The 46510-nt window shown below is 72.4% G+C and carries 45 protein-coding genes; 28 read left to right on the top strand and 17 right to left on the bottom strand.

Going from position 1 to position 46510, the window contains the following annotated elements:
• Nucleotides 1–141 precede the first annotated feature (141 nt).
• The 3 genes from AB0D44_RS27510 to AB0D44_RS27520 are packed head-to-tail and all read right to left on the bottom strand — an operon-like array spanning nt 142 to nt 2756.
• Nucleotides 142–1002, bottom strand: a complete 861-nt coding sequence (locus tag AB0D44_RS27510; protein ID WP_362595731.1) for a DMT family transporter — start codon at nt 1000–1002, stop codon at nt 142–144.
• Nucleotides 1003–1029: 27 nt separating this feature from the next.
• Nucleotides 1030–1851, bottom strand: coding sequence for an alpha-L-glutamate ligase (locus tag AB0D44_RS27515; RefSeq protein WP_362595733.1), 822 nt, complete (start codon nt 1849–1851; stop codon nt 1030–1032).
• A complete protein-coding gene (locus AB0D44_RS27520) occupies nt 1848–2756 on the bottom strand; it encodes a hypothetical protein (protein ID WP_362595735.1) in 909 nt (302 codons plus the stop codon). The genes AB0D44_RS27515 and AB0D44_RS27520 overlap by 4 nt, the downstream gene beginning before the upstream one ends.
• A gap of 206 nt (nt 2757–2962) precedes the next feature.
• Between AB0D44_RS27520 and AB0D44_RS27525 the strand changes: the two genes are divergently transcribed.
• Nucleotides 2963–3694: a hypothetical protein gene (locus AB0D44_RS27525; protein ID WP_362595736.1), complete on the top strand. Its 732-nt coding sequence runs from the start codon at nt 2963–2965 to the stop codon at nt 3692–3694.
• 422 nt (nt 3695–4116) lie between these two features.
• On the opposite strand, the gene AB0D44_RS27530 is transcribed toward AB0D44_RS27525, so the two are convergent.
• The 3 genes from AB0D44_RS27530 to AB0D44_RS27540 all read right to left on the bottom strand — a co-directional run bounded on the left by AB0D44_RS27530 (nt 4117) and on the right by AB0D44_RS27540 (nt 6540).
• Nucleotides 4117–4839 carry a zf-HC2 domain-containing protein gene (locus tag AB0D44_RS27530; RefSeq protein WP_362595738.1) on the bottom strand — a complete coding sequence of 241 codons (723 nt, stop codon included), beginning with the start codon at nt 4837–4839 and terminating at the stop codon, nt 4117–4119.
• Nucleotides 4836–5447, bottom strand: coding sequence for a sigma-70 family RNA polymerase sigma factor (locus AB0D44_RS27535; RefSeq protein ID WP_362595740.1), 612 nt, complete (start codon nt 5445–5447; stop codon nt 4836–4838). The genes AB0D44_RS27530 and AB0D44_RS27535 overlap by 4 nt, the downstream gene beginning before the upstream one ends.
• A 94-nt stretch (nt 5448–5541) precedes the next feature.
• Complete coding sequence (locus AB0D44_RS27540; RefSeq protein WP_362595742.1) at nt 5542–6540, bottom strand: DUF1996 domain-containing protein; 999 nt, start codon at nt 6538–6540, stop codon at nt 5542–5544.
• A 136-nt stretch (nt 6541–6676) separates the two neighbouring features.
• On the opposite strand from AB0D44_RS27540, the gene AB0D44_RS27545 reads away from it, so the two are divergent.
• From AB0D44_RS27545 to AB0D44_RS27555, 3 genes are all read left to right on the top strand, one after another.
• A complete protein-coding gene (locus tag AB0D44_RS27545; protein WP_362595808.1) occupies nt 6677–7447 on the top strand; it encodes a DUF1838 family protein in 771 nt (256 codons plus the stop codon).
• A gap of 370 nt (nt 7448–7817) precedes the next feature.
• Nucleotides 7818–9569 carry a S8 family serine peptidase gene (locus AB0D44_RS27550; RefSeq protein WP_362595810.1) on the top strand — a complete coding sequence of 584 codons (1752 nt, stop codon included), beginning with the start codon at nt 7818–7820 and terminating at the stop codon, nt 9567–9569.
• A gap of 225 nt (nt 9570–9794) precedes the next feature.
• Nucleotides 9795–12575 (top strand): LuxR family transcriptional regulator, encoded by a 2781-nt coding sequence (locus AB0D44_RS27555; protein WP_362595744.1) that lies wholly within the window; start codon nt 9795–9797, stop codon nt 12573–12575.
• Between the two features lie 115 nt (nt 12576–12690).
• Here the strand turns inward: AB0D44_RS27555 and AB0D44_RS27560 are convergent, their stop codons facing one another.
• The 3 genes from AB0D44_RS27560 to AB0D44_RS27570 form a co-directional block, all read right to left on the bottom strand.
• Nucleotides 12691–13581: a glycoside hydrolase family 19 protein gene (locus AB0D44_RS27560; RefSeq protein ID WP_362595812.1), complete on the bottom strand. Its 891-nt coding sequence runs from the start codon at nt 13579–13581 to the stop codon at nt 12691–12693.
• Between the two features lie 180 nt (nt 13582–13761).
• A complete protein-coding gene (locus AB0D44_RS27565) occupies nt 13762–14172 on the bottom strand; it encodes a rodlin (protein WP_362595745.1) in 411 nt (136 codons plus the stop codon).
• A 173-nt stretch (nt 14173–14345) separates the two neighbouring features.
• Entirely contained in the window at nt 14346–14537 is a 192-nt protein-coding gene (locus AB0D44_RS27570) for a DUF5302 domain-containing protein (RefSeq protein WP_362595747.1), read from the bottom strand.
• A 247-nt stretch (nt 14538–14784) separates the two neighbouring features.
• Here AB0D44_RS27570 and AB0D44_RS27575 point away from each other — a divergent pair, with 247 nt between their 5' ends.
• Nucleotides 14785–16146 carry an FAD-dependent oxidoreductase gene (locus AB0D44_RS27575; RefSeq protein ID WP_362595749.1) on the top strand — a complete coding sequence of 454 codons (1362 nt, stop codon included), beginning with the start codon at nt 14785–14787 and terminating at the stop codon, nt 16144–16146.
• A gap of 248 nt (nt 16147–16394) precedes the next feature.
• Nucleotides 16395–17057 (top strand): NAD(P)-binding domain-containing protein, encoded by a 663-nt coding sequence (locus tag AB0D44_RS27580; protein WP_362595751.1) that lies wholly within the window; start codon nt 16395–16397, stop codon nt 17055–17057.
• 56 nt (nt 17058–17113) lie between these two features.
• Here AB0D44_RS27580 and AB0D44_RS27585 read toward each other — a convergent pair whose 3' ends face one another.
• The 3 genes from AB0D44_RS27585 to AB0D44_RS27595 form a co-directional block, all read right to left on the bottom strand.
• Nucleotides 17114–17320 (bottom strand): cold shock domain-containing protein, encoded by a 207-nt coding sequence (locus tag AB0D44_RS27585; RefSeq protein WP_362595753.1) that lies wholly within the window; start codon nt 17318–17320, stop codon nt 17114–17116.
• Nucleotides 17321–17413: 93 nt separating this feature from the next.
• On the bottom strand, nt 17414–17923 hold the full coding sequence (locus tag AB0D44_RS27590; protein ID WP_362595754.1) for a DUF664 domain-containing protein: 510 nt from the start codon (nt 17921–17923) through the stop codon (nt 17414–17416).
• A gap of 51 nt (nt 17924–17974) precedes the next feature.
• Nucleotides 17975–19495 (bottom strand): MFS transporter, encoded by a 1521-nt coding sequence (locus AB0D44_RS27595; RefSeq protein ID WP_362595756.1) that lies wholly within the window; start codon nt 19493–19495, stop codon nt 17975–17977.
• Nucleotides 19496–19640: 145 nt separating this feature from the next.
• On the opposite strand from AB0D44_RS27595, the gene AB0D44_RS27600 reads away from it, so the two are divergent.
• From AB0D44_RS27600 to AB0D44_RS27615, 4 genes are all read left to right on the top strand, one after another.
• Complete coding sequence (locus tag AB0D44_RS27600) at nt 19641–20093, top strand: MarR family transcriptional regulator (RefSeq protein ID WP_362595758.1); 453 nt, start codon at nt 19641–19643, stop codon at nt 20091–20093.
• 14 nt (nt 20094–20107) lie between these two features.
• Entirely contained in the window at nt 20108–20479 is a 372-nt protein-coding gene (locus AB0D44_RS27605) for a DUF4180 domain-containing protein (protein WP_362595760.1), read from the top strand.
• On the top strand, nt 20476–21105 hold the full coding sequence (locus AB0D44_RS27610) for a HutD family protein (RefSeq protein ID WP_362595762.1): 630 nt from the start codon (nt 20476–20478) through the stop codon (nt 21103–21105). The genes AB0D44_RS27605 and AB0D44_RS27610 overlap by 4 nt, the downstream gene beginning before the upstream one ends.
• A 148-nt stretch (nt 21106–21253) precedes the next feature.
• Nucleotides 21254–21919: a DUF4360 domain-containing protein gene (locus tag AB0D44_RS27615; RefSeq protein ID WP_362595764.1), complete on the top strand. Its 666-nt coding sequence runs from the start codon at nt 21254–21256 to the stop codon at nt 21917–21919.
• A gap of 277 nt (nt 21920–22196) precedes the next feature.
• Here AB0D44_RS27615 and AB0D44_RS27620 read toward each other — a convergent pair whose 3' ends face one another.
• Nucleotides 22197–22430 (bottom strand): hypothetical protein, encoded by a 234-nt coding sequence (locus AB0D44_RS27620; RefSeq protein WP_362595766.1) that lies wholly within the window; start codon nt 22428–22430, stop codon nt 22197–22199.
• 293 nt (nt 22431–22723) lie between these two features.
• Here AB0D44_RS27620 and AB0D44_RS27625 point away from each other — a divergent pair, with 293 nt between their 5' ends.
• Nucleotides 22724–22939, top strand: coding sequence for an acyl-CoA carboxylase epsilon subunit (locus tag AB0D44_RS27625; RefSeq protein WP_362595768.1), 216 nt, complete (start codon nt 22724–22726; stop codon nt 22937–22939).
• A gap of 50 nt (nt 22940–22989) precedes the next feature.
• On the opposite strand, the gene AB0D44_RS27630 is transcribed toward AB0D44_RS27625, so the two are convergent.
• Nucleotides 22990–24627 (bottom strand): FAD-dependent monooxygenase, encoded by a 1638-nt coding sequence (locus AB0D44_RS27630; protein WP_362595770.1) that lies wholly within the window; start codon nt 24625–24627, stop codon nt 22990–22992.
• A gap of 274 nt (nt 24628–24901) precedes the next feature.
• Here AB0D44_RS27630 and AB0D44_RS27635 point away from each other — a divergent pair, with 274 nt between their 5' ends.
• From AB0D44_RS27635 to AB0D44_RS27675, 9 genes are all read left to right on the top strand, one after another.
• Complete coding sequence (locus tag AB0D44_RS27635; protein ID WP_362595772.1) at nt 24902–25999, top strand: SchA/CurD-like domain-containing protein; 1098 nt, start codon at nt 24902–24904, stop codon at nt 25997–25999.
• 59 nt (nt 26000–26058) lie between these two features.
• Complete coding sequence (locus AB0D44_RS27640; RefSeq protein WP_362595774.1) at nt 26059–26502, top strand: cupin domain-containing protein; 444 nt, start codon at nt 26059–26061, stop codon at nt 26500–26502.
• The gene (locus AB0D44_RS27645; RefSeq protein ID WP_362595776.1) at nt 26499–27770 is read left to right on the top strand and encodes a beta-ketoacyl-[acyl-carrier-protein] synthase family protein; all 1272 of its coding nucleotides are present in this window, start codon (nt 26499–26501) and stop codon (nt 27768–27770) included. Before AB0D44_RS27640 ends, AB0D44_RS27645 begins: the two co-directional genes overlap by 4 nt.
• Nucleotides 27767–29005, top strand: a complete 1239-nt coding sequence (locus AB0D44_RS27650; RefSeq protein WP_362595778.1) for a beta-ketoacyl synthase N-terminal-like domain-containing protein — start codon at nt 27767–27769, stop codon at nt 29003–29005. Before AB0D44_RS27645 ends, AB0D44_RS27650 begins: the two co-directional genes overlap by 4 nt.
• Before the next feature lie 62 nt (nt 29006–29067).
• The gene (locus AB0D44_RS27655) at nt 29068–29322 is read left to right on the top strand and encodes a phosphopantetheine-binding protein (RefSeq protein WP_362595779.1); all 255 of its coding nucleotides are present in this window, start codon (nt 29068–29070) and stop codon (nt 29320–29322) included.
• 1 nt (nt 29323) lies between these two features.
• On the top strand, nt 29324–29803 hold the full coding sequence (locus AB0D44_RS27660; protein WP_362595780.1) for an SRPBCC family protein: 480 nt from the start codon (nt 29324–29326) through the stop codon (nt 29801–29803).
• A gap of 22 nt (nt 29804–29825) precedes the next feature.
• A complete protein-coding gene (locus tag AB0D44_RS27665; RefSeq protein WP_362595782.1) occupies nt 29826–30167 on the top strand; it encodes a TcmI family type II polyketide cyclase in 342 nt (113 codons plus the stop codon).
• Between the two features lie 141 nt (nt 30168–30308).
• On the top strand, nt 30309–31235 hold the full coding sequence (locus AB0D44_RS27670) for a MurR/RpiR family transcriptional regulator (RefSeq protein WP_362595784.1): 927 nt from the start codon (nt 30309–30311) through the stop codon (nt 31233–31235).
• Nucleotides 31236–31553: 318 nt separating this feature from the next.
• A complete protein-coding gene (locus AB0D44_RS27675) occupies nt 31554–31940 on the top strand; it encodes a hypothetical protein (protein WP_362595814.1) in 387 nt (128 codons plus the stop codon).
• A gap of 13 nt (nt 31941–31953) precedes the next feature.
• Here the strand turns inward: AB0D44_RS27675 and AB0D44_RS27680 are convergent, their stop codons facing one another.
• The gene (locus AB0D44_RS27680) at nt 31954–32328 is read right to left on the bottom strand and encodes a toxin Doc (RefSeq protein ID WP_362595786.1); all 375 of its coding nucleotides are present in this window, start codon (nt 32326–32328) and stop codon (nt 31954–31956) included.
• A gap of 194 nt (nt 32329–32522) precedes the next feature.
• Here AB0D44_RS27680 and AB0D44_RS27685 point away from each other — a divergent pair, with 194 nt between their 5' ends.
• The 6 genes from AB0D44_RS27685 (at nt 32523) to AB0D44_RS27710 (ending at nt 41858) form a co-directional block, all read left to right on the top strand.
• Nucleotides 32523–33014, top strand: a complete 492-nt coding sequence (locus AB0D44_RS27685; RefSeq protein ID WP_362595788.1) for a hypothetical protein — start codon at nt 32523–32525, stop codon at nt 33012–33014.
• Nucleotides 33015–33064: 50 nt separating this feature from the next.
• Nucleotides 33065–33313: a hypothetical protein gene (locus AB0D44_RS27690; RefSeq protein ID WP_362595790.1), complete on the top strand. Its 249-nt coding sequence runs from the start codon at nt 33065–33067 to the stop codon at nt 33311–33313.
• A gap of 207 nt (nt 33314–33520) precedes the next feature.
• The gene (locus AB0D44_RS27695; protein WP_362595792.1) at nt 33521–34678 is read left to right on the top strand and encodes a hypothetical protein; all 1158 of its coding nucleotides are present in this window, start codon (nt 33521–33523) and stop codon (nt 34676–34678) included.
• A 337-nt stretch (nt 34679–35015) separates the two neighbouring features.
• Complete coding sequence (locus AB0D44_RS27700; protein WP_362595794.1) at nt 35016–38828, top strand: bifunctional glycosyltransferase family 2 protein/CDP-glycerol:glycerophosphate glycerophosphotransferase; 3813 nt, start codon at nt 35016–35018, stop codon at nt 38826–38828.
• On the top strand, nt 38821–40302 hold the full coding sequence (locus tag AB0D44_RS27705) for a hypothetical protein (RefSeq protein ID WP_362595796.1): 1482 nt from the start codon (nt 38821–38823) through the stop codon (nt 40300–40302). The genes AB0D44_RS27700 and AB0D44_RS27705 overlap by 8 nt, the downstream gene beginning before the upstream one ends.
• A 50-nt stretch (nt 40303–40352) precedes the next feature.
• Nucleotides 40353–41858, top strand: a complete 1506-nt coding sequence (locus AB0D44_RS27710; RefSeq protein ID WP_362595798.1) for a hypothetical protein — start codon at nt 40353–40355, stop codon at nt 41856–41858.
• Here AB0D44_RS27710 and AB0D44_RS27715 read toward each other — a convergent pair.
• Nucleotides 41845–42804, bottom strand: coding sequence for an endonuclease/exonuclease/phosphatase family protein (locus tag AB0D44_RS27715; protein WP_362595800.1), 960 nt, complete (start codon nt 42802–42804; stop codon nt 41845–41847). The genes AB0D44_RS27710 and AB0D44_RS27715 overlap by 14 nt on opposite strands.
• A gap of 25 nt (nt 42805–42829) precedes the next feature.
• A complete protein-coding gene (locus tag AB0D44_RS27720; RefSeq protein ID WP_362595802.1) occupies nt 42830–43582 on the bottom strand; it encodes a class I SAM-dependent methyltransferase in 753 nt (250 codons plus the stop codon).
• 239 nt (nt 43583–43821) lie between these two features.
• On the opposite strand from AB0D44_RS27720, the gene AB0D44_RS27725 reads away from it, so the two are divergent.
• Nucleotides 43822–44784, top strand: a complete 963-nt coding sequence (locus AB0D44_RS27725) for an aldo/keto reductase (RefSeq protein ID WP_362595804.1) — start codon at nt 43822–43824, stop codon at nt 44782–44784.
• Nucleotides 44785–44911: 127 nt separating this feature from the next.
• The gene (locus tag AB0D44_RS27730) at nt 44912–46420 is read left to right on the top strand and encodes an alpha/beta hydrolase (RefSeq protein WP_362595806.1); all 1509 of its coding nucleotides are present in this window, start codon (nt 44912–44914) and stop codon (nt 46418–46420) included.
• Nucleotides 46421–46510: the final 90 nt, after the last annotated feature.

Below are 46510 nucleotides of genomic sequence, written 5' to 3' on the forward strand. Positions count from 1 at the left end.
AGTACGTCCAGTACGGGGGCATCCGGCCGGCACGCCGAGAGCACGCACCGGACACCGCTCCTTCACCACGGACCTCCGTCAGACACCCCCTAGTGCTCTGACTCCCGCCCGCAGTCGCCCTCCCCTCGACCGCCCCGTGGGCTACCCCGCCCCCTCCGGGACTGCGGCCCGGGCCAGGGCCAGTACCCCCGCGCAGATCAGGGCCAGGCCCAGCAGCTGGGGCAGCAGCCACCACTGGGCCCGCAGGTGTTCCTCGTACAGGAGCACGCCCAGCGCCACGCTCACGCTTGCGTCCCCGAGGGTCAGCGCGGGCTGCGAGGCGACCAGCGGACCGCCCTGCATGGCGTGTTCGAGCATGAGCAGCGCGCAGACGCCGCTCGCGGCGAAGGCGTACGTCTCCCAGGTGGTCAGGAAGGCGCCGAGGCCGCCCTCGTCGAGGACGTGCATGGCGGACTTCATCAGGGCGGCGGTCAGTGCATAGGACACGGCGGTGGCCGCGCCCAGGCACCCGGCCCGCATCCGCCCGGGCGGCCGGCGCAGGCCGGCCACCGCCAGCAGGGCCACCGCCGCCCCGCACACGGCCAGGCCCAGCACCCACCGGTCGAGCGGGACGTCCGTACGGTTCCCCTCGGGCGAGGCGGCCACCAGCACGATCCCGAGCCCGGCCACCACCCCCGCCACGGCCAGCCACAGGGCCCCCGGCAGCCGGGTCCGCGCCATCAGCGAGGCGATCAGCAGCGCGAGCGGCAGCTCCAGGACGAACAGCGGCTGTACGAGGGCCAGCGGGCCCGTGGCGAGGGCGAGGGCCTGTCCGACCCCGGCCGCGACCACGGCGAGGATCCCGGCGATCCACAGCGGCCGCCGCAGCAGGTCGAGGACGAGCCCGAACCGGAAGCCGTCGCTCTGCGGCACGGTGAGCGCGGCCCGCCGCTGGAGCACGGTCGCCAGGGCGTTGCTGAGCGCCGCGAACAGCGCGAAGAAGACCGGCAGGACGAGGCCCATGCCCCGATCCTCACCGATCCCGCGGCCTCAAGGCGCCGCGACACTCCCGGACGTCCCGGCGCCCGCCCGGCGCAGGGCCAGGGCCGCCAGTGCCCCGGGGGCCCCCTCCTGGCCCCGGATGCCGGGGAAGGCGTTGACGTCCACGATCAGGGGCCTGCCGCCACCGGCGTCGATGATGTCCACGCCGTAGACGTCCAGCGCGAAGGCCGCGCCGGTCGCCCGCACCAGATCGGCCCAGCCGGCGGGCACGCCGGCCCGGGCCGGCGGCCGGGCGGGCCCGGGCCCGCCGGGCGACAGTTCGGAGCGGCGCAGGGCCGCGAAGACCTGGTCCCCGATCGCCCACAGTTTGTGGTCCCAGCCGCTGTTGGGCGCGAAATCCTGCACCACCACCGGCTCGCCCGGCCACCGCGCCGCCAACTCCCGCAGTCCCGCGGCGTCGTCCACCCGCGCCACCAGGTCGCCGCGGCGGCTGAACCGGCTCTTGACCACCATGGGGAAGGGCGGCGACCCGCCGGAGTCCACCCACGCGCAGAGCGGGCCCACGGTACGGGTCGGGGCGAACGGCAGCCCGGCCCGCAGGGCCAGCTCTGCCATCACCGTACGGTCCTGGCACCGGGAGGTCGCCGCCGCCGTGTTGACCACGGGTGCGCCCCGCTCCTCCAGGTGCCGGGCCAGATCCAGGGCCTGCGGAGTGCGGGACTTCAGCAGGTACACATCGGCCGGCGGTCCGGGCACGCCTCGTGCCGTCCTCGGGTCGAGCGCCTCGACGAGGTGGTCCGGCGCCAGCAGGGCCGCGGTGGCGGCCAGCAGCGGATGCCCCGGTTCCGGAGTGATCAGACCGATCCTCACGCGCCGTCCACCGCCCCCGCCGACAGGTGCGCCGGTACCGAGAGCGGCAGGGGCGCGTACGGCCGCGGCGACGGCACCGACGGGGGCGGGGACCCTCCCGCGCGCGCCAGGTCCAGCACCGCCCGGGCCACCCGCGCGGCCGCGTCGGGCACCTGACGGAAACTCGGGAAGTCGTTCACGTCGACGACCACGGGCCCCTCGGGACCCAGCAGCACGTCCACCCCGTACAGGTCGAGCCCGTACACCGCCCCCACCTGCGCGGCGATCGCCGCGACCTCGGCCGACAGCGGCACGCGGCGCTCGCGCACCGCCGGGTCGGGGTGCAGCGGGGAGCACCGCTCGGTCGCGAACAGCTCCCCGCCGACCGCGTACACCTTGATGTCGGTGCCCGAGTTGGGCACGTACGGCTGGGCGATGAGCAGGCCCTCGCCGGCCAGGACGGGCAGCATCGCCGCCAGCCGCTCCGGCGAGGACACCAGGTGGACGGCCCGTCCGGCGCTCCCGTCGGCCGGCTTGACGACGAGCGGGTACTCGGCCGCCGGTATCTCCCGCAGCAGCTCGGGGCGGGCAGCCGCGTAGGTCGGCGGCAGCGGGAGCCCCCGGGCGCGGCCGATGGCGGCGGCCAGCGCCTTGTCCCGCACGCCGCGGATACAGCGGGCGTCGTTGACCGTGGTCAGCCCGGCGGCGGCCGCTGCCTCGAGCAGGGTCAGGCCGGGGCCGCCGGAGACGGTCTTGAGCACCCAGGCGTCGTGGGAACCCGCGCGCACCGCCTCGGTCATGGACAGCAGCGAGCCCCCCGGCCGCACCACGTCGACCCGGTGCCCCCACGCGGTCAACTGCCGGATCACCTCGTTCGGCATGCCGTCGTGGCGGTAGTGCTCCTCCACCAGGAAGCAGAGCCTCATGGACCATCCCCATATTCCCCGGACGTCCGCCGATCCCGTCCGGCGAGTTGTGACGTCACAGGATGTCATGGACCGCAATGTGATGATCGGTCCGCCTCGGCCGGTTCGGGCGGCCATCTGCCCCTGCGGGCTGCGGCGGGGCGGGGCGGGCGGGAGCGCGGGATATTCGCATGTGCGGGCGGACCCGGCTCCTGTAGGTTCATGCCGTGCCGAAGCTGAATCAGATCATCGCAGTCGAAAAGGGCGTCAAGTCCAAGTCCCTCCAGGAGCTTTCGCAGGCTCACCACGACGTCCAGAAGCCCGCCCTGCTGGCCGGTATATCCCGGACCTACCAGCCCAAGGACGAGGAGGGCGAGCAGCTGCCGCCCGAGTCCACGCGGGTCCAGGTCAAGGCGGAGGACGTGCTGCGGGCGACGGCCGGCACGCTCACGCGGCTGTTCGACGTGACGGCGACGAAGGACTGGGCGAACCGCACCGCGGCCGCCGACGTCGTCGTGGACGGCAGGGTCCTGCTGGCCCAGGTGCCCGTCCCCTACCTGCTCTTCCTCGAGAAGCAGCTCACCGACCTGCACACCTTCGTGCGGAAGCTGCCGGTGCTGGACGCGTCCGAGTCCTGGAACCTGGACCCGTCCACGGACTCCTGGAAGACGGACCCGGTACGCACGATCCGCACCAGGAAGGTGCCGCGCAACCACGTCAAGGCCGAGGCCACCGAGAAGCACCCCGCGCAGGTCGAGGTCTACTACGAGGACGTTCCGGTCGGGTACTGGACGACGGTGAAGTTCTCCGGGGCGCTGCCGGCCCGGCGCGTGAACGAGCTGCTCGACCGCGTGGAAAAGCTCCAGCAGGCCGTCAAGTTCGCCCGCGAGGAGGCCAACGGCGCTGAGGTCACCGACCAGCGGGTCGGGGACGCGGTGTTCGGCTACCTGTTCGGGTAGCCCTGAAATCTCCCCCTGTATGTCTGCAGGGGGTGCGCGAGAGCGCAAGCTGAAACTGATGTTGAAGCTGAACAGGGGTGTCAGTTGGGGGTTCGAATCCCTCCCCCGGCCTTGCGGGCCGGGGTGGCCCAAGCCCGGCAGAGGCGGCCCCGTAAATCTCAGATTCTCGCTCCAGTCTCAGTATTCGCCGCCGAACACCGGATCGACCGAGCGCGGACGATCACCGACGGATGGGGGTTCAAGTCCCTCCTGCGCCTCTCCTCGTGGCGCGGTAGTTCAATGGCAGAACACGTCGGTCTCACTATGATCCGCGGCTCTTAAACGCCGCCGGTGTGCGCAATTGGGTGGCAAGCAGGGGCCCGGGAGCTGGACATGCTCCCGGGCCCTGTCACGTCCGCGCCCCGACGGTCCGGAGCGACCGGCTACACCGGAACGGACACGAACGGCTTGCCCGCCTCGTTCTCGACCAGGACCGCCTGCACGTTCGCCGGATCCACGGCCGCCGAGCCGTCCAGCGACGCGCCCTTGCCCTCGCCGTTCTGCCGGCCGACCACCCAGCCGCCCGCGGTGGTGCGCGTACCGTCCTTGGCGACCACGACCAGCCGGCACCGCTCGCCCGGCGGCACGCCCGTGACCGCGGCGTGCACCCGGACCCACTGGGCGGCGGGCGTCATCTGCACGGTCATCCGGGCACCGGTGACCGGATCGGTGGCCGAGGCCACCTTCGTCCCGGGCGCGGGCGGCGAGGGAGCCGTCGACGCCGTCGGGGAGGGCTGGGGCAGCGCCACCGCCCCCGGATCGCCGGAACCCAGCTGCGCACCGGCCCAGAACACGGCGGCCAGCGACGCCGCCGCGGCCAGTCCCGCGAGTCCCGCCCGCCGGCGCCGCTCGCCGGCCCGCTCACCGCGCAGCTGCCGCAGGGTGCGCTGGAGCAGCAGGTCGCCGCCCTGCGGCGGCCCGTCGAGGAACGCCTCCTCGGGGACCTCGCCCAGCGCCGCCTCCATCTCGCGCAACGCGGCCACCTCCTCCCTGCACTGCACGCACCCGCCGATGTGTTCCTCGACCCGGCGGACCTCCGTCGGATCCAGGACGCCGAGCACGTACGGGCCGAGCTGTTCTTCCTCCTCGTGCCGCTGCCGGTTCATGCCACCACCTCACGCAGTCCGGCGGGCTGCTGGGGCGGCCTGCCCGGTCGTTTGCCTCGTCTGGAAGCGCCGTTCCCGGCGCCGTGGTCCCGGAAGACGTCGCGCAGGGCCTTGAGCGCGTAGTGCGCACGCGATTTGACCGTTCCGGCCGGGATGCCGAGGCTGTCGGCGGCCTCCGCGACGCTGAGCTGGCGGTAGTACAACTCCTTCAGCACGTCCCGGTGTTCCGGCGACAGCCGGTCGAGCGCCCCCAGCACCGTCATCGCGTCCACCACGGAATCGGCGTGGTCCTCCTCCACCGGGGGAGCGGCCGCAGCCCCGGAGACCTCCGGCGGTCGTGCAGCCCTGGCCCGGTAGCGGTCGGTGATGATGTTGCGGGCCACCGTGAGCAGCCAGCCCCGCACCGAGCCCTTTCCGTTCACCAGGACCTCGGAGTGCCGCCAGGCCCGGATCAGCGTCTCCTGGACGACGTCCTCGGCGGCGGCCCGGTCACCGGTCAGCCGGGTGGCGTACGCGAGCAGGGCGTGGCCGTGCTCCTCGTACACCGACCTGATCAGTGCTTCATCGGTCGAGCCCCGCCGAGTGCGGGGCCACAGTGGTCCGGCCATCTCACCCTCTCCGTCTTCCTCGCTTGCGTGGTGCGGTCGGAACACGCCGCCGGGACGGAGCCGGTTCATGTGATGTGCGTCACTCGCGAGGCGGTCACATGTGGCAGGCGCGGCCTTCGTTGAGGCAGGACACGACCGCGGCCATCTGCTCCTCGGTCATCGCGTTCACGAACATGCCGTGGTCCGTCTTCGGGCTGTGCCGCTGTTCGGGGAAGGAATCCAGGGCGAGGGGAGCGTCCGCGGGGACCTCGTAGGACAGGGAGAGGCGCAGCTCGGGCACGGGGAAGGTGCGCGGAGGGCAGACGCCGCCCGCGGCGGGGAACTTCAAGTGCGAGCGGGGTTGCTCACCGGCGGTGTCCAGGCCGTTCCAGCAGCTCGGAAAGACCAGGGTGCGCGTGACGGAGTCCCCCTCGGGGCAGCGCGGATAGCGGGTGGTGGTCCGGTCCGGGGCGCTGGAGCAGCCCCAGCGGGCCCGGACGTCGGCGTCGCTGTCCGCCGTGTACGCGACGGCGTCGCCGGTCATCCCGCGCAGGAAGCGCGGCATCGCCACCACCTTGCTCACCGGACTTCCGCGGAACTCCACCCGTACCGAGGCCTCCGGCAGGATCCGCCCGGCGTTGCCGTGCCCGGCCGAGCCCTCGTGCGGGCGTGTTCCGGGCCGGTCCGGGCGCCGCAGGACGGGCCAGTAGTACGTCGACCGGTCGCCGCCGCGGCAACTGGTCGCGGCCGCGTCCAGGGAGGCGTCGGTCGACATCGCGTCCGTGGACAGGTTCCCCACGTACGCGTGCGTGTGGTGGGCGCCCGCCGGCAGGCCGGGCGAGACCACCAGGTTGTCCTCGTTGTAGTGGCCCTCCGCGTTGCGTCCGCAGTCCACCACCACCGAACCGGCCGAACCCTCGGCTCCCGGGGCCGGGTCGGGCTCGGACGCGGGGGGAACGTCGCGCAGGTCCGCGTAGTCGGAAGGGGCCGGGCCGGCGCCCGCCGCCTGCGGGTGCGGACCGGCCGCCCGCGAGGCCCCCAGGACGGCGGCGAGCAGGCCGCCGCCCAGGACCAGGCAGAGGGCGAGAGCGAGCAGGCGGCGTTCTTTCCCCATGGCGGTCACGGTCGCCGGTGGCGCCACCCGAGTCAACCCGGCGTCCGGAGGGTGAACGGCGCCGCCGGCCCGCTCCGCGGGGCGTCCTTGCCGCTGCGCACACCGGCCGCGCACAGTACGGCGTATGACACCCGAGATGACGCCCGCCGAGCTGCTGCACGCCTTCGCCCGCACCCGCGCCTCCCTCGACGGCGCCGAGGTGACCTTCTGGTGGACGGGCGACGTCCACACCTGGGCCCCCGGAGAGCCCCACCGGCGGCTCTTCGGCTTCGAAGGGCTGAACGTCGCCCGGCTGGTCCCGGACGAGGAGACCGGCGGCTTCCGGCTGCTGGCCAGGGAGGCCGCCTTCTACCTGGACCCCCTGACCCGGGAGATCCTGGACACCTGGGAGGGCCGGCCGGTGGTGCACGTCTGGAACGATCCCGCCCACCAGAAGCTGCGTCCGTTCCCCGTCCCGCTGACCGAGCTCGGCGACCAGGTCTGCTTCAGCCTGGAGATCCCGCTGGCCTACCCCTCGCCGCTGCCCGTCGCCCACTACCCGGCGCACTCGGCCGACGACACCTACCGGGCGCTGGAGCTCTTCCAGTTCTTCGCGCCCGCCTCCGTCCTGCACACGGACGCGCCCAGCGTGCCGGCCACGATGTCCTGGACCCGGATGTCGCCCTGGCTGCCCTGGATGGAACAGGGGCAGCGGCCCGGCGGCCTCACCTTCCACTGCCGCGGCCGCAAACTCGGCTCCTACGCGGAGGTTCCCGAGCGCACCCGCGCCCACATCGCCGCCCAGCACCCCGAATTCGCCCGTTCCCCGGACAAATGGTCCGAGCCGAACGAGACCAGCTGGACGTACTTCCGCAAGCTCTTCCCGCCCCGCGGGGGCGCCGGGGACGCCGCCGGCGCCAGCTCCTGAGTGTCCGGCGGGGGAGCGGCAGGGAGCGGACAAGGGTTTTCCCCGTATCGCGTTCATCCCCGCTTTGCCTACTGTCTGCCCATCGGCGATCTTCCCCTGACCCGACGGCCCACACGCCAACCCCACATGGCATGATGCCGTCCCATCAGGGGGAATCTTCGGTACCGCCGTTGCCCCGCCCCGCCGTCGAGGCCGGGGCAACGTGGCGCGCGGCGGCGGCCGGGGCGAGTTCGACCAGCTCGCTCCCGGTCCCGCGGCCGCCGGTCACCTCCCACACTGCACCGACCGGCCGCTCCGGCCTGCCCGGAATCGGCCCGCGAAAGGGAACTTCGTGCACGCATCGAGACGCAGGCTCATATCCGTGGTGGCGATGTCCGTCACCCTGCTCGCCGGCTCCGCCACCGCCTCCGTGGCCGTCGCGGCCGACGTTCCGGCGCCGTCCGCCGAGACCGCCGCCACCGCCCCGGTCGAGAACCTCATCGTCGGATACAAGACCTCTGCTTCCGAGGCCAGTTCCAACACCGCGGCCGCCGACGACGCCGCGGCCAAGGGCAAGAAGGCCGGCAAGAAGGCGAAGTTCGACCGCCGCCTCGGCACCGGAGCGGCCCTGGTCAGCCTCGGCTCGGCCACCGCCCCCGCCGACGCCGCCAAGGTGATGGCCCAGTTCCGTGCCGACCCGGACGTCGCCTACGTCGAGGTCGACGCCCGCGCCTACGCGATGGCCACACCGAACGACACCGAGTACGCCAAGCAGTGGGACCTCTTCGAGCCCACCGCCGGCATGAACGTTCCTGCTGCCTGGGACAAGACCACCGGCTCCGGCGTCACCGTCGCCGTGATCGACACCGGCTACGTCGCCCACTCGGACGTCGCCGCGAACGTGGTCGCCGGCTACGACTTCATCAGCAGCTCCTCCTCCGCCCGTGACGGCAACGGCCGTGACAGCAACCCCGCGGACGAGGGCGACTGGAACGCCACCGACGGCGAGTGCGGAGTGGGCTCCAAGGCCAGCAACTCCTCCTGGCACGGCACCCACGTGGCGGGCACCATCGCCGCGGCCACCAACAACGGCAAGGGCGTCGCGGGCATCGCGTACAACGCGAAGATCCAGCCCGTGCGCGTGCTCGGCAAGTGCGGCGGCTCGACCTCCGACATCGTCGACGCCATCACCTGGGCCTCCGGCGGCTCCGTCGCGGGCATCCCGGCGAACGCCACCCCCGCCAAGGTCATCAACATGAGCCTCGGCGGCTCGGGCGCCTGCACCGCGACCTACCAGAACGCCATCAACGCCGCCGTCGCCCGCGGTACGACCGTCGTCGTCGCCGCCGGCAACAGCAACTCCGACGCGGCCGGCTTCTCGCCCGCCAGCTGCAACAACGTGATCAACGTGGCCGCCAGCAACCGCACCGGCGACCGCTCCTTCTACTCCAACTACGGCGCGAGCATCGACGTCGCCGCCCCGGGCGGTGAGACCCGCCGCGGTACCGACACCCCCGGTACCGTCACCACCCCCGAGAACGGCATCCTCTCCACGCTGAACGCGGGCACCACCACCCCCGGCGCCGAGATCTACAAGCCCTACCAGGGCACCAGCATGGCCGCCCCGCACGTCGCGGGCCTCGCCGCGCTCGTGGTCGCCGCCAAGCCCTCGCTGACCCCGGCCCAGATCGAGGCGGCGATCAAGAACAACACCCGCCCGCTGGCCGGCGTCTGCTCCGGCGGCTGCGGCACCGGTCTCGCCGACGCGACCGCCACGGTCAACGCCGTGACGACCACCACGCCCCCGGCCCTCGAGAACGGCACGGACTACACCATCGGTGACAACACCACCGTGGAGAGCCCGATCACCGTCACCGGGAAGACCGGCAACGCCCCGGCCACCCTCAAGGTGGGCGTGAACATCGTGCACACCTACATCGGTGACCTGAAGGTCGACCTGATCGCCCCGGACGGCTCGGTGTACAACCTGCACAACCGCACCGGCTCGGGCACCGACAACATCAACCAGACCTACACCGTCAACGCCTCCTCCGAGGTCGCGAACGGCACCTGGAAGCTGCGGGTCAACGACAACGCCGGCGGCGACACCGGCAAGATCGACTTCTGGAACCTGACCTTCTGATCAGATTCCGCTTCGCCCGCCAACTCGGCCTGACAGGCCGATAGTACGGACCAAGCCCACGCCGCGGACCCGCTGATACACCGTGTATCGGCGGGTCCGACGGCTTTTCGCGTCACCTGGCTGATTTCTGCGTCACAATCCGTGTCCACTCGGCATCCGACCTCGTATTGTCGCGTCTCACAGGAATGGCACAGGAGCTGGGGACCGAGAGGCTGGTGGCTGTGCGTGGTGGCGGCGACGGGGAACGCTGACACGAGCGTCGGACAGGACGAACTGGTCGAAGCGGTCGACCGCGCGCTGAACGCGCACGGCCGGGCGCTGCTCACCGGCCCCGCCGGCGCGGGCAAGACGGAGGTCGTACGCGCCGTCGCGGCGGCCGCCGCGACGCGCCGCGAGACGGTGCTGCGCCTGGCACCCGAGGCCGCCGACCAATGGATACCCGAGGCCTCCGCCGCGGCCCTGCTGGCCACGGTCCCCGGCGCCGCCCTCGAACGGCTCTCCGGCCCCCAGCGCACCGCCATCGCCCTCCTGTGCCGCGAGGCGGACGCTCCCCGCGCCGGCCGCGACCACGTCGCGCTGCGCCTCGCGGTCCTCGAGGTGCTCCGTACGCTCGCCGACCGCCACCCCGTCCTGCTCGTCCTCGACAACGCCCAGTGGCTCGACGCCGAGAGCACCGACCTGCTCCGCTTCGCGCTGCGCCTGACCCCGCCCCGGGTCCGCGTCCTGGTCGCCGAATGCGTCCAGGGCGGCGCCCCGGTCGGCGAATCCCTCTGCGGTGCCGGCACGCCCGCGATCCGGGTGCCCCCGCTCGGCGCCGACGAGATCGCCGAACTCCTCGTCCGCCACGGCCTGCCCGCCCGCCTCGCCGGCCGCATCCACCAGGCCAGCGGCGGCAACCCGCGCCTGGCCCTCGCCCTCGGCCACTCCCTCGCCGAGGCCGCCGGGGCCCGCGACGGCGGCGCCCACCACGCCGACACCCTGCCCGTCTCCGGGCAGGCCCGCGAGGTGGCCCGCAGGCTGCTCGCCGAGGCCCCCGCCCAGGCCCGCCGCACCCTCCTGCTCGCCGCCCTGGCCGCCCGCCCCACCACCGCCCTGCTGCGCCGGGCCGGACGTCCCGACGCCGAAGCGGAGTTGGCCGAGGCGGAACGGGCCGCACTGGTCCGGGTGGCGGAGGACGGCAGCGTGGAGTTCACCGCCGGCGCCCTGCCCACCGCTCTCGCCGCCGACGCGGGCTGGCCCGAGCGCTCCGCCGGGCACGCCGCACTCGCCGAGGCGGTCGACGACCCCGTGCAGGCGGTCCGCCACCGGGCGCTGGCCGTGGACACCCCCGACCAGTGGCTCGCCGCGGAGATCACCGAGGCCGCCGCGGTCTGCCGCCGCCGCGGCCAGCGGGCCCTGGCCGCCGAACTCGGCCTGCTCGCCGCGGAACGGACCCCCTCCCACCTGGCCGGGGAGGAACTCGCCCGCCTCGTCACGGCCGCCGAGGACGCCGGCTGGGCCGGCCGCGCCGACCTCGCGCGCCGCGCCACCCGGGCCGTCCTGGCCCGCGACGCCTCGCCCGCCAGCCGGGTCCGGGCCCGGCTGGCGGTGATCGACGCCGCCGGGCAGGCACTGGGCGCCCTCGACGAGACCTTCGCGTGCGCCATGGCCGACGCCGCCGGGGACCCCTCGCTCGAGGCCGCGGTCCAGCTGCGGATCGCCTGGAAGCACAACCTCAGCGACGGCGACCCCGTCCGGTCGCGCGACGCCGCGGCCCGGGCCGGCGCCCTCGCCGCCCTCGGCGGGGACCAGGTCGCCGAGGCCATGGCCCTGACCGTACGGGCCCGCATGGGCCGCATCCTCGGGGATCCCGGCGCGGAGGCGATCCTGGCCGAGGCCCTCGCCCTGCCCGCCCCCGAGGTACCGCTCGGCATGCGCAACGCGCCGCAGTACCTCGCCGTACGGCACGCCCTCTTCGACGACCGCCTGGACGACGCCCGCAGGCAGCTGATGGTCCTGCTGCCCGCCGTCCAGCGCACCGGCTCCGCCGAGGACGTCTTCGAGGTCCTGCGCAGCCTCACGGAGGTCGAACTGCGCAGCGGCCGGTGCACGGCCGCCTCATCCCGCGCCCGCCAGGCCCTGGAGCTGACGATCGAGGCGGGCCTCTCGCCCGGGCCCGCCTGGTACGTCGCCGCGATGGCCGAGGCCAACGGCGGCAGCTTCGCCCGCGCCGCCGGATACGCCCGGCGCGGTATCCAGGCCTCCTACGAGGAGCACGACCAGGTCTTCCTCTCCCGCAGCCTGCACGCGCTCGGCCTGGTCGAACTGGCCACCGGCGAGGCGGCGAAGGCCGTCGCCACCCTGCGCCGGGTCGCCGAACTCGAAGCCGCCCAGAAGGTGGTGGACCCCTCGATCCTGCGCTGGCACGGGGAGCTGGCCGAGGCCCTGGTCGCGGCCGACGCGCCCGAGGAGGCCGCCCGGCTGCTCGACTCCGTGCGCACCGTCGCCCGCGGCCTCGGCCGCACCGGGGTCGTGGCGGCGCTCGACCGGGCCCGCGGCCTGTGCCTGTCGGCGCAGGGGGAGGCGGATGCGGCCGTCCAGCTCCTGGAGGCCACGGCGCAGCGGTTCGAGACCCTGCGGCTGCCGTTGGAGCGGGGCCGCACGCTGCTCGCGCTCGCCCGGGTGGAACGCCGCCGGCGCCGGCGCGCACCCGCCCGCGTCGCGCTCCTGGCCGCGGCCGAGGTGTTCGAGCGGGCCGGCGCCACTCCGTGGACCGAGCTCGCCCGGGAGCCGGCGGCGGGCGAGGGCGGCCGGCCCGAGGCGGCGGCCGCCGCCCTGACCGAGGCCGAGACCCGGCTGGCGCTGCTCGTCAGCCAGGGGGCCAGCAACCAGGAGGCCGCCGCGAAGCTGTTCCTCAGCGTCAAGACGGTGGAGGCCCGGCTGACCCGCATCTACCAGAAGCTCGATGTGCGCTCGCGGGCCCAGCTCGCCACCGCGCTGGCCACCGCACTGCGCGCCACGCGCTGAGCCCGCGGCGCGCAGTACGAGGTCGCCGGCGTACGAGGTCGCCGGCGTACGAGGCCGCCGGAGTACGAGGAAGCCGGAGTACGAGGAAGCCGGAGTACGGGGAAGCCCCGGCCGGTCAGCAGCCCAGGTTGCCGCCCGGTGTCACGCCCAGCAGCTGGGTGAAGCTCTGGTACTTCGAGATGCGGCTCTGGACCTGTGCGGGGTTGCCGCCGTTGCACTCCAGGGCGCCGTTGATGGAGCGGATGGTCTCGCCGAAGCCCGCGCCGTTCACCATGGCCGCGTGAGCGGTCATGGTGCCCGGGCCGTTCTGGGTGTTCCAGTACCAGAGCGCCGTCTTCATGGCGATCGCCGGGTTCCGCTCGACGAGGTACGGGTCGGCGAGGAGGTTGATGCCGAGCGCGTCGCCGGCCGCCTTGTAGTTGAAGTTCCAGCTCAGCTGGATGGGGCCGCGCCCGTAGTAGGCGGCCTGGCCGGCCGGGCACCCGTAGGGCCGGGTCGCGTCGCAGTAGTGGGGGTAGTTGGCCGTGTTCTGCTCGACGATGTGGACGAGTCCGCCGGTCTCGTGCGAGACGTTCGCGAGGAAGGCGGCGGCCTCGCGCCGCTTCACGGTGTCGTCGCCGGTGGTGGCGAAGCCGGGGTACGCGGAGAGGGCCGCGACCAGGCCGTCGTAGGTGTAGAAGGGGTTCCGGTTCGGGAACATCTGCTGGAACTGGGCCTCGGAGACCACGAATCCGGACGGGTTGCCGGGGTCCGGCTCCTGGCCCCCGCCGCCCCCGCAGGCACCCTGGTCGGACCACACGCCCCACTCCCCGGTGGTCCCGGGCGTCTCGCCCTGGGTCCACCACTTCGCCTGCCAGTTGTGCCCGTTGTGGGAGGCGCTCATGCCGCCCGTGTAGACGGCGGACGGGGCCCACGCACCCGCGCACGGGGCCGCTGCCGAGGCGGGGGAGGAGGGGAGGAGGAGGGCGAGCCCGAGGCCTGCCGTGGCGGTCGCGGCGGCGGCCAGCGAGAGGGCACGGCGGCGAAGCGCACGAATCACGTAACTGCTCCTTCAGTGGGGGGAGTTGCCGTGGGGGCGGCAACAGCGCCCACTGAAGCGAAATGGTCTGAACCTGTCAAGGTCTAGACCAAATGAAACGCGCCGACGCGGCATGCCGCGTCGGCGCGGAACCGGAGGACCGGAAGGTCAGCTGCCGGCGGAGAGGTTGCCCGAGAGGACCGGGATGTTGTCCAGGATGTGCGAGAGCGGCTCGTCGCCCTTGGCCTGGGTGGAGTTCTCGGCGCACTGCTGGTTCATCGGGTTGGCCAGGACGTTGATGTCCTCGACGCCGACGTTGACCAGGGCGAGGATCGACTGGACGTTGACCTTGGCCGGCAGGCCGATGCAGAGCTTGTTGGCGGTGCCCTGGACCAGGTTCGCCTGCGGGCTCATCTTGCCCCGGGTCTCCTGGTTGCCGTAGATCTGCGCGGCGCCGTTGCCGTTGACGGTGTTGGTGCCGCGGTCGTTGCCGATCGCCATCGCCGGGGTGGCTACGGCAGCGCCCGCACCCAGCACGGAGGCGGTGACCGCGGCGGTGGCCATGAACTTCTTGAGCATGTGGGGGATCCTTCTGTCGCACTGTCGCATGGATGGCTGCCCTCGGCGGGGGCGAGCTGATCAACTGCTCCAGGCGCTGCCGGTTATCCCCACTCACCCGAGTGGCCCAACGACGGGGCGGCGGCCCGGTCCCGCCGCCGTGGCGGCGAGACTGAGCTCCTCAGGCGTGAGGGTCAGCCGGTCTTGCGGCGGACCTTCTTGTTCTTGCCGCCGGGGCCGCTGCTGGCACCCTGGACCTTCGCGCGGGACTGGTGCGCCTGCTGGGAGTGGGCATTCGCGGCGTTGCGCTCCAGCGCCTCGCGGAACTTCCGCTTGGTCTCCTCGGCCGGAGATTCGTCCTGCGGGGTGTCTGCTTCGTCTGCCATGTGTCCTCCTGGGGTGATCAAGCCGTTCCAGTCTGTCAGCTGGCGTGCCCGCTGACCAGCGAGTTCCGCGGTGCGAGAGGGCGCCGGCGCGGGACTGCCCCGCCTCCAAGGACTGCTTGGAGAAGTCATAAGTTCCGCTGATGGGGTCATAAGGCGATACCGGGTGCTGGGTTAGGATTGCCTTAGTTTAGGGTTCCTTTTGATCACCAGTGATCCACTGTGCTGTCGCTCGAAGGGAACCTCTGCCATGCCTCGACCTCTGCGGGTAGCAATCGTCGGTGCCGGCCCCGCCGGGATCTACGCCGCCGACGCGCTGCTGAAGTCCGAGGCGGCAGCGGAGCCCGGTGTGTCCATAGACCTCTTCGAGAGGATGCCCGCGCCCTTCGGCCTCATCCGCTACGGCGTCGCCCCCGACCACCCGCGGATCAAGGGCATCGTCACCGCCCTGCACCAGGTGCTCGACAAGCCGCAGGTCCGGCTGTTCGGGAACGTCGACTACCCGAACGACATCAGCCTGGACGAGCTGCACTCCTTCTACGACGCCGTGATCTTCTCCACCGGCGCCACCGCCGACCGCGCCCTGGCCATCCCGGGTGTCGACCTCGACGGCTCCTACGGCGCCGCCGACTTCGTCTCCTGGTACGACGGCCACCCCGACGTCCCGCGCACCTGGCCGCTCCAGGCCGAGAAGGTCGCCGTGCTCGGCGTCGGCAACGTCGCCCTCGACGTGGCGCGGATCCTCGCCAAGACCGCCGACGAACTGCTGCCGACCGAGATCCCCCCGAACGTCTACGAGGGCCTGCAGGCCAACAAGGCCCTCGAGGTGCACGTCTTCGGGCGCCGCGGCCCCGCCCAGGCCAAGTTCAGCCCCATGGAACTGCGCGAGCTGGACCACTCGCCCACCATCGAGGTCATCGTCAACCCCGAGGACATCGACTACGACGAGGGCTCGATCACGACCCGCCGCTCCAACAAGCAGGCCGACATGGTGGCCAAGACCCTGGAGAACTGGGCGATCCGCGACATCGGGGACCGGCCGCACAAGCTGTTCCTGCACTTCTTCGAGTCGCCGACCGAGGTGCTCGGCGAGGACGGCAAGGTGGTCGGACTGCGCACCGAGCGCACGGAGCTCGACGGCACCGGCAACGTCAAGGGCACGGGCCGGTTCACCGACTGGGACGTCCAGTCCGTCTACCGCGCCGTCGGCTACCTCTCCGACGAGCTGCCCAAGCTCCCCTGGGACGTCGAGTCGGGCACGGTCCCGGACGAGGGCGGCCGCGTCATGGAGGCCGGCAGCCACCTGGCGTCGACCTATGTGACCGGCTGGATCCGGCGCGGTCCGGTCGGCCTGATCGGCCACACCAAGGGCGACGCCAACGAAACCGTTGCGAACCTGCTGGCCGACCATGCCGCGGGCCGGCTGCTCACCCCGGCCGCTCCCGCGCCGGAGGCCGTCGAGGCCTTCCTCGCCGAGCGCGCCGTCCGCTACACCACGTGGGAGGGCTGGCACCGGCTGGATGCGGCCGAGAAGGCACTGGGCGAGCCCCAGGGCCGCGAGCGGGTGAAGATCGTCGAGCGCGAGGAGATGCTCGAGGCCAGCGGAGCCTAGGAAGCGCAGCGCAGGGGGCGGCACCCGTACGGGTCCCGGCCCCCTGCGCGCGTGGACGGCTGCGGGGCCGGGCCATCGCCGGCGCGGGTCCGTCCGCGGCGGCCCCGGGTGCGCGCCCTGCGGGAGGTGGCCGGAACGCGCCTGTTCCTTCACCCGTCCGGAGGAAGTGCGCTCGCGGACGGAATGCCGTTCCCGGCGGGGGAGTTGGTACCAGCGCGAGACCTGGTCCCCTACGCACGGGAGAGCTCATGAAGATCGGCATCATCGGCGCGGGAAACATCGGCGGCAACCTCACCCGCCGCCTCACGGCCCTCGGGCACGAGGTGTCCGTGGCGAACTCGCGCGGCCCCCAGACCCTGACGGCCCTCGCCGAGGAGACCGGCGCCACCCCGGCCACCGTCGGCGAAGCGGCCCGCGGCGCCGAAGTCGTCGTGGTCACCGTCCCCTTCAAGAAGGTGCCGGACCTGCCCTCCGGCCTCTTCGACGGAGCCGCCCAGGGCTTCGCCGTCATCGACACCTGCAACTACTACCCCCGGCAGCGCGACGGCCGGATCGCCGGTGTCGAGGACGAGGGCCTGACCGAGAGCCGGTGGGTCGAGCGGCACCTCGGCCACCCCGTGATCAAAGCCTTCAACGGCACCTACGCCCAGGACATCCTCGACCGGCACCGCCCGGCGGGCGACCCGGAGCGGATCGCCCTGCCCGTCGCGGGCGACGACGAGGCGGCGAAGAAGACCGTCCGCGCCCTGATCGAGGAGCTCGGCTTCGACACCGTGGACGCGGGGGGCCTCGACGACTCCTGGCGCCAGCAGCCCGACACCCCCGTCTACGGGCTCCGCGAAGGCGTCGAAGGCGTCACCCGGGCACTGGCCGAGGCCTCTGCGGAGCGCAAGCCGGCCTTCCGGGGCTGACGAGGGGCCGGGGCCGGGGCCGAGCGCCCGGTCCAGCGCGTCGAGGCCGACGGTTGTCAGGGCCGGACGTGCCGGGCCGTCATGCGGCCCTGTCCCAGCTCGATGGTGAAGGTGACCTGCTGCTCCTCGGACAGGACCTGGGGATCGTGCTCTATGTCCTCCCGCTCGACGAAGACGGGCGCCGTCTCGCCGAGGGGGAGGATGAACCCGTACCCCCGGTCGCGGTTGTAGGACTGGACGAACCCTTTGACGCGCGGTTCCATCGTGCACCTCCCGTGCCACGAGGCTGCCGCAGCGGCCCGGGTACCGCCTTCCGGGCGATTCCGATCGGGTGAACGGGTGAGCGGCGGGCCCGCTCAGCCCCGTTCCAGCAGGCCCCGTACGAAGGCGGCCTGGCCGGCGTGCTGCAGATCGTCTGCCAGCACGCTGACCAGGCGCACGCCCAGGGTGACGGGTGGGTCCCAGCGCTCGTCGACCACCCGGTCGAGGTCCGCGGCGGCGAGTCCCCGCACGAAGCGCACGCTCTGCTCGTGGACCGCGTCGTAGTACCCCAGCAGCAGCTCGCCGGCCTGGACCTCGACCGATCCGGCCTGCCGGGCGGTGTGCCCGTATCCGGTCGAGCCGACGGGCAGGCCCAGGGCGAACCGGGCCGCCCAGCCCTGGGACTGCCAGACCTGCTCCCGTTCGGCGGCGTCCGCCACGTGGTCGTCCTGGATCCGGGTGAGGTGCCAGACGAGCCAGGTGATCGAGTTGGCCGCCGGGTCGACCCGCGCGTTGAGCCGCTCCGGGGGCAGCCCCTCGACGACCTCGTGCACGATCTCCCGGATGCGTCCGAATCCGTCGGCGATGACGTCCGTAGCCTTCATGCACCCACCATGCAAGGCGGCCCGGCCCGCCCGGCGCGAGCGACACGCGCCTCAGACGGCGGCGTCGGCCTTGTCCGTCCGCTGCCTCGTGCCGGCCTCGTCCGCCGCCGCCGGCTGGGCCGCGGCGGCGGCCACGGTCCCCCGCGCGGAGCGCAGGCCGAACCGGCTGATCACGGCGACGAGCGCGAAGGCGGCGGCGCCGATCCCGAAGGTGAGGGTGAAGCCGGACTCCGCGGGCAGTGCCGGGACGCCCGCAGGCAGGTGCTCGATGGTCTTGGACGCCAGGATCGTGGTCACGATGGCGCTGCCGATCGCGCTGCCCGTGGAGCGGGAGATCGAGTTGATGCCGTTGGCGATGCCGCTCTGGTGGTGGGGGACGCTGGCCATGATCACGGCCGGCATGGCGGCGTAGCCGAAGCTGACGGCTGCGCCGACGACCAGACCGGCGCCGATCACCGAGGCGCTGTGCTGGTGGTCCAGGGCGAGCCAGGCGAACCCGGCGGCGCCCAGCGCGGCGGCCAGGCCCAGGGCCACGCGCGGCCCGCGGTGGCGGACGAGCTGGCCGCCGATGGGCGAGGCGAGCAGCGAGACGATGGCTCCGGGCAGCAGGAACTGCACGGACGCGCGCAGGATCGACGCGTCGAAGCCGTAGCCGGCGAGGGCCTCGGGCATCTGGACGAGGTAGGAGACGCCCAGGAAGTTCGCGAACATGCCGAAGCCGACGAGGACGCCGGCCAGGTTGGCCATGAGCACCGGGCGGTGGACGAACATCCGCATGTCGACCAGCGGCTCGCTCACCTTGCGCTCGACCAGGACCCACACGGCGGTCATCACGGCCGCGCCGGCGAAGCTGCCGAGCGTGCGGGCGGAGGCCCAGCCCCACTCGTGGCCCTGCGAGATCGGCAGCAGGAGCAGCAGCAGGGCGGTACCGAGGGTCAGGGCGCCCAGGAAATCGGTGCGCCCGCCGGTCTTGTGGCGGGTCGCGGGGACCAGGAGGACCACGGCGAGCAGGGCGAGGGCCGCGAAACCGGTCGCCATCCAGAAGGCGTTGCGGTAGTCGGCGCCGGAGCCCGAGGTGAGCAGTCCGGTGGCGACGAGCGCGAGGCCGCTGCCGAACGCGAGCGTGCCGCTGACCAGCGCCATCGCGCCGGGCAGCTTCTGCGGCCGGACCTCCTCGCGCAGGACGGAGAGGGCCAGCGGGAAGATCGCGGTGGCGGCGCCCTGGAGCACCCGGCCCAGGATCAGCAGCGGCAGCGAGGTCGCCAGCGCGGCGACGACGGAGCCGGCGACCATGACGCCGAGTACGGCCACCAGGGTCGGCTTCTTGCCGTGCTGGTCGCCGAAGCGGCCCAGCAGCGGGGTGAAGACGGCCGCCGACAGCAGGGTGGCGGTGGTCACCCAGCTCACATTGGCGGTGGAGGTGCCGAGGTCGTTGCGGATGAGGCCGAGGATCGGGACCGGCAGGGTCTGCATCATCGACACGACCATGGCGGCGAGACTCAGGGCGAAGACGATGACCGTCTCGTTCCGTCGCCCGGTGGCCGTCGCGGCGGCGGGGGAGGGGGTGCTCATGGCTGGCTGGACCTTCTTCGGGCTTCAGAGCTTCAGGACGCAGATGTTTGACGTCATCAAGTAACTCCGTCGAAGGTAGACGCGAATGGTTAAGGTGGTCAAGTAAACAATTGATAATGTCAACCATTCTGGGTAGGCTCGAGCCATGTCTGGTAAGAGCGGCACCGCCCCGCACGCAGCCCCCGCCAAGCTCCAGCTGCTGGAGCTGCTCGCCGCCATCGGCACGGCCCAGTGGCGCGACTTCGCGACGGCCGCCTCCCCTTACGGCCTCACCTCCACCCAGGCCAGGGTCCTCGCGCAGCTCGACGGCCCGGTGCCGATGCGCGGGCTCGCCAAGCTGCTGGTCTGCGACGCGTCGAACGTGACCGGCATCGTCGACCGCCTCGAAGCCCGCGGGCTGGTGCGCCGCGAGCCGGACCCTGCGGACCGCCGCGTCAAGAACGTCGTGGCCACGGACGCGGGCCGCGACGTCATCCGCCGCGTACGTGAGGAGATGCAGGCGACCCACGGCGCGCTCGACACCCTCGACGAGACCGAGAGCGCCACCCTCTACGCCCTGTTGGAGCGGCTGCGCCCCACCATGGAGAAGGACGCCTGAAGTAGCCTCACCCCATGAGCACCCTGCAGACGATCAACGACGTGTCCGTGCTGATGTGGGAGGCCGAGGGTGAGGTCATCGCCGGTGAACGCGAGGCCCTCGACTGCATAGGCGACGCCGGCTACCAGGGTGCCCGGTGGGCCGTCATCCCCGCCGAGCGGTTCGACGAGGACTTCTTCCGGCTGAGCACCCGCGTCGCCGGGGCGATCATCCAGAAGTTCGTCCAGTACCGGGTCGGACTCGTCGTCCTGGGCGACATCTCCCGCCACACCGAGAACAGTTCGGCGCTGCGCGACTTCGTCCGGGAATGCAACCGCGGGACCCAGACGTGGTTCCTCGCCGACGCGGCGCAGCTGCGCGAGCGGCTGGCCGGGCCCGCGGCGTGAGCCGGGCCCAGGGGCCCCGCCTCCTGCGCGCGGCCGACCGCAACGCCACCGCCTGGAAGAACGGCGGGGGAATCACCCGCGAGATCGCGGCGTGGCCCGAGGGCGCCGGTACCGCGGACTTCGCCTGGCGGGTGAGCCTCGCCGAGGTCGCCGCCGACGGGCCGTTCTCGGCCTTCCCCGGTGTCGACCGCACCCTCACCCTCGCCGAGGGCGCGGGCATGGACCTCGCCGTGGCGGGCGCCCGCCGTCTCGTGGACGAGCGGTTCGCGCCCCAGGACTTCGCCGGGGACGAGCCGACGGACTGCCGTCTCCTCGACGGCCCCGTGGTCAACTTCAACGTGATGTACCGCCGTGGCGCCGCGACGGCGGAGACCGCCGTCGTACGGGGCGGCCTCACCCTCGGCGCTCCGGCGGGCGAGACCCTGCTGGTCGTCGCCCTGGAGGGACCGGCGGTGCTCGAGGCGCCCGGGAGCCCGGTCGTCGCCCTCGACCCGTACGACGCGGTCCTGGCGGCGGGTCCCTTCACCGGCCTGGTACGGACCTCCGGTCGCGCCGCCGTGGTGCGCTTGCGCCGGGCCCCGGCCCGGCCGGGTCCCGGTTCGGCGGAGAGGAGGAGGTCGGGATGATTCGGGACGATGTGACGCGATGCGGAGCCGTCCGGCCGATCGAAGCCGTCTGAAGGATCGTTTCTGCGGTGAACCGCTGCGGCCATGGAGGTGAAACCGCGTACCCGTCGGCGGTCCGCGACCGCCGTGGACGGCTATCCATGTCGACGTGATCAAGTCGCTCCGTACCGGATTCACCGCAGCCGCCGTGACCGCAGCTCTCGTCACGCTCAGCCCCGCTGCCGGGGCCTCCGCCCCGGCACCCTCGGCCAAGGCCCCCTCCGACCAGGTGACCGTGGACGTCGCCTCCGTCAACGGATCGGGCTGCCGTCCAGGCAGCGCCGCCGTCGCCGTGGCGCCCGACAACTCGGCCTTCACCGTCACCTACAGCGAGTACCTGGCCCAGGCGGGCGGCGGCGCCCCCGCCGTCGAGGGCCGCAAGAACTGTCAACTCTCCCTCGTCGTCCACGTCCCCCAGGGCTACACCTACGCCGTGGCGCAGGTCGACTACCGGGGCTTCGGCAGCCTGCAGGAAGGCGCGATCGGAACGCAGAAGGCGAGCTACTACTTCCAGGGCATGAGCCAGACCGCCCAGCGCACCCACAAGTTCAACGGCGCGTTCGAGGACAACTGGCAGGCCACCGACACCACGGGGGTCGAGGCGCTGGTCTTCGCACCCTGTGGCGAACAGCGCAACTTCAACATCAACACCGAGCTGCGTGCCGAGGTCGGAACCTCCGACCCGGCGCAGACCAGCTTCATGGCGCTCGACTCCACCGACGGCGCCATCAACAGCGTGTACCACTTCTCCTGGAAGCAGTGCCCGGGACGCTGACGGGCGGCAGGCCGGTGCCGGGGCCGCCCGTGGGGCGGGCCCCGGCACCGGGCTGTGCGGACGCCCCCCGACGGGTACCGCACGGCCACACCTGCGTGTACCCGGCACGGGTCCGTGGGCTGCGCCCGCCCGGCTCCCTTCGGCCCCGAGGTCCGTCCCGCCCCCGGGTGACGCGCGGGCGGCCCGCCCCGCCGGGGGGCGACACCGCAGCGGGACGGGGCCCGCGGGCCGGGCCGGGGGCACGCATGCACCCGTACGGCCCAACCCGACGCGCCGGTCAGCCGGGCGGCCCGAGGACCTCGCGCGCCCCGGGCAGGTCGTGGACGGCAGCGGCCGTCCCGGTCAGCGGCAGCAGCCCCGACAGCGGGCACAGCACCGGCATTTCGTGGTCGACCTCCCACTCGCCGACGGCCGCCCCGCGGTTCTTGCGGCCGCCGCCGGCATCGGTGGTGCAGACGGCGTACAGCCGTCCGGCGCAGCCCCGGCAGAGCAGGGCGTCGTGGCCGGTCACGGCCGACCCGCCGGCCGCGCCGCGGCCGCGAGCCCGTCCCGCAGGCCACGGCGGCCCAACATGCCGGGTGCGCAGCTCGCTTGTAGCGTCGGTCGCGTCAGGAGTCCTGGTGACCCGACAGGAGTCCGCCGGCCGGTGCGCACCCGCGCGAGACGCGCAGGACGCAGACGATACGGATCACGCCCGCGAGGCGCGCCGAGCCGCCCGAGCGCAGCCCGCGCCGGTGCCGGGACGGCCCGTCTTGCGTGCCGTCGCGGGGCGTGCGCACAGCACCCGTACGAGAGGCCGTGCCGATGCCGAACGACGTTCCGATATCGAGCCTGCTGCGTGTCGAGAGGGGCCTGGCCGGCCCCGAGGAACTGGCGGCGATCGCCGTCGTGGTCGCCTGCTACGCGGGCCGCACCGCCCCGGCGCCCGCCGCGGCGCGGGGCGCCGGCCGGGAAGCCGGCCGACGGCGCGCCGCAGGCCCGGACGCCGGCTGCTGGGCAGGCTGCTGGGCCTGCCGCTGAACCCCGTCCGCCGGCCCGGCGTACGGCCGGCGGACGGGGAGGCGAAGTGATCACCTCCGCTGCAGCACCGTCGTGAGGACCTCCTGCAGCGTCGCCGCGGGTTCCGCGACGGCGCGCTCCGAGCGCCAGGCCACGAACCCGTCCGGACGTACGAGCACCGCCCCGTCCGGGTCCATCCCGTGGACCTCGGCCCAGTCGGCGCCCGTCTCCTGGAGCAGGTCGGCGTCCGGTCCGGAGCCGATGGTGTAGGCGTCCAGCCGGACGGCCGGCAGCTGCCGGGCCACCCGTTCGGCCGCCTCCCGCCACGGCGTCCCCGCGCCGCTGAGCAGGACGAACGAGCGCTCGTACAGGTCCAGGGAGGAGATCCGCTCACCGGCCCTGAGCAGCCACATGTGCGGCGCCCGGGTGCCGGTGTCACCCATCAGGCGCATCGCCTCCGGGATGATCGGCCGTCCCGGATCGCCGCCCACGACCGCGCCCTGCGGGTAGCAGTAGCCCATCGCCGTGGGCAGGATCCCGCTGCCCGGCCCGCCGCCCATGGTGGGCGGCGGCGCGTACCCCGGGTGGCTGTGCTCGGCCGAACGGGCCGACGCCCGCTCGCTGGTGGCCCGGGCCACCGGAAGCCGCTCGGCCTCGTAGGTGTCGAGCAGCTCGATGCCGGCCGCTCCGTCCAGCACCGCGGCGATCTTCCAGGCCAGGTTGTGCGCGTCCTGGATGCCCGTGTTGGAGCCGAAGGCCCCCGTCGGGGACATCTCGTGGGCCGCGTCACCGGCCAGGAACACCCGGCGGCCGGAAGAGTACCGCTCCGCCACCCGTTCGGCGGCGTGCCAGGGAGCCTTGCCGCCGATCTCCACGTCCAGGTCGGGCACGCCGATGGCGTTGCGGATCTGCTCCACGCACCGCTCGTCGGTGAAGTCCTCCAGGGTCTCGCCCCGGTCCGGGTGCCAGGGGGCGTGGAAGACCCACTGCGTCGCGTTGTCCACCGGCAGCAGCGCCCCGTCCGCCCCCGGGCGCATCAGGTAGCAGACGATGAAGCGCAGATCCCCCAGTACCTCGATGAGCCGCTCCGAGCGGAAGGTGACGCTCACGTTGTGGAACAGCTCGCCGTTCCCCGTCTGGGGGATGCCCAGCTGCTCCCTCACGGGGCTGCGCGGCCCGTCGGCGGCGATCAGGAAGTCGGCCCGGACCGTGGCGTGCTCGCCCGTCTCGCGGTTCTTCACCAGGGCGGTCACCCCTTCCGCGTCCTGGTCGAAGCTCATGAGCTCGGTGGAGAACCGGATGTCGGCCCCCTGCGCACGGCTCTGCGCGGCCAGCACCGGCTCGATGTTGTTCTGGCTGCACAGGCACCAGCCGGTCGGGCTGAACTTGCGCAGCGCCCCCGACGGGTCGACGGACTTGATCAGCCAGTTGTGGTCGCCGCCGGTCAGTGAGCGGGCTTGCAAAATGCCCTGGACCCCCTCCAGCGCGGATGCCGCCCGGCGGATCGCGTGCTCCGCCCCTGCGGTGCGGAAGAGCTCCATGGTCCGGGCGTTGATGCCCCGGCCGCGCGGGTGCGGGGAGGTACCGGAGTGCTTCTCGACCAGCAGGTGCCTCACTCCGTGGCGGCTCAGGAAAAGCGAGGTGGACAGGCCCACGAGGGAGCCGCCCACGACGAGAACCGGTACGCGAACATCGGCGTTGTCTTCCATCAGCTGCGGGCTCCTGTTTTCTGTGTGGGGGAGTGGACTCTTTATGCCCCCGATCGTCGATTAGGCCCGGTTGATTCGCCGGTTGTCACCCGCTTGATCCGGACATGTAGCGGTACGTCCCCACCCGGATGACGATGAGCGACAGCGGCTCCCCCTGAGATGCGCCGGCCCGCCGTCCCGACCGAGACGGCCGCCGGCCCGGGCGGACGCCACCGGTGACGGACGAGGGGTCCGTACGCGATGGATCTCCACCCCCTCATGAAGGAGTGAGTAGATGACAACCACCCTGTCCGAACGGGTGTCGCAGTCAGCCTTCGACGGCTCCATGCTCCGGGTCGTCCTCCTGATGGACCTCCACGAGGGGGCCCAACAGCGGTTCTTCGAGGCGTACGAACAACTCCGCCACGACATCGCGTCGATCCCGGGCCACATCAGCGACCAGCTGTGCCAGTCCTTCGAGAACCCCTCGCAGTGGCTCATCACCAGCGAGTGGGAGAGCGCGCCGCAGTACCTCGCATGGGTCAACAGCGAGCAGCACGCCGAACAGGTCAAGCCGCTCGGCGCCTGCGCCCGCGTCATGCGCCCGCTCAAGTTCACCGTTCTGCGCGAGACCGGCCGGAGCTACGACGCGGCGGCCAGGCCCGCCACCGTCCGGCTCCAGCCCACGCCCCGCCTCGGCGCCGGCATCGTCCGCCACGCCCTGACCTTCACCGTCAAGCCGGGCAGCGAGAAGGAGGTCGCCTCCATCCTCTCCAGCTACGCCTCCCCGGCCGCCCGCGTCGACGACCACACCCGGCTCTGCCGGACCTCCCTCTTCATGCACGGCAACCGGGTCGTGCGGACCGTGGAGGTCCAGGGCGACCTGATGGCGGCCCTGCGGCACGTTTCCGAGCAGCCCGAGGTACGGGCCGTCGAGGAGGCCATCAACCCCTACCTGGAGAAGGACCGGAACCTGAACGACCCGGAGTCGGCACGCATGTTCTTCATGCAGGCGGCGCTGCCGGCCGTCCACCACATCGCCGCCGGGGAACCGGACGCCGGGGACGTCACCCGCCATGCGCTGTACTACCCGGCCAAGCCCGGCTGCGGCCCGGCCCTGGCCCGCTTCCTCGCCCGCCAGGACGAGGCGGCCGCGCACCGCCCGGACAGCCCCGTTCGGAGCAGCAGCATCTTCCAGCGCGACGACATCGTCGTCCGCCTGGTCGACGTGCGAGGCCCGCTCGACGCCGAGCCCGACAGCATCCTGGGGGTGCGCGGCCCCCGGAAGGCGGCCGTACTGGACCGGCTGACGGCCACGCCCGGCGAGCGGACCCGCATCGCCCGCCACACGATGAACCTGATCACCGACCGCCGGGCGCCCGCGCAGTCCTGACCCCCCGGTCCCCCACCCCCATCCCGTCCAGGCTCCCCACACGCCAGGAGGAACCCGCTATGACCAGACAGCGCCCACGCATCGTCGACCTCAGCGAGACGCCGCCCAACCGCCGGCGCGGTGGCGACCTCAGGGCCGTGCTCACCCCGACCTCGGTGGGTTCCACCAGCGGCTTCATGGGCCTGGCTGTCATGGCCCCGGGGGAGTCCATCGCCGAGCACTACCACCCGTACTCCGAGGAGTTCGTGTACGTGGTCGCCGGCCGGCTCGAGGTCGACCTCGACGGCGAGGCCCACCCGCTGCGCACCGATCAGGGCCTGCTGGTCCCGCTCAACGTGCGCCACCGGTTCCGCAACGTCGGGGACACCGAGGCCCGCATGGTCTTCCACCTGGGACCGCTCGCCCCGCGCCCCGAACTGGGCCACGTCGACACCGAAGAGGCCCCGCACCCGGAGGGCACCGCCTGGGAGCAGCCCCCGGACCGCACCGGAGCGGTCTCGTGACCCGCCGCCGGGTGGCGGTCACCGGGGTCGGCGTGGTCGCCCCCGGCGGGATCGGCGTCTCGGCCTTCTGGGACCTGCTCGCCAACGGCCGTACGGCCACCCGCGGCATCACCCTCTTCGACCCGGCCGGGTTCCGCTCCCGGATAGCAGCGGAAGTCGACTTCGACCCCGCCGCGCACGGCCTCGGCGAGGAGGAGACGGCCCGGGCGGACCGGTACATCCAGTTCGCCCTCGTCGCCGCCCGCGAGGCCCTGCTCGACGCGGGACTCGAGCTCACCTCGGACGAGGCCTGGCGCACCGGGGTCTCCCTGGGCACCGCCGTCGGCGGCACCACCCGGCTGGAGCACGACTACGTCGCCGTGAGCCAGTCGGGAGCCTGGTGGGACGTGGACCACAGGTTCGCCGGGCCCCATCTGCACCGGGCGTTCACGCCCGCCACCCTCGCCTCCGCCGTCGCGGAGCAGACGGGTGCGCGCGGTCCGGTGCAGACGGTGTCCACCGGCTGCACCTCCGGACTCGATGCCATCGGGTACGCCGTGCACTCCATCGCGGAGGGCCGGATGGACGTGTGCATCGCCGGCGCCTCGGACTCGCCGATATCGCCGATCACCGTGGCCTGCTTCGACGCCATCAAGGCGACCTCGCCGAACAACGACGACCCGGCCCACGCCTCCCGGCCCTTCGACGCCGACCGGGACGGGTTCGTCCTCGGCGAGGGCGGCGCGGTCCTCGTGCTCGAAGAGCTGGAACACGCCCGCGCCCGCGGTGCGACCGTCTACTGCGAGATCGGCGGCTACGCCACCTTCGGCAACGCCCACCACATGACCGGGCTGACCGCCGAGGGCCTGGAGATGGCACGGGCCATCCAGACCGCCCTGGACCAGGCCGAGATCGGCGCGCAGGACATCGACTACGTCAACGCGCACGGATCGGGCACCAAGCAGAACGACCGCCACGAGACGGCGGCCGTCAAGCGGGTCCTGGGCGAGCACGCCTACAAGACGCCGATGACCTCCATCAAGTCCATGGTCGGTCACTCCCTCGGCGCCATCGGGGCGATCGAACTGGCGGCCTGCGTGCTGGCCATGACCCACCAGGTGGTACCGCCCACGGCGAACTACGAGACGCCGGACCCGGAGTGCGACCTGGACTACGTACCCCGCACCGCCCGCGGCCGCACGCTGCGCAATGTGCTCTCGGTCGGCAGCGGCTTCGGCGGATTCCAGTCCGCCGTGGTCATGACCCGGCCAAAGGAGGAGGTCTCGTGACCCGCCGAACGGTCATCACGGGCATCGGGGTCGTCGCGCCGAACGGCATCGGCGCCGACGACTTCTGGAAGGCCACCCACGCCGGTCTCAGCGTGCTGGACCGCGTCACCCGCGCGGGCTGCGAGCACCTCCCGCTGCGCGTCGCGGGAGAGGTGAGGGGCTTCGACCCCGGGGCGATGGTCGAGGAGCGCTTCCTCGTCCAGACCGACCGCTTCACCCACCACGCCCTCGCCGCCGCCGACCTGGCCCTGGCGGACGGCCGGCTCGGCCGGGCCGACTACGAGGACGACCCCTTCTCGGTCGGGGTGGTCACGGCCGCCGGGTCCGGCGGCGGCGAGTTCGGCCAGCGGGAACTGCAACGGCTGTGGGACCAGGGCCCCCGCTACGTGGGCCCGTACCAGTCGATCGCCTGGTTCTACGCCGCGAGCACCGGCCAGATCTCCATCCGCCGCGGCCTCAAGGGACCGTGCGGGGTCGTCGCCAGCGACGAGGCGGGCGGGCTCGACGCCTTCGCGCACGCCGCACGCGCCATTCGCCAGGGCAGCCGGGCGATGCTCGTGGGGGCCACGGAGGCGCCCCTGGCGCCGTACTCCATCGTCTGCCAGCTGGAGTACGAGGGCCTGAGCACGCACGACGACCCCGAGCGCGCCTACCGGCCCTTCACGGCCAAGGCCTGCGGGTACGTCCCCGCGGAGGGCGGCGCGATGTTCCTCCTCGAGGACGAGTCAGCGGCCCTCGGCCGGGGTGCCACGGTACGTGCCGTACTGGCCGGCCACGCCGCCACCTTCAGCGGCACCCGGCGGCCGGACGAGGCCGGCGAAGGGCTGGCCCACGCGATCAGGGGCGCGCTGCGCGAAGCCGGCTGCGCCCCGGAGGAGGTCGACGTGGTCTTCGCCGACGCCCTCGGGACGCCGCAGGCCGACGCGGCCGAGGCGGCGGCGATCGCGAGCGCCCTCGGGGCCCACGGGCGCGAGGTGCCGGTCACGGCGCCGAAGACGGGCACGGGCAGGGCGTACTGCGCGGCGCCCGCCCTCGACACCGCCGCCGCGGTGCTGGCACTGGAGCACGGCGTCGTCCCGCCGACCCCGAACGTCTGCGACGTGTGCCACGACCTCGACGTGGTCACGGGCAGTGCCCGTTCCACGGACCTGCGCACCGCGCTCGTGCTGAGCCGCGGCCGGATGGGCTCGAACTCCGCGCTCGTCCTGCGCAAGGGCCCGGCAGCGGCTGCGTAGTCCAACCCAGGGTCGGCGTCCGGCATGGAGCCGCAGGCCCCCGTAGGAAGAGAGAAGCCACCATGTCCGACCGACTGACCCTGGAGGAGCTGGCGGCCCTGATGAAGACCGCCGGCATCACCGTCGACCCCGCCGAGCTGGCGAGCCGTCCCGACTCGGCGTTCGACGAGTACGGCCTGGACTCGCTCGGCCTGCTCGGCATCGTCGGCGAGCTGGAGAACCGGCGCGGACGGGCGCTGCCCACCGATGCCGACCGCTGCAAGACCCCCGGCGAGTTCCTCGACCTCGTCAACAACAGCCTGATGACTGGAGCCTGACATGCCCGGACACACCGAGAACGAGATCACCGTCAACGCGCCCGTGGACGTCGTGTGGGAGATGACCAACGACCTTCCCAACTGGCCGCACCTCTTCAGCGAGTACGCCTCCCTGGAGGTCCTCGAGCAGAAGGGGGCCACCACCCGCTTCCGCCTGACCATGCACCCCGACGAGAACGGCAAGGTGTGGAGCTGGGTCTCGGAGCGGACCGTGGACCGCGAGAGCCTCACCGTCCGCGCCCGGCGCGTGGAGACCGGCCCGTTCGCCCACATGGACATCCTGTGGCAGTACTTCGAGGTACCGGGGGGCACGCGGATGAAGTGGACCCAGGACTTCGCGATGAAGCCGGACGCGCCGGTCGACGACGCGTGGATGACCGACAACATCAACCGCAACTCCCCGATCCAGATGGCGCTCATCCGCGACAAGATCGAGCAGCGCGAACGCGAGAACCGCACGCCCGCCGTCAGCCGTCTTTGAACCGAAGGGCGAGTACCCCCGGATGAACCAGACGCACCGCGCCCTCATCGTCGCCCGCATGGCACCGGGCTCGGCCCCCGACATCGCCGAACTGTTCGCCGGCTCGGACGCGGGAGAGCTGCCGCACCTGGTCGGCGTCACGCGCCGCAGCCTGTTCCAGTTCGGCGATGTGTACCTGCACCTGATCGAGGCGGACCGGCCACCGGGCCCCGCCATCGCCCAGGTCACCGACCACCCCGAGTTCCGGCAGCTCAGCGACCGGCTCACCGCCTACATCAGCCCGCACAACCCCGAGACGTGGCGCAGTCCGAAGGACGCGATGGCCCACGAGTTCTACCGCTGGGAGAACCCCGCCGCGAAGTGACCCGCGCGGCCCGGACGGGACCCGCACACCGGTGTGTGCGGGTCCCGCCGCGTCCGGTCCCGTGCCGTGGACCGATCTTCGTCGGCCACGGGGCGTGAGCTATGTTTGAGCGTGAGTGACAGAGTCAAGGAGGCCCTTCCGGTGTCATCGGGGCAGCAGGCACGCGCTCAGGCAGCTGCGATCAAACCGAGCGGGCAGTCGTCGGAGGCGCCGGAGGAATTCCGCCCCCCGGCCGACCGGCTCCTCGCGCTCTTCGACGGCCGTCGCCTCTCCCCCGGCCAGCGCCGGATCGCCCAGTACCTGATCGACCACCTCACCGAGGCCGCCTTCCTGTCGATCACCGAACTCGCCGAGCGGGTGGGCGTCAGCCAGCCCTCCGTGACCCGCTTCGCCGCCTCCCTGGGATTCAGCGGCTACCCGGCCCTGCGCGACGTGCTCCAGCCCATCGCCCTGAGCGCCGTCGCCGGTGCCCCGGACACCCGCGAGCAGATCCGCCGCAACGAGCTGCAGGCCGCCGTCGACGCCGAGATCGAGAACCTGGAGAACGTCCGCCGGCTTCTCGCCGACACCAACCAGGTGCTGGACATCGGCCGCGAGCTCGCCGCCTCCGTGCCGCTGACCGTCCTCGGACTGCGCATCTCGGTGTCCCTGGCCGAGTACTTCGCCTACGCCGCCCGGCGCATCCACCCCGATGTGCGCCTGGTGACCCGCGGCGGCAGCGTGGCCTACGACGCGCTGCTCCAGTCCAAGGCGGCCGGCGGGACCTGGGTCCTGGCCTTCGCCATGCCGCGGCACGCCAAGGAGACCCTCGCCGCCGTCCGGGCGGCCCGCAGCACCGGGCTGCGCGTCGTCCTGATCACCGACCCGACCCTCGGGCCGCTCGTGGACGAGGCGGACGTGACCCTGAAGGCGGGCACCGGCTCGCGCCTGGTGTTCGACTCGTACGCAGCCCCCGGAATGCTCTCCGCGGCCCTGCTCCAGTCCATGGCCGACGCGGACCCCGAGCGCACCCAGGCGCGCCTGGAGGACTACGAGCACGTGGCCGACCAGCACGGTTTCTTCCTTTAAAGACCGGTCCGAGCCGATTCGCACGCCTCTGACCAGGGGATATTCACCCTGCGCGATGCATGAAATTTTTCATACCCTTGCCTACTCGACGGTATATATGTTTACTGGCGGCGGCGCTCCGGATCCACCAGATGCCAAGGAGGAAGACCCCCTCCTGAACGGGCGCGCGGTCGCGACGACCTCCTCACGTCACGACCGCGCGCCGAGTCCCGGCCTTCGGATCCCGCAGGGCGCCCATGGCGGCCTCGGTCAACCCCTGGGCCGAGGCCGCCCCAGAACGTCTCGATCCAAGTTCGACACCCCTCGGAAGTGACGAGAATGCCCCTGACGGCCACCATCACGCGTAGCCCGGACTGGCCCCTCCAGGTCAAGGCCCCCGGAACCCACGACTGGGAGCGCACGGCGACGCGCTGGCTGCGGGACCTGCTCCCGGCCCGCTACGGCAGCTATCTCACCCTCACCCGCCACCACGCCCTGCTGGCCCGGCACGTCCAGCTCCAGCTCCAGCACGAGATGCGCGCGGTGCGCGTGGCGCTGCAGACCAGCCGGGCCGAGCTGCCCATGCTGGGGGTCGCCGAGTCGGTCATCGAGAACACCATCCGGATGTACGCCGTGGAGCTCGAACAGCTGGGGCGACTGGCCCGCGGTGCGCGCCTCGTCTCCGACGCCCTCCTGGTGGGCACCCCCGCGCAGCGCAGGCGCTGACCGGCCCCGGCGGCTACGCCGGCTGCCAGGAGCGCAGGCGTGCGGCCACGCCGAATACGGTCACGCGCAGCAGGCGGATGTCGGTGACGAGGTCGCGCCATTGCTCGTACGAGGCGTCCACCGCCTTGCCGGACGCCTCGATGTAGGCGACCGCGACCCCGTAGCCGAAGAACTCGTTGGAGTCGGGGAGCGGACGGAGCAGGACGATCGCCTCGAGGAGCGCGGCCGCGCGCCAGTACGCGTCGGGGTCGGCCCCGTCCAGGCTGGGGGTGTTCACCCGGTGCCGGGCGACGGCGGCGACCAGCGCGGAGTGGTCGGCCACCGCCACGTCCTTGAACAACGACTCCTGCCGCTCCAGCAACCAGCGGTGATCGATGTGCAGTTCCACGCGTCCGAGTATCCCCGTCCCGGCGGCGGCCGGGGGGCTGTTCGCGGAGCACGCCCCCGGCGGGCCGGCTGTGGGGGCCGTCGGCAGGTGGTGACGTTCCGGTGACTTCCCGATCTCTCTCCGGCACAGGTGTTCCGCAGCGGAGGCTTTGGCTCCTACGGTCTGTGCAGCACAGTTCCGGATCAGGAGGCAGCGTGGAGCGCGAGATCGGCATCGACCAGCTGGTGGCGGCGATGAAGGCGGTCGACGAGGCGGGCCGCCTCTTCGAGGAGTCGCTCGCCGTGTACGAGGCGCGCGGCCTCAAGCGGACCAGCGACGACTTCAAGGTGGCGGGCGGCTCCGTGCAGACGCTCCAGGGCGCGGAGGAGATGGTCCTCGGGGCCCGCCGCTTCCTCACCGAACTCGCCGTCCTCGCCGGCCTCGCGGCGGCGGGCCTCGAGGACCGGCCGGCCGGCCGGGCGGAGACGGTCCGCACGGGCTTCAGGGGTGTCTGCGGCGGCGGCTCCCGCATGGCCCGACCCCTGCTCGAGCCGACGGTGACGGGGCTGCGGCTGCTGCTCGGCGTCGACCTCTTCGAGCCCGCCTTCAAGGCGGAGATAGAGGAGGTGCTGCGGGCCGAGGCCGCGACCTACCCCGAGCCCTCGCCCCTGCGCGTCCCGCGCGCCGTCGCGGGCCGCACCCCCTGAGCGGAACCCCTCGGGGTGCCGGGCCCGGCCGAGGGGGAGAGGCTGGAGTCATGCACCATGCCCCGGTCGTCGTCCACCGGATCTTCCCCTCGGGGGGCCGCCAGGTCACGCTGCGGACCGCGGGCGGCGAGGAGTCCCTCGGAGTGGCCCGCTCCGACGAGGACGTCATCGAGTTCCTCCGGCGGGCCGGGATGCCCGATCCCGACGACGTGGTCCTCGGCGGGTCGGAGCTGCTCGAGTGGAACGCCGACGATCCCCACGTCTACACCGCGGACCCGCCCACCGACGACCTGCCGTGACCCCGCCCACGCCGCGGGCGCCGCCGCCCTGCGTCCTCTCGGCAGGGCCATTCCTGACCATCCGCGCTATCCGGACTATCTGCCTCCGCCCCGGGCCGCACCCGGCGGCCGGTGGTGGAGGGGGTTGCCACCCTGCCGTAAATTGGCCCACGGCCCGCAGGGCCAGGCCGGACATAAAGGACGATCGCGGGCGGGAGTGGGCAGGACATGGCGCGACGCGGACGTGCGGAAGCCGACCGAGGGGCCGCCTGCGGCGAGCCCGCGGTCCCGGGCTCCGAGATCGCCGCGGCGGCCGACGGGGGCCACGCCACCCCGGGCTGGCTGCTCCTGGGGCGCGACGGACGCCTGACCGCCTACGCGAGCTGCGCCGAGGGCCTGGTGCGCTGGACCGAGTCGGCGCCCGGCTCGGACGTCTGGCACGGGCCCGACCTGTTCCCCGTGGAGGGCTGGACCGGCCGGTTCACGCTGACTCAGGACTCCCACGGCTTCGTCTGGTTCGCCGCCATCCGCCACCGCGACGGGGCGCCGGAAGGCCGCGAATTCGTCATAGCCGCCCAATATCAGACAAGTCGACCGCTGAGCGACTGGCGTGCGGTGGGCAATCCCTTCCCGCCGGGCGACGGGTCGGCGCCCGCCCCGGGGAACCCCGTCGTCCTGGCCGACGGATCGGGCTCCCTGCACTACTTCGTCACCCGGTTCGGAGTGGGCGTCCGCGCCCGGAGCCAGCGCTCCGACGGATCGTGGACGGCATGGGCCGACCACCAGCTCAAGTGGGTGCGCGGCGCGGTCGTGCCCACGGCCCCGATGCAGGGACGGGTCGGATTCCTCGCGCCCTTCCGCGGCGGGGCCGTGCAACTGGGCCAGGAGAAGCCGGGAGACGGGGCCTTCACCTGGCTGGGCCGGATGGAGGCGGAAGCCGTCGAGGGGACGTACAGCTCCGTCGAGACCAGCCCCGGGGTCGCCACCCACTTCTGGCGCGCCCCCGCGGACGGCAGCGTCATCGCCTGCCGGCCGCAGGGGATCGGCGTGGTGACCACGGGCGGGTTCATGTCCCTGGGCGGCGCGGGCGGTGTCGGCCCGGTCGGCGTCGTCCGCACGCCCATCAACGGCTACGACTGCACCGTCCTGCTCCAGCGCGGGGCCGAGGGGTACCCGGAGATCGCCGCCTACCCCACGCAGGGTGAGCAGTACGGCGCCTGGTGGGCCCCCGTCGGGGACCGGTGCGCCGGACTCCCGGCCGTGGCCCTCGACGCCCACGGCTCGGTCACGATCGCGATGATCGACCAGGATGGCGGGCTGAGGGTCGCCCGTCAGGATCTGGCAGCCGAGGGGCTGGCGTTCGGCGCTTGGCGTTGTGTGGGGTGACCTTCATCACCGAGTCATCTTGACCGGTGGGGTGAATTGCCCATTCCGGTCTTTCTCCCGCCCAACTGGGCAGCTCACGCGCCCGCTACGCCGTGGTAGCAGTTGCTCATTAACACATGCGAAACATTGCGCGGCCGGGGCGTGGCCGAATACTTGCTCGGCGTCAAACAATTGGCCTAGGCTGCACACGCCCTGTGAGGGTCGCATAAGTGTGCGGCGCGGGGCCGGACGGGCGAGGCGAGGGGTGGCGGTGGTCAGGGTCGGGGGCGGATCCGGCTTCAAGTCACGGCAGGGAGCCACGCGCCGTAAGAAGAGTGGCAATCGAGGAGTTTTCTGAGTGGCCGGTACGCCCCGCCTGAGTGTTGTCGTTCCCTTTCAGGACGTCGAGATATACCTCGAGGAGTGCCTGGAGTCGATAGCCCGGCAGACGTTCCCCGACCTCGAGGTCGTCATGGTCGACGACGGTTCGACCGATTCCTCGACCGCGATCGCCGCTGACTTCGCCCGCCGGGACCCCAGGTTCCGGCTCCTGCGCCAGGAGCCGATGGGACCGGGACATGCCCGTAATGTCGGCATCCGCGCAGCTCATCCCGAAGCGGAATTCCTTGCGTTCGTCGACGGCGACGACGTCATACCCGAGTACGCCTACGAGCTGCTCGTGCGGACCCTCGACGCCTCCGGCTCCGACTTCGTGTCGGGCAACGTGCAGATGATGAACTCCACCAAGAAGTGGCAGTCCCCGCTGCACAAGGCGCCCATGCAGCGCAGCAAGCGCGGAACGCACATCACCAAGGTGCCGGAGCTCATTTACGACCGGACCGTATGGAACAAGCTGTTCCGGCGCTCCTTCTGGGACTACCACTACATCGCATTCCCCGAGGGAGTCATGTATGAGGACTCCTGGGTCAACATGTTCGCCCATTTCCGTGCGAGCAAGGTGGACATCCTCACGGACATCGTCTACTTCTGGCGCCGGCGTGAGGGGGGTGCCGCACCCTCCATCACCCAGCGGCACACCGAATTCAGCAATCTCCAGGACCGCGTCGCGGCCGTGCAGTCGGTCAGCCGGTTCCTCGCCGGGCACCGCGCCAGGTCGTACAGCGAGCACAAGCGGAAGTACGACCTCGCCTGCCTGAAGTCCGACCTGATGCTGCATCTGAAAGTGCTGCCGGACGCCGACGAGGAATACCGCAACGCCTTCATGCATTGGGCGAACGAGTTCCTGGACGAGGCCGACGAGGACATCATCGAGGAGCTCCCCGCCGATGCCCGCGTCAAATGGCTGCTGGTGCGCGAGGGCAGGCTGAAGGAACTGCTCGACGTCGTCGAGTTCGAGCGCAAGGGCGGACCCCTGCCCGTTCAGCGGCGCCTGCACCGCTACCTCAACTACCCCTACCTGGGCGACCGTTCGATAGGCCTCGACAAGAGCGCCTACCGGCTCGACAAGGAACTGTCGCTGCACGGTTCGCTGACCGGCGCGCGCTGGGACGAATCCGGCAACCTGTCGCTCGAGGGATCCGCGTACGTCCGCTTCATCAACGTGCACAAGCGGCACATGTCGATGAAGGCCATCGCCCTGCGCAACAAGAAGCAGGGCCGGGTCGTCGTCGCGAAGGCGAAGACCACGTACTACCCGCAGGCCACGGAACACTCCAACCAGAACCGCTACTGCTACGACTGGTCCGGTTTCCAGGTCAGCTTCGACACCTCGCGCCTCAAGCGCAAGGGCCAGTGGGTCGAGGGGACGTGGGACGTGGCCGCCGGCGTGCTGAGCCGGGGGCTGTTCCGCTACAAGGGCATCGCGCGCGGCAGCGCGGGCACCGCGGCCAACCCGCCCTACCAGTACGTCGCGAAGAACACCCGCGTCGTACCGCTCTTCCTCCAGGGCAAGCTCAAGCTCCGTGTGGAGATCGTCCGTTGCCGGATCACCCGGCACCGTATCGTCGGCGACAACCTCGAACTCGGGGGCGTCTACCTGGGGCCCAAGCTGCCCGAGTGGGGCAAGTTCCGCGTGACCAGCATGGGCGGCGCCGGCCGCCACGACGCCTGGGTCCACTTCAAGCCGGGCGGCGAGGGCTGGTACACCTTCGTGACCCGCATCCCCGTCAAGGCGCTCGTCCCCGGCCACCGCACCAACTCCGGCGACGGGGTCCCGCAGACCTGGAACACCGGCGCCAACGGCTGGAAGACCACCCTCCACGTCGAGGGCCGCAAGGCGGCCATCTACCCCGTCATGGCGGAAGAGGCCACCGACGGCCACTACCGCCTGCCGGCCGCCCTGCAGACGCCGAACGGGGACCGCGAGGTCGTCGTGCACCGCAACGGCTCCGGCTACGTGGTGATGTTCGAGCGGGACACCCTGCCGCTCGCCAAGTCCGTCACCTGGCGTCCGGACGGCTCCGTGGAGGTCGTCGTCGGCTACGCGGCGGAGGACATGCTCAGCGCGTCCGAGTACGCGGCGGCCCACGTCGTCGTCCGTTCCCGGGCCCACGGCGCCGAACGCGTCGTCCCGATCACCTGGTACGGCCAGGAGTTCCGCTTCGTCCTGACGCCCGCCGCCATGCGCACCCTGGCCGGCGACATTCCGCTCGCCTCCGGCCGCTGGGACTTCTTCCTGCGCCGCCAGGACCCCTCCGCGGTCACCCCGGAGAACCGTTCCAGCGACCTCATGGTCAAGATGGCGCAGGAACTGATCCCCACGTTCCCCAGCGAGATGACCGCGGGCGAACGGCGCTACGAGATGCAGGCGGAGGCCTACGACCGGCTCTCCCTCCTGGTCCACTCGGCGATGCCCGACGAAGCGCGCGGCCCGTACCGCCAGAAGCTGCTGCGCACCAAGTCCTACCCGGACGCACGGCGCAAGTCGCTGAAGCAGGCCGTGCTGTTCGACGCCTTCAAGGGCACGCAGTACTCCGACAGCCCGCGCGCCCTGCACGAGGAGATGGTCCGCCGCGGCGTCGACCTGGAGCACCTGTGGGTCGTGCGCGACGACCAGGTCGCGGTTCCGCCGACCGCCCGCCCCGTCCGCATGTGGTCCCCGGACTGGTACGAGGCCATGGCCCGCGCCCGCTACATCGTCGCCAACAACCACCTGCCCGACTGGTTCGAGAAGCGTGACGGGCAGGTCGTCGTGCAGACCTGGCACGGCACGCCGCTCAAGAAGATCGGGCACGACATCGAAGCCGTGCACTTCGCGGACAAGCGCTACCTGGAGCGCGTGGAGAAGGAGGTGCAGAACTGGGACATGCTGGTGTCCCCGAACAGCTTCAGCACCCCCATCCTCAAGCGCGCCTTCCAGTTCCCCGGCGAGATGGTCGAGAGCGGCTACCCGCGCAACGACGTCCTGCGCCGCGCGGACTCCGGACAGCGGGCGGCGGAAGTGCGCCGCCGCATCGGTCTCCCTCCCGGCAAGCGGGTCGTCATGTACGCACCGACCTGGCGCGACGACCAGTTCTACGCGCCGGGCAAGTACAAGCTGGACTTCCGCATCGACCTGGAAGACGCCCGGGCGCAGCTGGGCCACGACCACGTCCTGCTGGTGCGCCGCCACCCGAACGTGGTGGACCCGGTGCCCGGCGCCGGTGACGGGTTCGTCTTCGACGTGTCCGACTACCCGGACATGGCGGACCTCTCCCTCATCGCCGACGTGATGATCACGGACTACTCCTCCCTGATGTTCGACTTCGTCAACACCGGGCGGCCGATCCTCTTCTTCACGTACGACCTCGACCACTACCGGGACACGCTGCGCGGGTTCTACTTCGACTTCGAGCAGTCCGCCCCCGGTCCGCTGCTGTACAGCTCTCCGGAACTGGTCGGGGCGATCCGCAACATCGACCGGATCCAGCAGGGCTACGCGGCCCGCTACCGCTGGTTCCAGCAGGAGTTCTGCGACCTCGACGACGGCTACGCGGCGGCCAGGCTGACCGACCGCATCCTGATCGCCGGGGGAGACCTCGACCCGGCCCGGGCGCAGGCACCCGCCGTCGGCGCGGCCGTCGCCCACATACCCGCCCAGCCGGCCCAGCCGGTCCAGCCGGTCCAGCCGGTCCAGCCGGCCCAGCCGGTCCAGCCGGGCCCCTGGAACGCGGGCACCCTCGGCCAGGTGCCGCGGCAGCCGGTGAGAAGGATGGATTCCGAGCATGTCTAAGGCAGGCCAGGGCGCGCGTCGCATCGTCACGGGCGTGGACGCCTCCGGGCCGGTTCCCGTCGAGTACCGGTTCTCCCACGCCAGGAACGGGAACCGGCACCTGGTGGTCGTCTTCGCGAACTTCGCGGCGCCCGACGACTACGGGATGTCGGGCGGGGTCCTCGACAAGCTGCGCTCGAACATCCTGTGGATCCGCGACTCCTTCGACGGTGAGAACAGCTACTACCTGTGCAAGGGGATGGACTTCGGCATCGAGCAGTCGGTGGCCGGGCTCATCGCGCGCGTCGCGAACGCGCTGTCGCTGACCCCGGACCAGTGCACGGTGATCGGCAGTGCCAAGGGCGGCAGCGCGGCGCTCTACTTCGGGCTCAAGTACGGCTTCCGGAACATCGTGGCCAGCGTGCCCCAGTTCCTCATCGGGACGTGCGTCCGCGAGTCCATGCCGGGCGCCGCGCAGCTGATGATGGGGGAGGCCACGGAGGAGAAGGTGCGCTTCCTCGACTCGGTCCTGCCCGACCTGGTGCGCAGCCGCCCCCACCCTGGGGCCAACATCTACCTGATCTCCTCGCCCCAGGACGAGCAGTACACGCGCCAGCTGGAACCCTTCCTCCCCCTGTTCCAGGGGTACGAACGCTTCAACTTCATCTTCAACGACTCCGCCCTGATCACCGGCGGCCCGAAGGTGGTGCCGCACAACGTCCCCGTCATCATGGGCCTGTTGAACCTCCTCGTCGACGGCGTCAGCCCCGTGATCGGCGGAGTCCGCTACGGCTTCGAGGAGCCGCAGCGCGACACGTCCGGGATCGACGCGTACCTCTCGGCGACCTCCCAGGTGCGGGGGGACGACTTCCCGGCGCCGGTGGTGCTGATGCCCGCGGCCGAGCAGCGGCTGCCGGCGCACGCCGTCCGGTTCGTGGGATCCGCTCCCCGTGCGGTGCGCATCAGCATCTGGGAGAACGGCACGTTCCAGGGATCGCCGACGGTCGCCCCCGACGGCAGCTGGACCTGGCTGCGGGACAAGCCGTGGGGCAAGGGGCGGCACGTGGTGCGGCTCTTCGGGGTGGACGCCAACAACTTCCACTCCGGGCGCAGCGAAGTCGTCTTCACGGTCGTCGACGCGGTCGACGCGGCGGATCCGGTGTCCGCGCCGGCCCAGCCGCTGGCGCTGACGGTGACCTCGCCGGGCGCCCAGCAGCAGGTCCCGGGCCCCGTCCCCCGGTTCGCGGGCTTCGCACCAGGGGCGGTGCGGGTGGAGTTCCAGGAGGCCGGGATGAGCCTGGGAGCCTGCCCCGTGCAGGCGGACGGCACCTGGACCTGGGAGTCGAACTGGGCCTGGAACGAGGGGCCGCACTTCGTGGAGGCCGTCGCGGTCGGCGCCGGGGGCAACGCCTCCGCCTGGATCTCCGTCCCCTTCACGGTGGGCGGCTCCTACCCCGTGCCCGGGCCCGGCGGCTACTCCGGCGCGAGGCACTGACCCGCGGGGGCGGGCAGGTGCCAGGTCGGTGAGAAGAATGGATTCCGAGCATGTCTGACACAGCGAAGAACGGGCGCCGCGTCATCACGGGCGTGGACGCCTCCGGGCCGGTCCCCGTCGAGTACCGGTTCTCCCACGCCAAGAACGGCAGCCGCCACCTCGTCGTGGTGTTCGCCAACCTCAACGCGCCCGGCGACTACGGGATGGGGGGCGGAATCCTCGACAACGTCCGGTCGAACATCCTGTGGATCCGCGACTCCTTCGAGGGCGCGAACAGCTACTACCTGTGCAAGGGGATGGACTTCGGCATCGAGCAGTCGGTGGCCGGGCTCATCGCGCGCGTCGCGAACGCACTGTCGCTGACCCCGGACCAGTGCACGATGTTCGGCAGTTCCAAGGGCGGCAGCGCGGCCCTCTACTTCGGACTGAAGTACGGCTACAAGAACATCATCGCCAGCGTGCCCCAGTTCCGGATCGGCACGTTCGTCGTCAACGCCATGGCGCCTTCCGCCCGCGCGATGATGGGGGAGGTGACGGAGGACAAGGTGCGCTTCCTCGACGCCGTCCTTCCCGAGGTGGTGCGCGGCAGCGCCAACCGGTCGGCCAACATCTACGTGGTCTCTTCGCCCCAGGACCGGCAGTACGCGATCCACATCGAGCCGTTCCTCGGCTTGTTCCAGGGCTACGAGAACTTCAACCTCATCTTCAACGACTCACCCCTGATCTCCGGGCACGACAAGGTGACGACGCGCAACATTCCCTCCCTGGTGGGGCTGTTGAACCTGGTCAGCCACGGGATCGTGCCCCGGATCGGTTCCGTCCGCAACGGCCTCGAGGAGCCGCAGCGCGACACCTCGGGGATCGACGCGTACCTCTCGGCGACCTCCCAGGTCCGGGGGGACGACTTCCCCGCGCCGAGGGTGGTGACGCCCGCGGCGGAGGAGCGGCTGCCCCGGCGGGCGGTCCGGTTCGTGGGCTCGGCCCCCGGTGCGGTGCGGGTCAGCATCTGGGAGAACGGCGCGTTCCAGGGATCGCCGACGGTCGCCCCCGACGGCAGCTGGACCTGGGAGCGGGAGAAGCCCTGGGCCAAGGGGCGGCACGTGGTGCGGCTCTTCGCGGTGGACGCGAACAACTTCCACTCCAAGCGCACCGAAGTGGTGTTCACCGCGACCGACGAGCCCTTCGCGCCGGCCTCGGTTCCCGCCCGGGCCCCGGCGCCCGAGCAGGCGCCGGGCCCCGTGCCCGTCCTGTCGGTCACGTCCCCGGTTCCCCAGCAGCAGGTCCAGGGTCCGGCGGTGCGCTTCACGGGCTTCGCCCCGGGCGCGGTGCGGGTGGACTTCCAGGAGCGCGGCACGGGCCTGGGGACGTGCGAGGTGACGGCCGACGGTGCCTGGACCTGGGACCCGGGCTGGGCCTGGGCCGAGGGCGAGCACCTGGTCGAGGCCGTGGCGGTGGACGCGAGGGGCAACGCCTCCGCCTGGACCTCCGTCCCCTTCGTCCTGATGAACGCCTACATCATGCCGGCCCAGGGCGGGTACACCGCTACGAGGTACTGACGACCGGGGCCTGCGGGACCGCCGGCGTCTCGGGGGCGGGGCGGGACACCCGCATCACCAGGGCCCGGTGGTCGGAGGCCTTGGTGTCCACGACCTGGCAGCCGGTGCGCTCCAGCGCCGTGAACAGGTAGTCGATCTTCGCGCCGTCCTCGTGGGTGCGGCGACCGGCCCGGGAGGCGCCCTTCTGGTCGCATTCCCGGTACGCCGTGTAGGCCGCGGCCGGCCACAGCCAGCTCGTGGTGCTCCCGCCGACCGGCGGGGGCGAGTTGAAATCACCGCCGACGATCGTCCGGTCGTCCTGCGAGGCGGCTTCGAAGAGCGAGCGGAGCTGCTCGTCCCGGAAGTCCCAGTCGGGGCGCACCGTATCGCTGCCGCGCAGTGCGACGTGCCCGTTGCACACCCGGACCCCCTGGGCGGGAACCAGGGCGCAGAGGAACCGCCGGTGCACGCCCGCCGTCGGCTGCCGGGTCGGCACGGCCTTCACCTCGGTGAGCGGGGACGCCGCCAGCAGACCGGAACCGGCCTGCCCCCTGCCCCCTCCCGTGCAGCCGACGGGCACGCTGCGGCCCGCCTCGTCCACGCTGACGTAGGGATCGAACTCGCTGTGCCAGTCCCTGCCCAGACGCCGGGCGGCCGACAACAGGTCCTCGGAACAGACCTCCTGGAGGAGCATGACGCGCACCCCGCGGCTTTCGGCCAGGGCCCGCAGCTGCTGGAACTTGTCGTCGGCGCTGCCCTTGTCCTCGCAGCCCCACTGCTCCACACCGCACATGTTCCACGTGGCCACGGACAGCGTGTCCGGCTTGGGCTCCGGGGTGAGCGCCGACGGTACCGAACCGGTGGGCGCGGACGTGCAGGCCGCGGCGGTCAGCAGACCGAGGGCCGCCGCCACGCTGCCGAGGCGGCGCGAGCGACGGCGTATCCCGGTCTCCGTGTGTCTGTGCATCCCGCCATCATTGAGTATGCGCCGGTCAGGCGGTGCATCGGGGGGACCGGAACAGTGCGGTCCACAGGAAGGGCTCGCCGAAGAGCGGGGACTCGTCCGGCTCGTCGCGCATGCGGCGCAGTTCGACCTCCGCGAAGTCGGCGAAGATCCAGCGCAGCGACTCCGGCGTGTAGGCGAGGCCGCCGTGCAGGCCGGCCTGGCGGTAGAAGTCCGCGTCGGGCAGTTCGGAGCCCATCGCCCCGGCCGCGAAGCAGGTGAGGGCGAGGTGGCCGCCGGGCGCAAGGACCCGCTCGAGGAGGCCGAGGTAGCTGATCCGCCGGTGCGGCGGCAGGTGGTGGAAGCAGCCGGAGTCGTAGACCAGGTCGTACGGGCCACTCAACTCGGACGCGGTGAGCGCGAAGGCGTCGCCGCAGTGGAAGCGGACGTCGGCCCCCGCCTCGCGGGCGCGGTCCCCGGCCCAGGCGATGGCCGCCGGTGACAGGTCCACGGCGTCGACCTCGAAGCCCAGGGAGGCGAGCCGCAGCGCGTTGCGGCCCGGGCCGCAGCCCAGGTCGAGGGCACGGCTCGGGGTGATCAGGCCGCGGTCGAGGTACGAGACCAGGCTCTCGTCCGGCTTCGCCGCGAAGAAGGGCACGGGCCTCGCGCGGTCGGCGTAGAAGCCGTCCCACCAGGCGGCCGCGTCGGCCGTCCAGCGGTCGGCCTCCGGTGCGAACAGGCCGTCCAGGAGGCTCAGTACGTCATCCACCGTACGGATGGTGCGCCCCGCGTTCTGGTTCATCAACTCCCCTTTCCTGAAGGGCTATCGTAGCCGCGGGCCGCACAAAAGCCCAGCTCAGAGGCGGCGTCGGGCAGGCTTGCGCGGCCTCGTGGAGGCCTGCGGACAGGGCGGTGTGCCCGGCCCCTTCACGTGGGGGGGTCCGGCCGTGGAGGCGCCCGCCGAAGGCCGTCCCGGGGGCACTCCCGGATCTCCCGGGCCGGGGTTTTTCGGGAGGCGGGCACCCCCCCTAGAGTGGGGCCGTGGTGACGAACGAGGGCGTGGGCGTGAGCGGTGACCGGGTGCTGTACGGGTGCATGGGGCTGGGCGGGAGCTGGGAGCCCGGTCCCTACGGACCCGCGGACATCGATGCCGCCGAGGCGGCGATCGAGGCGGCCCTCGACAGTGGGATCACCGCCTTCGACCACGCCGACATCTATCGCGGCGGCAAGGCCGAGGCCGTCTTCGGCGAGGTGCTCGCGCGGACTCCGGGGCTGCGCGAGCGGATCACCCTCCAGACCAAGTGCGGGATCCGGCCGGCCGGCAAGGACGGCCCCGGCCTGTACGACCTGCGCGGGCCGAGCATCACGCGGCGCGTGGAGGAGAGCCTGACCCGGCTGCGGACCGACGTGATCGACGTGCTCCTCCTGCACCGCCCCGACCCCCTGGCGGACCCGGACGAGATCGCGTCGGCGCTGATGTCCCTGCACCGGCAGGGCCTCGTACGGCACTTCGGGGTGTCCAACATGGGGCCCGCGCAGATCGCCTCGCTCCAGGCCCGGCTCGACGTACCGCTGGTGGCGAACCAGCTGGAGATGAGCCTGCACAGCCGGGACTGGGTCGAGGCCGGGGTCCTGCTCAACACCCCCGCGTCCACGCACAACGGGTTCCCCTTCGGGACGCTGGAGCACTGCCGCGACCACGGCATCCGCCTCCAGGCCTGGGGAGCGCTGGCGCAGGGACGTTTCACCGGCCGCCAGCAGACGGCCGCCGAACGGGCCACCGCCGAGCTCCTGGCCGATCTCGCCCGGCGCAAGGGCACGACCCCCGAGTCGGTGCTGCTGTGGTGGCTGGGCCGGCATCCGGCCCGGATCGCCCCGGTCATCGGCACCGCCCGCCCCGACCGGATCCGCGCCTGCCGCGACGCGGCGGTCCGCGAGCCCGACCTCACGCACGAGGAGTGGTACGAGCTGTGGGTGACGGCCAGGGGAGTCCCGCTGCCCTGAACCGGCACAGGCCGGCAGGGGGCGGGCCGGGGCGGGCCGGGCCCCGGCCGGGCGGGGGGATATCCCCACCGTGGTCCGACCGGCCCGCTGGATGGGAGGCCGAGACGCGATCAACAAGGCTTGCGGCATGACGACCTACTCCCGCAAGGCCCTGCTCCTCGCCCTCTCCGCGGCCACCGTGGCGGCCGGCCTGACCACCGCCGCCGCACCCGCCACGGCCCGGTCCCGGCCCGCCGTCCCGCAGCTGACCTGGCGCCCCTGCGCCAAGGCGGACGGACCCGCGACCCAGGAGTGCGCCGAGCTGCCCGTCCCCCTCGACTACCGCCACCCCGGCGGCCGGCAGATCACCGTCGCCGTCTCCCGGATCCGCAGCGACCGCCCCGAGGCCCGGCGAGGCACGCTCGTCGTGATCCCCGGCGGGCCGGGCGGATCCGGCGTGCAGCGCCTGACCCAGAAGGGCGCCGCCCTCCAGCGGGAGCTGGGCGGCGCGTACGACCTCGTCGCCCTCGATCCGCGCGGAGTGGGCGCCAGCACCACCGCGAGCTGCGAACTCGCGCCCGAGGACCGGTACATGACCACCCTGCGGTCCTGGCCGGGCCCGGACGGCGAGATCACCGAGAACGTCGCCCGCTCCCGGCGCATCGCCGAGGCGTGCGCCCGCAACGGCGGGCCGGAGCTGCGCAGTTTCACCACCGCCAACCAGGTGCGCGACATGGACCGCTTCCGCGAGGCGCTCGGCGAGCGGAAGCTCTCCGCCTGGGGCATCTCGTACGGGACGTACGTGGGGGCCGTGTACGCGCAGAAGTACCCCCGGCACACGGACCGCTGGGTGCTGGACAGCAGCGGCGACCCCGACCCGAAGCGGGTCGCCCGCGGCTGGCTGGCGAACATGGCGCCGGGCGTGGAAGCACGCGTCCCCGACTTCGCGGCGTGGGCGGCCCATCCCGACCGGGACCGGGACGGCCTGCGCCTGGCCGGGCGGGCGCAGGACGTGCGGCCGCTCGTGCTGTCCCTGGCCGCCGAGCTGGACCGCGCACCGAAGGAGTCGACGACCCCGGGGGTGCCGCTGACCGGCAACGGTCTGCGGCAGGCCCTCCAGAACAGCCTGACCAGTGACGCCGCCTTCGCCTCCTTCGCCCGGCTCGTGCGGGCGGCACAGGACCCGGCGGCCACGCCCGTGCTCCCGCCGGAGCTCGCACAGCCCCTGCGGAACGAGGACGCGGCGCTCATGGTCGCGGTCATCTGCAACGACGTGGCGTGGCCCCGCACCACCACGGCCGCGTACCAGCGCGCCGTCGACGAGGACCGGGCCCGGCACCCGCTCACCGCCGGGATGCCGGTGAACGTCCTGCCCTGCGCCTTCTGGAAGGACGCCCCCGCGCAGGAGGCGACCCGGATCACCGACGACGGGCCCTCCAACATCCTCATGCTGCAGAGCCGACGGGATCCGGCGACCCCGCTCTTCGGGGGCCTGAAGATGCGCGAGGCCCTGGGGGAGCGCGCCCGCCTGGTCACGGTCGAGCAGGGCGGCCACGGCCTCTACGTCGGCAACGGCAACACGTGCGGCAACCGCGCCGTCACCGAATTCCTCACCACCGGCCGTCGCCCGGCCCGGGACACGGACTGCCCGAACTAGGGGGTGTCTGACGGAGGTCCGCGGCGTCGCGGTGCCCGGCACGCACTCTCGCCGCACCGGCCGAAAGCCCAAGTACGTCCAGTACGGGGG

The organism is Streptomyces sp. NPDC048349 (assembly GCF_040651925.1).
Taxonomy (GTDB): Bacteria; Actinomycetota; Actinomycetes; order Streptomycetales; family Streptomycetaceae; genus Streptomyces.

What these genes read in the sequence shown, in the direction of transcription:
- AB0D44_RS27510 (WP_362595731.1), bottom strand. Translation starts at nt 1,002, where the DNA reads ATGGGCCTCGTCCTGCCGGTCTTCTTCGCGCTGTTCGCGGCGCTCAGC.
- AB0D44_RS27520 (WP_362595735.1), bottom strand. Translation starts at nt 2,756, where the DNA reads ATGAGGCTCTGCTTCCTGGTGGAGGAGCACTACCGCCACGACGGCATG.
- AB0D44_RS27530 (WP_362595738.1), bottom strand. Translation starts at nt 4,839, where the DNA reads ATGAACCGGCAGCGGCACGAGGAGGAAGAACAGCTCGGCCCGTACGTG.
- AB0D44_RS27535 (WP_362595740.1), bottom strand. Translation starts at nt 5,447, where the DNA reads ATGGCCGGACCACTGTGGCCCCGCACTCGGCGGGGCTCGACCGATGAA.
- AB0D44_RS27540 (WP_362595742.1), bottom strand. Translation starts at nt 6,540, where the DNA reads ATGGGGAAAGAACGCCGCCTGCTCGCTCTCGCCCTCTGCCTGGTCCTG.
- AB0D44_RS27545 (WP_362595808.1), top strand. Translation starts at nt 6,677, where the DNA reads ATGACGCCCGCCGAGCTGCTGCACGCCTTCGCCCGCACCCGCGCCTCC.
- AB0D44_RS27550 (WP_362595810.1), top strand. Translation starts at nt 7,818, where the DNA reads ATGTCCGTCACCCTGCTCGCCGGCTCCGCCACCGCCTCCGTGGCCGTC.
- AB0D44_RS27565 (WP_362595745.1), bottom strand. Translation starts at nt 14,172, where the DNA reads ATGCTCAAGAAGTTCATGGCCACCGCCGCGGTCACCGCCTCCGTGCTG.
- AB0D44_RS27570 (WP_362595747.1), bottom strand. Translation starts at nt 14,537, where the DNA reads ATGGCAGACGAAGCAGACACCCCGCAGGACGAATCTCCGGCCGAGGAG.
- AB0D44_RS27575 (WP_362595749.1), top strand. Translation starts at nt 14,785, where the DNA reads ATGCCTCGACCTCTGCGGGTAGCAATCGTCGGTGCCGGCCCCGCCGGG.
- AB0D44_RS27580 (WP_362595751.1), top strand. Translation starts at nt 16,395, where the DNA reads ATGAAGATCGGCATCATCGGCGCGGGAAACATCGGCGGCAACCTCACC.
- AB0D44_RS27585 (WP_362595753.1), bottom strand. Translation starts at nt 17,320, where the DNA reads ATGGAACCGCGCGTCAAAGGGTTCGTCCAGTCCTACAACCGCGACCGG.
- AB0D44_RS27590 (WP_362595754.1), bottom strand. Translation starts at nt 17,923, where the DNA reads ATGAAGGCTACGGACGTCATCGCCGACGGATTCGGACGCATCCGGGAG.
- AB0D44_RS27595 (WP_362595756.1), bottom strand. Translation starts at nt 19,495, where the DNA reads ATGAGCACCCCCTCCCCCGCCGCCGCGACGGCCACCGGGCGACGGAAC.
- AB0D44_RS27600 (WP_362595758.1), top strand. Translation starts at nt 19,641, where the DNA reads ATGTCTGGTAAGAGCGGCACCGCCCCGCACGCAGCCCCCGCCAAGCTC.
- AB0D44_RS27605 (WP_362595760.1), top strand. Translation starts at nt 20,108, where the DNA reads ATGAGCACCCTGCAGACGATCAACGACGTGTCCGTGCTGATGTGGGAG.
- AB0D44_RS27625 (WP_362595768.1), top strand. Translation starts at nt 22,724, where the DNA reads ATGCCGAACGACGTTCCGATATCGAGCCTGCTGCGTGTCGAGAGGGGC.
- AB0D44_RS27630 (WP_362595770.1), bottom strand. Translation starts at nt 24,627, where the DNA reads ATGGAAGACAACGCCGATGTTCGCGTACCGGTTCTCGTCGTGGGCGGC.
- AB0D44_RS27635 (WP_362595772.1), top strand. Translation starts at nt 24,902, where the DNA reads ATGACAACCACCCTGTCCGAACGGGTGTCGCAGTCAGCCTTCGACGGC.
- AB0D44_RS27640 (WP_362595774.1), top strand. Translation starts at nt 26,059, where the DNA reads ATGACCAGACAGCGCCCACGCATCGTCGACCTCAGCGAGACGCCGCCC.
- AB0D44_RS27655 (WP_362595779.1), top strand. Translation starts at nt 29,068, where the DNA reads ATGTCCGACCGACTGACCCTGGAGGAGCTGGCGGCCCTGATGAAGACC.
- AB0D44_RS27660 (WP_362595780.1), top strand. Translation starts at nt 29,324, where the DNA reads ATGCCCGGACACACCGAGAACGAGATCACCGTCAACGCGCCCGTGGAC.
- AB0D44_RS27665 (WP_362595782.1), top strand. Translation starts at nt 29,826, where the DNA reads ATGAACCAGACGCACCGCGCCCTCATCGTCGCCCGCATGGCACCGGGC.
- AB0D44_RS27675 (WP_362595814.1), top strand. Translation starts at nt 31,554, where the DNA reads ATGCCCCTGACGGCCACCATCACGCGTAGCCCGGACTGGCCCCTCCAG.
- AB0D44_RS27690 (WP_362595790.1), top strand. Translation starts at nt 33,065, where the DNA reads ATGCACCATGCCCCGGTCGTCGTCCACCGGATCTTCCCCTCGGGGGGC.
- AB0D44_RS27695 (WP_362595792.1), top strand. Translation starts at nt 33,521, where the DNA reads ATGGCGCGACGCGGACGTGCGGAAGCCGACCGAGGGGCCGCCTGCGGC.
- AB0D44_RS27705 (WP_362595796.1), top strand. Translation starts at nt 38,821, where the DNA reads ATGTCTAAGGCAGGCCAGGGCGCGCGTCGCATCGTCACGGGCGTGGAC.
- AB0D44_RS27710 (WP_362595798.1), top strand. Translation starts at nt 40,353, where the DNA reads ATGTCTGACACAGCGAAGAACGGGCGCCGCGTCATCACGGGCGTGGAC.
- AB0D44_RS27715 (WP_362595800.1), bottom strand. Translation starts at nt 42,804, where the DNA reads ATGCACAGACACACGGAGACCGGGATACGCCGTCGCTCGCGCCGCCTC.
- AB0D44_RS27720 (WP_362595802.1), bottom strand. Translation starts at nt 43,582, where the DNA reads ATGAACCAGAACGCGGGGCGCACCATCCGTACGGTGGATGACGTACTG.
- AB0D44_RS27730 (WP_362595806.1), top strand. Translation starts at nt 44,912, where the DNA reads ATGACGACCTACTCCCGCAAGGCCCTGCTCCTCGCCCTCTCCGCGGCC.